The organism is Thermus caldifontis (genome assembly GCF_003336745.1).
Classification (GTDB): Bacteria; Deinococcota; Deinococci; order Deinococcales; family Thermaceae; genus Thermus; species Thermus caldifontis.
On the sequence record NZ_QGMX01000012.1, the window covers coordinates 1 to 52,690 of the forward strand.

Annotated in this window: 65 protein-coding genes and 1 other RNA gene; 10 read left to right on the top strand and 56 right to left on the bottom strand. The window is 65.3% G+C overall.

Features of this window, described 5'->3' with window-relative positions:
* On the top strand, window positions 1-631 hold a 631-nt coding region (locus DK874_RS08275; RefSeq protein WP_205387570.1), incomplete at its 5' end, for a hypothetical protein.
* Between the two features lie 206 nt (window positions 632-837).
* Here the strand turns inward: DK874_RS08275 and DK874_RS08280 are convergent.
* Window positions 838-2,433 (bottom strand): MBL fold metallo-hydrolase, encoded by a 1,596-nt coding sequence (locus DK874_RS08280; RefSeq protein WP_114313555.1) that lies wholly within the window; start codon window positions 2,431-2,433, stop codon window positions 838-840.
* A 61-nt stretch (window positions 2,434-2,494) separates the two neighbouring features.
* On the opposite strand from DK874_RS08280, the gene DK874_RS08285 reads away from it, so the two are divergent.
* Window positions 2,495-3,478, top strand: coding sequence for a hypothetical protein (locus DK874_RS08285; RefSeq protein WP_114313556.1), 984 nt, complete (start codon window positions 2,495-2,497; stop codon window positions 3,476-3,478).
* 639 nt (window positions 3,479-4,117) lie between these two features.
* The gene (locus tag DK874_RS08300; RefSeq protein WP_114313559.1) at window positions 4,118-5,806 is read left to right on the top strand and encodes an AlbA family DNA-binding domain-containing protein; all 1,689 of its coding nucleotides are present in this window, start codon (window positions 4,118-4,120) and stop codon (window positions 5,804-5,806) included.
* A gap of 24 nt (window positions 5,807-5,830) precedes the next feature.
* Here DK874_RS08300 and DK874_RS08305 read toward each other — a convergent pair whose 3' ends face one another.
* From DK874_RS08305 to DK874_RS08335, 7 genes are read right to left on the bottom strand one after another with little or no spacing between them, the layout of a single operon-like run.
* Complete coding sequence (locus DK874_RS08305; RefSeq protein ID WP_240307642.1) at window positions 5,831-7,759, bottom strand: S8 family serine peptidase; 1,929 nt, start codon at window positions 7,757-7,759, stop codon at window positions 5,831-5,833.
* Entirely contained in the window at window positions 7,740-7,973 is a 234-nt protein-coding gene (locus tag DK874_RS08310; RefSeq protein ID WP_114313560.1) for a hypothetical protein, read from the bottom strand. The genes DK874_RS08305 and DK874_RS08310 overlap by 20 nt, the downstream gene beginning before the upstream one ends.
* Window position 7,974: 1 nt before the next feature.
* Window positions 7,975-8,373, bottom strand: coding sequence for a hypothetical protein (locus tag DK874_RS08315; RefSeq protein WP_114313561.1), 399 nt, complete (start codon window positions 8,371-8,373; stop codon window positions 7,975-7,977).
* On the bottom strand, window positions 8,370-9,131 hold the full coding sequence (locus DK874_RS08320; RefSeq protein WP_114313562.1) for a hypothetical protein: 762 nt from the start codon (window positions 9,129-9,131) through the stop codon (window positions 8,370-8,372). The genes DK874_RS08315 and DK874_RS08320 overlap by 4 nt, the downstream gene beginning before the upstream one ends.
* A 1-nt stretch (window position 9,132) precedes the next feature.
* Window positions 9,133-10,980 carry a hypothetical protein gene (locus DK874_RS08325; RefSeq protein WP_114313563.1) on the bottom strand — a complete coding sequence of 616 codons (1,848 nt, stop codon included), beginning with the start codon at window positions 10,978-10,980 and terminating at the stop codon, window positions 9,133-9,135.
* Entirely contained in the window at window positions 10,980-12,905 is a 1,926-nt protein-coding gene (locus DK874_RS08330; RefSeq protein ID WP_114313564.1) for a hypothetical protein, read from the bottom strand. The genes DK874_RS08325 and DK874_RS08330 overlap by 1 nt, the downstream gene beginning before the upstream one ends.
* Before the next feature lie 9 nt (window positions 12,906-12,914).
* Window positions 12,915-14,150: a hypothetical protein gene (locus DK874_RS08335; protein WP_114313565.1), complete on the bottom strand. Its 1,236-nt coding sequence runs from the start codon at window positions 14,148-14,150 to the stop codon at window positions 12,915-12,917.
* Between the two features lie 199 nt (window positions 14,151-14,349).
* Here DK874_RS08335 and DK874_RS08340 point away from each other — a divergent pair, with 199 nt between their 5' ends.
* Complete coding sequence (locus tag DK874_RS08340) at window positions 14,350-15,327, top strand: site-specific integrase (protein ID WP_114313623.1); 978 nt, start codon at window positions 14,350-14,352, stop codon at window positions 15,325-15,327.
* A gap of 2 nt (window positions 15,328-15,329) precedes the next feature.
* Here DK874_RS08340 and DK874_RS08345 read toward each other — a convergent pair whose 3' ends face one another.
* The 21 genes from DK874_RS08345 to DK874_RS08450 form a co-directional block, all read right to left on the bottom strand.
* Entirely contained in the window at window positions 15,330-15,995 is a 666-nt protein-coding gene (locus tag DK874_RS08345; RefSeq protein WP_114313566.1) for a thermonuclease family protein, read from the bottom strand.
* A complete protein-coding gene (locus tag DK874_RS08350; RefSeq protein ID WP_114313567.1) occupies window positions 15,992-16,351 on the bottom strand; it encodes a DUF6788 family protein in 360 nt (119 codons plus the stop codon). The genes DK874_RS08345 and DK874_RS08350 overlap by 4 nt, the downstream gene beginning before the upstream one ends.
* Window positions 16,352-16,442: 91 nt before the next feature.
* Window positions 16,443-16,655, bottom strand: a complete 213-nt coding sequence (locus tag DK874_RS08355) for a hypothetical protein (RefSeq protein ID WP_114313568.1) — start codon at window positions 16,653-16,655, stop codon at window positions 16,443-16,445.
* Window positions 16,639-16,866 (bottom strand): hypothetical protein, encoded by a 228-nt coding sequence (locus tag DK874_RS08360; protein WP_114313569.1) that lies wholly within the window; start codon window positions 16,864-16,866, stop codon window positions 16,639-16,641. The genes DK874_RS08355 and DK874_RS08360 overlap by 17 nt, the downstream gene beginning before the upstream one ends.
* Before the next feature lie 61 nt (window positions 16,867-16,927).
* A complete protein-coding gene (locus DK874_RS08365) occupies window positions 16,928-17,380 on the bottom strand; it encodes a hypothetical protein (protein ID WP_114313570.1) in 453 nt (150 codons plus the stop codon).
* Complete coding sequence (locus DK874_RS08370) at window positions 17,377-17,613, bottom strand: hypothetical protein (RefSeq protein WP_240307643.1); 237 nt, start codon at window positions 17,611-17,613, stop codon at window positions 17,377-17,379. The genes DK874_RS08365 and DK874_RS08370 overlap by 4 nt, the downstream gene beginning before the upstream one ends.
* 126 nt (window positions 17,614-17,739) lie before the next feature.
* A complete protein-coding gene (locus tag DK874_RS08375; protein WP_162798758.1) occupies window positions 17,740-18,000 on the bottom strand; it encodes a hypothetical protein in 261 nt (86 codons plus the stop codon).
* Between the two features lie 138 nt (window positions 18,001-18,138).
* Window positions 18,139-18,453: a hypothetical protein gene (locus DK874_RS08380; RefSeq protein ID WP_114313572.1), complete on the bottom strand. Its 315-nt coding sequence runs from the start codon at window positions 18,451-18,453 to the stop codon at window positions 18,139-18,141.
* A 44-nt stretch (window positions 18,454-18,497) separates the two neighbouring features.
* The gene (locus DK874_RS08385; protein ID WP_114313573.1) at window positions 18,498-19,109 is read right to left on the bottom strand and encodes a Rad52/Rad22 family DNA repair protein; all 612 of its coding nucleotides are present in this window, start codon (window positions 19,107-19,109) and stop codon (window positions 18,498-18,500) included.
* Between the two features lie 236 nt (window positions 19,110-19,345).
* Window positions 19,346-19,528 carry a hypothetical protein gene (locus tag DK874_RS08390; RefSeq protein ID WP_114313574.1) on the bottom strand — a complete coding sequence of 61 codons (183 nt, stop codon included), beginning with the start codon at window positions 19,526-19,528 and terminating at the stop codon, window positions 19,346-19,348.
* Window positions 19,529-19,565: 37 nt separating this feature from the next.
* Window positions 19,566-19,736, bottom strand: a complete 171-nt coding sequence (locus DK874_RS11660) for a hypothetical protein (protein ID WP_162798759.1) — start codon at window positions 19,734-19,736, stop codon at window positions 19,566-19,568.
* Window positions 19,737-19,745: 9 nt separating this feature from the next.
* On the bottom strand, window positions 19,746-20,048 hold the full coding sequence (locus DK874_RS08395; RefSeq protein ID WP_114313575.1) for an SWIM zinc finger family protein: 303 nt from the start codon (window positions 20,046-20,048) through the stop codon (window positions 19,746-19,748).
* Window positions 20,049-20,103: 55 nt separating this feature from the next.
* Window positions 20,104-20,415, bottom strand: a complete 312-nt coding sequence (locus DK874_RS08400; protein ID WP_114313576.1) for a hypothetical protein — start codon at window positions 20,413-20,415, stop codon at window positions 20,104-20,106.
* A gap of 12 nt (window positions 20,416-20,427) precedes the next feature.
* Window positions 20,428-20,667 (bottom strand): hypothetical protein, encoded by a 240-nt coding sequence (locus DK874_RS08405; RefSeq protein ID WP_114313577.1) that lies wholly within the window; start codon window positions 20,665-20,667, stop codon window positions 20,428-20,430.
* Window positions 20,651-20,857: a hypothetical protein gene (locus tag DK874_RS08410; protein ID WP_114313578.1), complete on the bottom strand. Its 207-nt coding sequence runs from the start codon at window positions 20,855-20,857 to the stop codon at window positions 20,651-20,653. The genes DK874_RS08405 and DK874_RS08410 overlap by 17 nt, the downstream gene beginning before the upstream one ends.
* 62 nt (window positions 20,858-20,919) lie before the next feature.
* Entirely contained in the window at window positions 20,920-21,102 is a 183-nt protein-coding gene (locus DK874_RS08415) for a hypothetical protein (RefSeq protein ID WP_114313579.1), read from the bottom strand.
* Between the two features lie 407 nt (window positions 21,103-21,509).
* The gene (locus DK874_RS08425; RefSeq protein ID WP_114313581.1) at window positions 21,510-21,710 is read right to left on the bottom strand and encodes a hypothetical protein; all 201 of its coding nucleotides are present in this window, start codon (window positions 21,708-21,710) and stop codon (window positions 21,510-21,512) included.
* A 509-nt stretch (window positions 21,711-22,219) separates the two neighbouring features.
* Window positions 22,220-23,200, bottom strand: coding sequence for a hypothetical protein (locus tag DK874_RS08435; RefSeq protein WP_114313583.1), 981 nt, complete (start codon window positions 23,198-23,200; stop codon window positions 22,220-22,222).
* Between the two features lie 105 nt (window positions 23,201-23,305).
* Complete coding sequence (locus tag DK874_RS08440; RefSeq protein ID WP_114313584.1) at window positions 23,306-24,058, bottom strand: sigma-70 domain-containing protein; 753 nt, start codon at window positions 24,056-24,058, stop codon at window positions 23,306-23,308.
* 147 nt (window positions 24,059-24,205) lie between these two features.
* The gene (locus tag DK874_RS08445; RefSeq protein ID WP_114313585.1) at window positions 24,206-24,502 is read right to left on the bottom strand and encodes a hypothetical protein; all 297 of its coding nucleotides are present in this window, start codon (window positions 24,500-24,502) and stop codon (window positions 24,206-24,208) included.
* Between the two features lie 71 nt (window positions 24,503-24,573).
* Complete coding sequence (locus tag DK874_RS08450) at window positions 24,574-24,777, bottom strand: hypothetical protein (RefSeq protein WP_114313586.1); 204 nt, start codon at window positions 24,775-24,777, stop codon at window positions 24,574-24,576.
* 66 nt (window positions 24,778-24,843) lie between these two features.
* Between DK874_RS08450 and DK874_RS08455 the strand changes: the two genes are divergently transcribed.
* The gene (locus tag DK874_RS08455) at window positions 24,844-25,146 is read left to right on the top strand and encodes a hypothetical protein (protein WP_114313587.1); all 303 of its coding nucleotides are present in this window, start codon (window positions 24,844-24,846) and stop codon (window positions 25,144-25,146) included.
* 66 nt (window positions 25,147-25,212) lie between these two features.
* Here DK874_RS08455 and DK874_RS08460 read toward each other — a convergent pair whose 3' ends face one another.
* The 19 genes from DK874_RS08460 to DK874_RS08550 are packed head-to-tail and all read right to left on the bottom strand — an operon-like array spanning window position 25,213 to window position 42,089.
* Complete coding sequence (locus DK874_RS08460) at window positions 25,213-25,749, bottom strand: hypothetical protein (RefSeq protein WP_114313588.1); 537 nt, start codon at window positions 25,747-25,749, stop codon at window positions 25,213-25,215.
* Window positions 25,709-26,371 carry a helix-turn-helix domain-containing protein gene (locus DK874_RS08465; protein WP_114313589.1) on the bottom strand — a complete coding sequence of 221 codons (663 nt, stop codon included), beginning with the start codon at window positions 26,369-26,371 and terminating at the stop codon, window positions 25,709-25,711. The genes DK874_RS08460 and DK874_RS08465 overlap by 41 nt, the downstream gene beginning before the upstream one ends.
* Entirely contained in the window at window positions 26,368-26,622 is a 255-nt protein-coding gene (locus DK874_RS08470; protein ID WP_240307644.1) for a hypothetical protein, read from the bottom strand. Before DK874_RS08470 ends, DK874_RS08465 begins: the two co-directional genes overlap by 4 nt.
* Window positions 26,619-27,731, bottom strand: a complete 1,113-nt coding sequence (locus DK874_RS08475) for a hypothetical protein (protein ID WP_114313590.1) — start codon at window positions 27,729-27,731, stop codon at window positions 26,619-26,621. The genes DK874_RS08470 and DK874_RS08475 overlap by 4 nt, the downstream gene beginning before the upstream one ends.
* Window positions 27,732-27,734: 3 nt before the next feature.
* Window positions 27,735-28,097: a hypothetical protein gene (locus tag DK874_RS08480; RefSeq protein ID WP_240307645.1), complete on the bottom strand. Its 363-nt coding sequence runs from the start codon at window positions 28,095-28,097 to the stop codon at window positions 27,735-27,737.
* Window positions 28,094-29,206: a DinB family protein gene (locus DK874_RS08485; RefSeq protein ID WP_114313591.1), complete on the bottom strand. Its 1,113-nt coding sequence runs from the start codon at window positions 29,204-29,206 to the stop codon at window positions 28,094-28,096. Before DK874_RS08485 ends, DK874_RS08480 begins: the two co-directional genes overlap by 4 nt.
* Window positions 29,190-30,599, bottom strand: a complete 1,410-nt coding sequence (locus tag DK874_RS08490) for an S-layer homology domain-containing protein (protein ID WP_114313592.1) — start codon at window positions 30,597-30,599, stop codon at window positions 29,190-29,192. Before DK874_RS08490 ends, DK874_RS08485 begins: the two co-directional genes overlap by 17 nt.
* Before the next feature lie 42 nt (window positions 30,600-30,641).
* On the bottom strand, window positions 30,642-31,574 hold the full coding sequence (locus DK874_RS08495) for an AAA ATPase domain-containing protein (protein ID WP_114313593.1): 933 nt from the start codon (window positions 31,572-31,574) through the stop codon (window positions 30,642-30,644).
* Window positions 31,575-31,577: 3 nt separating this feature from the next.
* On the bottom strand, window positions 31,578-31,898 hold the full coding sequence (locus tag DK874_RS08500; RefSeq protein WP_114313594.1) for a hypothetical protein: 321 nt from the start codon (window positions 31,896-31,898) through the stop codon (window positions 31,578-31,580).
* Entirely contained in the window at window positions 31,898-32,350 is a 453-nt protein-coding gene (locus DK874_RS08505; protein WP_114313595.1) for a lytic transglycosylase domain-containing protein, read from the bottom strand. Before DK874_RS08505 ends, DK874_RS08500 begins: the two co-directional genes overlap by 1 nt.
* Window positions 32,347-32,598 carry a hypothetical protein gene (locus tag DK874_RS08510; RefSeq protein WP_114313596.1) on the bottom strand — a complete coding sequence of 84 codons (252 nt, stop codon included), beginning with the start codon at window positions 32,596-32,598 and terminating at the stop codon, window positions 32,347-32,349. The genes DK874_RS08505 and DK874_RS08510 overlap by 4 nt, the downstream gene beginning before the upstream one ends.
* Window positions 32,595-32,903 carry a hypothetical protein gene (locus DK874_RS08515; protein ID WP_240307646.1) on the bottom strand — a complete coding sequence of 103 codons (309 nt, stop codon included), beginning with the start codon at window positions 32,901-32,903 and terminating at the stop codon, window positions 32,595-32,597. Before DK874_RS08515 ends, DK874_RS08510 begins: the two co-directional genes overlap by 4 nt.
* Entirely contained in the window at window positions 32,875-35,280 is a 2,406-nt protein-coding gene (locus tag DK874_RS08520) for a type IV secretory system conjugative DNA transfer family protein (protein ID WP_240307647.1), read from the bottom strand. The genes DK874_RS08515 and DK874_RS08520 overlap by 29 nt, the downstream gene beginning before the upstream one ends.
* Before the next feature lie 31 nt (window positions 35,281-35,311).
* A complete protein-coding gene (locus DK874_RS08525; protein ID WP_114313598.1) occupies window positions 35,312-35,497 on the bottom strand; it encodes a hypothetical protein in 186 nt (61 codons plus the stop codon).
* Window positions 35,494-37,332 carry a hypothetical protein gene (locus tag DK874_RS08530; RefSeq protein ID WP_114313599.1) on the bottom strand — a complete coding sequence of 613 codons (1,839 nt, stop codon included), beginning with the start codon at window positions 37,330-37,332 and terminating at the stop codon, window positions 35,494-35,496. The genes DK874_RS08525 and DK874_RS08530 overlap by 4 nt, the downstream gene beginning before the upstream one ends.
* Window positions 37,329-38,870, bottom strand: coding sequence for a hypothetical protein (locus DK874_RS08535; protein ID WP_114313600.1), 1,542 nt, complete (start codon window positions 38,868-38,870; stop codon window positions 37,329-37,331). The genes DK874_RS08530 and DK874_RS08535 overlap by 4 nt, the downstream gene beginning before the upstream one ends.
* The gene (locus tag DK874_RS08540; RefSeq protein WP_338065449.1) at window positions 38,867-41,362 is read right to left on the bottom strand and encodes a TraG/VirB4 family ATPase; all 2,496 of its coding nucleotides are present in this window, start codon (window positions 41,360-41,362) and stop codon (window positions 38,867-38,869) included. Before DK874_RS08540 ends, DK874_RS08535 begins: the two co-directional genes overlap by 4 nt.
* Window positions 41,363-41,393: 31 nt before the next feature.
* Window positions 41,394-41,711 (bottom strand): hypothetical protein, encoded by a 318-nt coding sequence (locus DK874_RS08545; protein ID WP_114313602.1) that lies wholly within the window; start codon window positions 41,709-41,711, stop codon window positions 41,394-41,396.
* Between the two features lie 9 nt (window positions 41,712-41,720).
* A complete protein-coding gene (locus DK874_RS08550) occupies window positions 41,721-42,089 on the bottom strand; it encodes a TrbC/VirB2 family protein (protein ID WP_114313603.1) in 369 nt (122 codons plus the stop codon).
* A gap of 162 nt (window positions 42,090-42,251) precedes the next feature.
* Here DK874_RS08550 and DK874_RS08555 point away from each other — a divergent pair, with 162 nt between their 5' ends.
* Together DK874_RS08555 and DK874_RS08560 are read left to right on the top strand one after the other, a co-directional pair.
* Window positions 42,252-43,871: a hypothetical protein gene (locus DK874_RS08555; RefSeq protein ID WP_114313604.1), complete on the top strand. Its 1,620-nt coding sequence runs from the start codon at window positions 42,252-42,254 to the stop codon at window positions 43,869-43,871.
* Window positions 43,868-44,359: a hypothetical protein gene (locus DK874_RS08560; protein ID WP_114313605.1), complete on the top strand. Its 492-nt coding sequence runs from the start codon at window positions 43,868-43,870 to the stop codon at window positions 44,357-44,359. The genes DK874_RS08555 and DK874_RS08560 overlap by 4 nt, the downstream gene beginning before the upstream one ends.
* 8 nt (window positions 44,360-44,367) lie before the next feature.
* Here DK874_RS08560 and DK874_RS08565 read toward each other — a convergent pair whose 3' ends face one another.
* The 8 genes from DK874_RS08565 to ssrA all read right to left on the bottom strand — a co-directional run bounded on the left by DK874_RS08565 (window position 44,368) and on the right by ssrA (window position 48,961).
* Window positions 44,368-44,709: a hypothetical protein gene (locus DK874_RS08565; RefSeq protein WP_114313606.1), complete on the bottom strand. Its 342-nt coding sequence runs from the start codon at window positions 44,707-44,709 to the stop codon at window positions 44,368-44,370.
* Complete coding sequence (locus DK874_RS08570) at window positions 44,706-44,906, bottom strand: hypothetical protein (protein WP_114313628.1); 201 nt, start codon at window positions 44,904-44,906, stop codon at window positions 44,706-44,708. The genes DK874_RS08565 and DK874_RS08570 overlap by 4 nt, the downstream gene beginning before the upstream one ends.
* Window positions 44,907-44,910: 4 nt before the next feature.
* Window positions 44,911-45,396: a hypothetical protein gene (locus DK874_RS08575; protein ID WP_114313607.1), complete on the bottom strand. Its 486-nt coding sequence runs from the start codon at window positions 45,394-45,396 to the stop codon at window positions 44,911-44,913.
* 9 nt (window positions 45,397-45,405) lie between these two features.
* Window positions 45,406-46,221 (bottom strand): hypothetical protein, encoded by an 816-nt coding sequence (locus tag DK874_RS08580; RefSeq protein WP_114313608.1) that lies wholly within the window; start codon window positions 46,219-46,221, stop codon window positions 45,406-45,408.
* A gap of 20 nt (window positions 46,222-46,241) precedes the next feature.
* Window positions 46,242-47,126: a hypothetical protein gene (locus DK874_RS08585; protein ID WP_114313609.1), complete on the bottom strand. Its 885-nt coding sequence runs from the start codon at window positions 47,124-47,126 to the stop codon at window positions 46,242-46,244.
* Between the two features lie 17 nt (window positions 47,127-47,143).
* Window positions 47,144-48,082: a hypothetical protein gene (locus tag DK874_RS08590; RefSeq protein WP_114313610.1), complete on the bottom strand. Its 939-nt coding sequence runs from the start codon at window positions 48,080-48,082 to the stop codon at window positions 47,144-47,146.
* Between the two features lie 86 nt (window positions 48,083-48,168).
* On the bottom strand, window positions 48,169-48,522 hold the full coding sequence (locus DK874_RS08595; RefSeq protein WP_162798760.1) for a hypothetical protein: 354 nt from the start codon (window positions 48,520-48,522) through the stop codon (window positions 48,169-48,171).
* Between the two features lie 96 nt (window positions 48,523-48,618).
* Window positions 48,619-48,961, bottom strand: a transfer-messenger RNA (tmRNA) gene (gene ssrA / locus DK874_RS08600).
* 225 nt (window positions 48,962-49,186) lie between these two features.
* Here ssrA and DK874_RS11665 point away from each other — a divergent pair.
* Genes DK874_RS11665 through DK874_RS08610 form a run of 3 tightly spaced genes read left to right on the top strand, consistent with a single transcriptional unit; the run spans window position 49,187 to window position 52,430 of the window.
* Window positions 49,187-51,346 carry a hypothetical protein gene (locus DK874_RS11665; protein ID WP_162798761.1) on the top strand — a complete coding sequence of 720 codons (2,160 nt, stop codon included), beginning with the start codon at window positions 49,187-49,189 and terminating at the stop codon, window positions 51,344-51,346.
* Window positions 51,337-51,831, top strand: coding sequence for a ribonuclease H family protein (locus tag DK874_RS08605; RefSeq protein ID WP_162798757.1), 495 nt, complete (start codon window positions 51,337-51,339; stop codon window positions 51,829-51,831). Before DK874_RS11665 ends, DK874_RS08605 begins: the two co-directional genes overlap by 10 nt.
* The gene (locus DK874_RS08610; RefSeq protein ID WP_114313613.1) at window positions 51,774-52,430 is read left to right on the top strand and encodes a helix-turn-helix domain-containing protein; all 657 of its coding nucleotides are present in this window, start codon (window positions 51,774-51,776) and stop codon (window positions 52,428-52,430) included. Before DK874_RS08605 ends, DK874_RS08610 begins: the two co-directional genes overlap by 58 nt.
* Window positions 52,431-52,690: the final 260 nt, after the last annotated feature.

A 52,690-nucleotide genomic window follows, 5' to 3' on the forward strand; every position in this document is an offset into this window, starting at 1 on the left:
CGAGATCTACACGAAGGATGTAAAAGATTTCCCCAATATCCACTTTGACCGCCACCTATACCTCCCCCTGCTGAAAAGCGACCGTCGCGTGAAAAGCACCCCGCCGGCACTGAACGAAGGGGAGGCCAAGTTTGTCACAGATTTGCGAAGCTTCCTGCAGGCCCATGGGTCAGAGTTTGAGGACAAGGAGGTCTTCTTGCTGCGGAACCTGGCTCGCGGCAAGGGGCTTGGCTTTTTTGACCCTGGGGAGGGTGAAGCCTTCTATCCCGACTTCATCTTGTGGGTGCTTCAGGACAGGCAGCAGTGGATAGCCTTTATTGACCCCCATGGCCTGCGCATGGCTCGAGGCGGCTTCCATGATCCAAAAGTGAGGTTGCGCGAGTACCTAAAGGCATTAGAGCCAAGGCTACAACAGGAACTTAAGGACAGGCAACAGGGTGGGTGTGGGCCAGGGGAGGTGCATTTGACCTCCTTTATCCTCTCCACGAGCCCCTTTGAGGAAATCAGAAAAACCTTCGGCACGGGGCAGCACTCAAAGGAGGAATTTAAGGAGCACAACATCTTGTTCATGGAGGATGACCAGTATATTGCCAAGCTGTTCCAGAAACTTCTGGATGAGACCGATGTATGACGTGGGCTGCGCGTACGTTCCGTAGACCTTTGAGGGCGTCAAGGGCCCTGGCCCCTATCCTCCCGGGAAGCGTCTAGCGTCCCCAGCGCCGGATGGACCACCAGGCGGGGCCTATCGGCCCCTTGTCCCTCCTACTCCTTTGGTCCGGATGGGATGGGTGCGGGAAGCGCGACCTGCCGTTTGGGCCCCCAAAGGGGCCTCCCCTCTCACCCCTCCGGCAGCAGCACCTCAGTCTCCCCCTTCCCCAGCACCTCCCGCCAGGCATGGGGATGCTCCGTGTGGATGGGAAGAAGGTAGCGGGGCCGCAGGCGCCTCACCACCTCCACCAGGTCCCCCTCGGGGGCGTGGCCCGAGGTGTGGTAGGGGTTGTCCACCTCCGCCGCCTCCGGGGGCAGGCTGGCCAGGCTTGGAGGGTGGAGCTGGAAGTCCAGGGCCTTAAGCCAGTTGAGGAGCACCTTCAGGTCCAGGATCTGCTCCTGGTCCGCCCAGTAGGAGTTGCTGAACACGTAGATGCCCTGCTTAGAGGTGCGGCCCAGCCGGGACTCCAGGAGCCTCAGGTCCAGGAGGCGATTCACCTCGTAGAAGCCAAAGGCCAGGAGGTAGGCCCCGGGGTCCTGGGCGATAGCCTCTAGGGTCACGGCCCTGGCCCCGGCCTCCTTCCAGAGGGCCTCTTCCCAGCCCTCCTGCCGGGCCTTGGCCTCCTGGAGGACCAGGACCCTCCCCAGGACCCCCTGCCACAGGAGCTCCACCTCCCCCAGTCCCCATAGGAGGTAGGCGTCCTTGGGGGTGACCACCAGCCTGCGGCCCAGCTCCTCTGCCACCTCCAGGGTGGAGAGGAGGCGTTCCAGGTTGCGGGGGGCAAAGTCCACGGCGATGGGGACATCGGGGTGCCTGGCCAGGAGGCGGTGGAGGTTTTCCCTCACTTCCTCCTCCGTGCGGGCCTTCCCCGGGCTTCCCAGCCGGGTGCCCTCCATCAGGAGGAGGAAGACCTCCCGCCCCTTCAGGGCCTGGAGGAAGGCCTCGGTTCTGAAGGCCCAGCGGCCGTGCCGGCGCAGGTCCCCGGTGTAGACCACCAGGCCCTCGGGGGTATCCACCGCGTAGGCCAGGGCCCCGGGGATGGAGTGGTCCACGGGGAAGGCTTCCACCCGGAAGGGACCCAGGGAGAGGGGGGAGGAGGCCTCCTGCCAGGGGTGGCCCTCCAGGGACTTGGTCTTGGCGGGGCTTTTCTGGGGAAAAGTCCGGAGCCCCCCGTGGAGGAGGCGGAAGGGGCGGCGCAGGTAGGCCTTTCGGTCCCCCCCCAGCACCCCTTGCGCATTAAGGGCCCTTGGGCTCAGGTAGGTGGCTTCCCCCTCCACTCCCACCCGGGAGGTATCCTGCATGGCCTTGGCGATGGCGGCGGTGGCGGCGCTGGCCACCACCGGGAGGTCCTGGCGCAGGTAGCCCAGGCTCCCCGTGTGGTCCAGGTGGGCGTGGGAGAGGAGGAGGGCCAGGACCCTCTCCCCGTCCACACCCTCCCTGAGGAGCCCCCGCTCCAGGTCCGAGGGGAAGAGGGTATCCCCCGCCCCCTCCCGGTAGAGGCCCCGGATGGGGGGCAGGAGGCCCAAGGCCAGGAGGTCCCGGAGGCCCAGCCGGTCCCGGGGCCCCAGGAACTCGGTGAAGTGCCCTCCCCAACGGCCAAAGGGCTTGCCGAAGTCCAGGAGGAGGCTCCCCCCCTCCGCCTCCAGGAGGATCTGGTTTCCCCCGATCTCTCCCCAACCTCCCCAGACGTGGACTGCCAGGCTCCCCAGGGAGAACCTTTTCATAGAGAACCCCTCCTTGGCGGCATTCTACCCCCTGGGGTAGGATGGGGCGGAAGGAGGGAATATGAGCTTACCTATTCGGCTAACCGACCTGGGCTCACAGGAGGCCCACCAGCTGGACTTCACCCGGGAGGCTCTCTGGGAGCGCATGGACCCGGGGATGGGCCGGAAGGCCGTCTCCCTTCCCGTTTTCCTGGTGAACCCGGGGCAGATGGACCTCCTCTACCCCCAGGAGCGCCTCCGGTTCCTGGACCCGGAGGCAGTGCGCAACTGGGTCCGGCGGCAGAGGGAGAGGAGGAGGGAAAGGGAGGAGGTCGGGGAGGAGGATGCCCTCCGGGGCCTGGAGGCGGTGGAAGGGGAGGGATATAGGCGGTACAAGGAGGTGGTGGCCGTGGGCCTCTACCTGGGGGACCCTCCCGCGGATGCCTTGTGGAGCAGGTTGCTCTCCCAGGGCGATGCCCCCTCCCTTCCCAAGCCCGACGGCCCGGCCATCTTCCTCTGCCCGGAGCGGATCCTGGATTGGGCATACAGGGTTGGGGTGGACCCCCAGCTGGTCCTGGACAAGGTGTACTACCACGAGCTAGCCCACGCCCTCATGGACACCGGCCCCACCCCTTACAAGGAGCTTTGGGGCCGGATCGTGGAGGAGAGCCTGGCCAACTGGGTGGCCTTTGACCGCTTCCGGGGCAGGGAGGCCCGCTGGGTGCAGCGGCTCATCCAGGACCAGCCCCCCGAGTACCAGGGGTACGCCCACCTGGGGGAGGCCCTTAGGGTCCTTCCCCAGGTGGAGGCGGTTTTGAAGGAAGTCCTTTGGCGCCTGCGCTACTTCCGGCCCTTTTGGAAGGAGTGGCTGGATTGGTGGGAGTGGGCGGCGGAACGGGGCCTACCTCCTGTGGGGCTTGGGGATTTCCTTCCCCGAGACTTTAAGGAGGGCGATAGGGCTTCCGGCTGGGTGTACCGGGCCTGGACAGGGGCTAAACGAGGCCGGATGGACCAGGAGTTCTGGGCCGTCTACGCCCACCACCTGCTCCTGGAGGCATTTGCTTAAGGAGGTGAGGCATGGAGCTCAGTGAGATTTTTATTCAGGAGCTCTTACCCCTGGGTTCTGCGCCCCGAGGCCGAGGTCATCCTCGCTGCTCACCTGGACACAGTCGACTATGTCCAGGAAGCTGACGACTGGTCATTTTCGCAAGGCATCCTGAGGGGAAAGAATGGTGCCATATTTGCGGACGACAAAGCCAGGGTAGCCCTGGTCCTGTACCTCCACTCCCTTTTGCCGTAGATGGGCTTTGCCCTGTTCCTGGGAGAGGAGAAGTTGGGACATATCGCAGGCGACAAGGCTGGGCGCACGGATAGCTACACCTTTAGAGACGTCGTCCCCGAATGCTTGAACGTGGCTGTGGGCTACAACCGCCCACATGAGGAAGACGACGAACAGGACATAGATTATCTGGATGCACTAGGGGATCGGCTTACCCAGGTTCCGTGGGAGAGCTTCCCCGTGCGTAGATTCCGGCGCTAAGCCAGGGATGCCCTGCATCCTGGGAAGACTGGACGGTTGGGGAACAGAGGGCACAGGCAGCTGATGCTGGAGGTTTCTCAACGAGTTCCAGTTGACCTTCCCCTGGCTTCAACCCTCGGTCTCGACAACTGTCAGTGTAGCAACCTGGATTAAACTAATGAGTAAATGGCTGATAATTGGAGGGAAACAGTTAAAGCCGAAGCGCTCCATTTACTCGGGAGGAACGAGGGCCCTAAGGTGGAGTTCAAAAGGAGCTACCCTGGTGACGATAAGATGGCCAAGCTCGTTTCAGCTATCGCCAACACGGATGACACGGACGGCGGGATCTACGCCAACGAGAAGTTTCGCAACCATGGCTTCATCCTGATTGGGGTAGAGGGCGGTCAGGTTGTCGGTTACGATGCCTGGGAACCGGGTTTTGGCAGCCCTCAGGAGGCATCAAACGAGGAAAAGGTAAAGGACAAGCTGGAGCAGAAGCTAAAGAATCTCATAGCGCCTTTGCCCGTGTTTGAGGTTTACAAATTCGCGGAGAACGGGGTTACGTTTTGGGTGGTGCTGATCCGACCCAGCATCGACCAACCTCACGTTTATGATCCGCAAGGATCAGCTTCGGTTTGGGTGAGGGTGGGCTCCAATATCACCCCTGCTCGGGCTCAGGACTACGATAGGTTTCGGCGGAACTTCGTCTCAGCCCTAAGACAGGAGTTTGCCGGCAGAATGGATGCCCTTGATAACAGGATCAGTCGGCTTTCCGGGAGGATAGATGCCCTTGACGGACTGTTTGGTAGTAGCTTGGGTGATTTCTTTCGGACATTTACCTCTACCCTAAGCAAGGAGAATAGGAGTCGCTCCGCCCGGAACATCCCCCAGGCCACCACCAATGGGGCTGAGCTATCCCGGTTGGGGAAGAAAGACTTTTCCTTAGAGGAAGTGGTACGCTCAATGATGCCCCTTGACCCAATAGAGGAGGCTCTAAACAAGGAAGCTGGCGACCTTTGGGAGGCTCTTTCTCAGCTCTCCTGGACTTTTGAAGATGACACAGAGCTAGCCGAAGCTATTGAGAAGGTGGAAAAACATACCCTTCCTTTTCTCCGAGGCCTAGGGACATTGGTGGAAAGGGACTATGAGGAGAGGTACGCAAACGTAACCCTGAATGTGCTCCAAGGTCTTAGCGCCTTGGGGGCTGTGCCGGACTTCATTACCCGTTACAGCCTCGTAGCCCCCAAAGTACGGCTTTACGCCTTGCTTCTCACGGTGTACCACGTGGGCATCCTGGCCTACTTTCATTCCCGGCCAAGGTACTTGAGTGTTCTTTCGTACTTAACCTACGGGAGAGAGGAGAGAAGATGGCTTCCGCATCTTCGGGATACCGTTTATGCTGGCCTCGAGACGTTTTTCTCCCTAAAACACAAACAGTGCGACCCCCTTTCTGGGCAAATCTATAACTATCTCTTTATAAACCCTGGTGCCACATGGGAAGCTCTGCCTGAGGCAATTAAAAGACAGCCCCGGCCTTACCACCCGCTGAGTCCTTCGGGGGCTCTTGACATTTTTGTGGAGGGGGAGTTTGTTTTGGGTCTCCTATCCCTGAAGCCCCAAATAGGGTCCGAGGAGCCACCACGCCCTCTGTTTGGTTTGTACTTACTAGAGAGCTCCCCCTCAACCCGCATCCAAAGGGTCATCCAAAAGCCGCCAAAGGTTCTCTGTGAGGTGCTTGGGCTTGAGAACGGGGGTTTGCAGAGGTATATGGAAGCCCTGAGAGGGGGTTTGAAGGGTGTAGGGGGCAGTCGTCCCGGGTGCCACATCGGCGGAACTTGGTGGGATACCCAGCCAGGGCCATGCCCCACACCCTGACCAGACGGCCATCAGGGACTCCTTCTACTGCAGCACCAACCTTACCCCCCTAGCCGGCGCCGCCACCCTCACGCCCGCCCGCGGTTCCTCCGGGTCCAGGGAACTGTTCCCGTTGGTGTCCAGGAAGGCCAGCAGGTGGTAGGCAAGCCCAGGGGCGGCCTCCAGCCGGAAGGGGCCTCCTTCCTGGGGCAGGATGAGGACCTGGCACCCCCCTGCTTCAAGCAGATCCGCACAGGCCTCCAAGACCACCCTCTTGGCCCCCTCCCTCACCTCCACCTCCACCGTGGCCCGGGCGGTGGGATCCACCCCCGCCTCCAACCCGATGGTATACTGCCCCGGAGCCAGGCCTGAACCCGCCCGCACCCGCAAGAAGGCCTGTCCCTGGGCCGGGTTAGGGGAGAGGTAGGCGGAAAGCCCCCCCTCGGGCCGCACTTCCACCTGCACCGGGAACGAGGAGAGAACCTGGACGGGGATGCTTCCTTCCTGGCCAGGGGCAAGGGCCAGCTCCCCTTCCACCTGCAAGGCCACCCCGCTCCCTTCTAGGGCCTCCAGCGCCCGGTCCGCCCGTAGGAGGTTGCCTGCAGGAGTCGGGAGGGCCCCTGCCAAAATGGCTCCCTCCACCCCCTCGAGGGTCCCCCCCCGGGAAAAGAGGAGGCTAGCCGCTGCCGCCACGTGGGGGGCCGCCTGGCTGGTGCCCTGCATGGTCCGGTAGCCGAAACCCTGGGACCAGGTGGGTCCCAGCACCCCTTGGCCCCCATTGCCCCCTGGGGCCAGGAGGGGGGCACCCCGGTTGGAGTAGCCGGCCAGCTCGCCTTGGGGTCCCACCGCTCCCACTGCCAGGACGCCCCGGCAGTTGGCGGGGAAGAAGCTCCGGTAATCCCGGGCGAAGTTGCCCGCCGCCGCCACCACCAGCACCCCCAGGGCCCGCACCTCGTCCAGGGCCTGCTGCAAAGGGGCGCTGCAGCTCCCTTCCCCGGCCAGAGAGAGGTTGATCACCTTGGCCGGATAGGGGTTCTGGGGAAGCCCCGGCACAGGTATCCCCGCCGCCCACCTGAGGGCCACCATGAGGTCGCTCTCCCTGCCGTTGCCGCTGGCGTCCAGGATGCGGATGGGGAGGATGGAGGACTGGGACGCCCCTGCCATGCCCTCGCCATTCCACGAGGCGGCCACGATCCCTGCCACATGGCTGCCGTGGTACGTGCCGGCGTCCTCGGGGTCGGTGTCTCCGTCCACCAGGTCCAGGCCCGGCAGGAGGGCCTCCCGTAGGTCCGGGTGCCCCTGGAGGACCCCCGTGTCCACCACAGCCACCACCACCCCTCGGCCATCCCCTCGGGGCCAAGCCTCGGGGAAGCCCGCCAGGGGGAGGTTCCACTGCTGGGGGAAAAGGGGCTCCCCTTCACCCCCCATGGCCTGGACCCTGCGGTCGGGCAGGCTGGGGCGGGTGCCCAAGGGGGCCAGCCCCTCCATCCGGTACCATCCGCCCCCAAGGGGTACGCCTGGGCATCCCGTGGGGCAGTAGTGGAGCTGGGAGCCTGCCAGGGCCTGGGGGGATACCCCCGCCGTGGTCACATACACCACCCCCTCGAGGGCCACCTCGGGACCGGGGAGCACCTCCAGGGAGAAGGGGGCCTCCCGCCTAAGCCCGTCCCCCTGGGCCACCACCCGCCCCTGGTAGCTCCCCTGGGGGGCCCGGAAGCGGAAGACCACCTCCACCCCCGAAGGCGAAGGCGCCACCTTCTGGGGTGGGGGCGGGAAGGGGAACTCCACCCCCACCTCCACCTCTCGCACCCGCTGCCCCTCCACCCGCACCACCAGGGTGGCCTCCTCTCCCTCCCTCACCAACAGGGTGGGGTTGGCCAGGCTCAGGCTCAGCCGGGGCGGTGGGGTGAGGTCGCACCCCACCAGGTATAGGGCCAGGACCAAGATCCCCCACTTAAGGGCTCTCGTCTTCACCTTCACCCCCCACCAGCCCCAGGAAGAACCGATCCATGGCCTCGTAGGCCTCCTCTAATGTGGCCCACTCTCCCAAGCGAATGGGCTCCACCATTTCCGGGGCCAGCCAGTACCCCCGGATGTTTCCCCACCGGGGCTCCACCAGGTACAGGACCCCGATGTCCTCACCCTCGTACACCACCCGCTTCCTCTCTCCAGACCAGGTCAGCACCATATCAACGCACCGCTAGGGAAAAGTACCCCCGGAGCACCGCCACCACCTGGGGGCTGTCCACGATAACCCAAACCGCCTTCCCTTTCTCCACCTTCCGGCCTAGGAACCACCGGCCATCGGCCAGGATAAACCCCCCGCTAAAGGGGCTTCCCCCCAGCCGCACCACCTTGGCCTCCCTGGCCCAGGCGGAGGGCCTTTCACTCCCCAGGACCAGGGTAACCCGCTTCCCCTTCAGGGCCTCCCCAATCCGTTCCGGGGGCAAGCCCACCACGAAGGCCTCCCGCACCTGGTTCACCACGAACCAGTAGAAGGTGTCCTCATCCACCTCCCGCACCTGGGGCAACCCCTGGGCCAAGCCCACCCCCAGGAGAAGGACCAGTAGGGGTAGCCAACGCCTCATTTCGTTTCCTCCTCCCTGCGGGCAGCATCCGCCACATACCGGGTGGCCAGGTTCACCACCAGGGCCACCTTGGAGCTCACCGGCCCGTCAAAGGTAAGCCAGAGCCACCGGTCTGGGGTGGAATACCCCGGGGCAAACAGGTAAGGCTTCCCCCCAGACCACACCAGGGGCAGGCCCAACAAAACCCGGGAGAGCTCCGGACTGTCCCGCTCCCCGCCCACCCCCACCACCTTGAAGAGGTTGGGGTCATTGAGGGTCTTCAGCTTCTCCTTGAGCCGCCTGGCGGTTTGGCTGTCCGTTACCACATAGGCCTTCGCAATCTGCATCCCCCCAGGGGGGCAGGTGTAGATGGGCACCCCCCCGTAGGAGATGTTCTGGCAGGCCCCACCCCGGGCCACCAACACCAAGTAGTCCAAAAGGGCCTCTACTCCGCTTCCCGAGCCCACCACCATGATGTCCCCCCGGTTAAACCCCTGGAGCACCTCGTTCCACCCGGCGGGGTAGAGCATATCGTCCGGGAAGCCGCACATCTTGAGGGTAAGGCAGAGGGTGCACTTGGTAACCTTGTACACCGTCCGGAACACCAGGCTGGGCTGGCTGAAGTCCAGCTGGCCCAAGGAAGTGGGGTTGCAACTCATCACCGCCCCCACCTGTTGCAGGTTGTTGCTGATGCCTCCCCAGTCCAGGCCCGAAAGCCAGTCAAACTGGGCCAGGGCTGGCCCAAGGGCCAAAAAGGCTATCACCAGGACCTTACGCATATCACCTCCCAATGAGGGGCCGGTACAGGACGGAGAGGTCCGGCCCAATCCCTCCCAGGTCCCCAAGGACCTTGTAGGGGGTACCCTTCACCCCGGGTATCTCATACCCCTCCGGCACGGAAACCCAGCGCCAGTGGGTCCGCTCCGCCACAAAGGGCAGGGTGTAGGGGGGCACGCCCAGGGGTTGGGCTGGGCCTTCCAGGGGCGGGGAGGGGTAGGCCAGGACACAGGGGGGACAGTACTCGACGCGGATGTCGATGGTGATGGGCACATGCCAGTACACGATGAGCCGGGATAGCTGGTTCCAGGCCCAGCCTATCCAGTTGCCTAGATTGATTTGCGACAGGTCTATGTTGCGCATATCGGGCACATTGGTGGCCTCCAGGATGTTGAAGGCCTGGAAGGAGGTGGTGTAGCCGAAGCTCTCGTAGACCGGCAAGGAAGCTGGGGGCAACCACCGTTTGGCCTCCTCAAACTTCCAGAGGCCAGGGCTTTCCCTTTCCCCCTTGATGGGCTCGTTCTGCGGCTTGCCCCCGGTGAGTTCCGTGAGGTCATTGCCCGCCTTGAGGGCCCAATCTATCCGCATCAAGGCCTGGGCGGCGCAACCTGCTACTTCGTCCAGGCTTCCCGTGCAACTCCTTAGGACCGGTATCCCCTGGGTGAGGTTCCGCAAAGGGGCCTCTATCAGGCGGACGAGGTTCGTCTTCAGGGTGTCGGCTATCCCAGGAATGCCGTAGAAGGCCCGGCTGTTGTACAGGGTCCTTGCCGAGCGGTAGAAGTGCACATAGTAGTACACCTTCTCCACCTCGCTCCCCGCCCGGTCTATCAGCCCCTTGTAAATGTTCCAGATGTTTTCCAAAGTGTTCCAGAGGACCTGGGGGTCCCTGGGGAGGAGCTCTGTGTAGACCGGGGCCACTACCGCCCCGCCGTTCAGGAGGTGTCCCTGCCAGGGGACAGGCAGGTAGACCTTGGGGGCTCCCAGGTTGGCGAAGTCCGTTACCCCCAGGTTGGCCACGAAGCTTCCCGGGTCCGAGGGCCGAGGCCGGAGGAGGATTTCCGCCACCTCCCGCAGGTACTCGGGGTAGTACTTTTGCCAGGCGTGTTCCATGGCCGCCTTCACCCGGGCATCGGCGGCATCCCCGTTGAACCAGAGGGGTCTGGAGGGATACCCGGGGGTGCGGAACACCTCCCACCCCTGCAGGACCACCTTGAACCCCGGGATGTACATGATGGGCAAAAGCTCCAGCCCCAGGTCGTCGCAGAAGTCCTCCTTGGGGATTTGCGGGATGGGGAGGTACCGGTCCAGGCTGTGGAGCCCCGCCGAGGCCATCTGCTCCGGGTCAAAGGGGGTGAGCTTGCCCAGCATGGCGGTGTCCAGGCTCTCGGAAGGCACATTGAGGCGGAAGGGAGGCAGGGGCGGGTCCAGGTCCGGCCCCTTCAGGCCAAAGCCGCAGTAGGCCAGGTAGAAGGCGGGGTTGTTCAGTTGGGTGATGACCCGCCAGTAATACCGCTCCTCAAAGCGTTGCCATGCCCGCCTGAGGTCCTTGGCCACCTCCCGGGTGGCCTCCAGGCTGGACATGGGCAGGCGGAACTCATGGGCCTGGGCTTCAGCCCAGGGTAGACGCCCCTGGCACCCGTTGGGGTCCTTCTGGGGGTCGCACTGGCCCTTTTGGTAGTCCCGCAACCGGTCCTTCCTCAGGACCTCCACATAAGGCCACTGCCCTTTCAGCATCTGCTCCAGCCGGTAGTCCGGCTGGGAGAGGAGGTACCGGGTCCAGTCCTCGTACCTGGGTCCTGGGGTCTGGGCCAGGGCCACCAGGGTTAAGGGCAACAGAACACTCCACCGCATCACAACCCCCTTTCACGGCACCACTGGGAGAGGGGCTTGTACCACTCCTTGGCCTCCCCCCGGTTTAGGCCCCCGTAGGGGTTGCGGTCGGGCAGGAGGCTACGGGTGATGTAGGTAAGGTAGGGGTCCCCCTCCACCGCTTCAATCTCCTTGCCCTGGGGCTGGAGGTAGCCCTCCAGGCCGGGGATGCGGTACCGCCGGCCTTCTGCGGTTACATAGCCCCCGGCCTCCACGGGCCGGTCGTTGTCGGTGGCCGCCCGCCAGGTAACCTGCCACCAGGAGAGGTACCAGTACACATTCCAACTGCTAACCGTTTGCTTCCAGGGGTAAAGCTGAATGGAGTAGTTGTAGCGGTATGAGGGAATAAACAAGAACCAACTCGTCTCCCTGGTTACCGTAGCTGTGCCCCGTATTCTCCCGCTGGCATCCTCCACATCGCATGTAACTGGGAAGCTGGCCTCTCCCCAAATGGGTATAAAGCCGCATCTCTGGCGGGTGCCAAAGGTGGGGTCAGTCCACCACAAGGTGAAGGTTTCTGTGCCACTGCCCAAATCTTGGCTGAAGGAAAACTGGTAAGGGGGTTTAGTCTGGTCCTTGTAGGTGACGGATTGGGGGTTGTCCCTATCCAGGTCCCACTGCAACCGGGCCTGCACCTGGGCATACCCCCGGTTCCGCCCTTGGGCATCCAGGGCCGGCTCCACCCGGGTCCAGGATGTGGGAGCCGGACTGGGCAGGCTAATGCGGATTTCCTCTGAAGCCGTGTCCCCCAGATTGAACTGGGCCTTTCCGTTCCAGTCCCCGGGGTATGTCCACAGGTAGGAAAACCTTGGAAGGTTAAGGACCGGGACAGGGTTCCCTAGGGTCTTTTCCTTAAACTCCACCCTGGCCTTCAGGTTCCCCTGGGAGATGCACCCGTAGAGGTAGGCCCGGGCTTCGGGCAGGTCCGAGGCCGTGGGCACCAGGGCCAGGGTCTGGTTCAGGCAGTCGGGGCCATCCGGCCAGTCGGGCCGATCCACCAGGTACCGCCCGGCCATGGCCGCTCCCTTTTGCCCTGCCCCCTGGGGCGGCCATATCACCGCCAGACTGTCCTTTTTGTCCAGGCTGGTTTTGGGCAGGACATGGAAGCGCCCATCGTTCCGGTAGCTCGTGGGGCAGTAGTTTCGGGCAGTGCCCTCAGGCACCACAAACCGCACAGCACCCCCTACCTGGCCCGTGTACTCCTGGGCCAGCTGGACGGTCCAGGGGGAAACCTCGGGAACGAAGAACCAGATTTCCGCCCCCCGGGCCTGGCGTCCGTAGAAGGCCCTCAGCTTGGCCATGGAGTCGATGAGGGTCTTCCTGGCCAGGTCCCGGTCAGCGGGGGAGATGCCCGCAAAAATGCTTCCCCCGGAAGAGGGCTGGTAGCCCTCCATTCCCGGGTAGCGGTAGCGCTCCGGGCTCCCACCGGGAGGCCTCGCCGTAAGCCAACCCCCCGTCTCCAGGGGCACGGGGTTGTCCGGGGAAGCCTGCCAGGCTTTGGTCCCGGATAGGGGCCAGACGGCGTACTCCACCCGGTAGCGGTAGGGCCGGTTCTGGGTGTCGTACTCCGTGGTAACCCCAGCCTTGCCCCGCAACCGGTTTTGGCTGTCCCAAAGGTCGTAAACCTGCCCGTTGGGGTAGCTTCCCAGGACAAAGCCCTGCAGGGTGAAGGTATCGCAAGCCCCTGGACAGAGGTAAAGCCGTCCGTTCCAGCCGAGCCCTTGGTAGCTGGTCCCCTGGATGGGGTTGCCCCCAGTCTCCTGGAGAAACTCCACCCGCACCCGGTAGCCCTCCTGGGCGTTGCCTTCCAGGTAGCCCCGCACCTCTGTGGGGGGCCTGGGGCCGTCCAAAAGGCCCACCTGGGCCAGGGCCAGGGAGAGGAAGGGGATAAGGACAAACCGACGCATCCTACCTCCTTACGGGTACTGCCTCCCCCGTTGGAACATGGGGTCAATCATGAGGAGGCCTTTCAGGGTGGGCACGATGCCCGTGGGGGTTTCCACCAGGGCCAGGCACCTTCGCCCCTCCTGGGTGTCCTTGTAGAGGCGGCACCCCTGGAGGACCTGTTGCCGCTCCTCCTCTGGCACCCCGGGGTACTCCCGGTCTGCGGGGTCGTAGTAGCGCCGGGGGATGAGCCGGTCCAGGAGGAGGTAGTCGTGCCGCCACCCTTTGACCATGAGGAAGGTCTTAATCTCCACCTTGGGGCCTATGTCGGCCCCCCTTGAGTTCTGCCCGCCGAAGCAGAAGGTGATGAACCCCCCGCATAGCCTCCCCGTGTAGAGGAGACCCGAGAGGATGCTGGGGACATCGGTGAGTATCTTCACCTCCCCGGCGGGGTCCGCTCGGTTGCAGATGCCTAGCCAGTTGCAGTCGTAGAAGTACCCCTGGGCCACCCGGCTTAAGGCACCCCGTACGGGTTCGTTTATCTCCTTGGCGTAGGCGTAGGCCAGCATTCCTGCGGTAGCCCGCTTGTGATCCTCCCCAATGCGCTGGGCAAACTCCGCCAGAGCGGCGTCATAGTCCATACCTGGCCTCTGCTCCCAGGAGATGTAGGCATAGGCCGTCCCAGTGGCGGTGATGGTCCCCGAGCGTACCGTCCAGTAGCGGCTGTTGGGCACCTCCGTGCAGTAGGGGGGCGCCGAGTATAGAGGGCTGACCTGGTAGCTCCCGGTGTAGGTATCCGTTTCCCAACTGGACCCATTCCACCGCTGGGTGGTGCACTGGAAGTTGGCCCACTGCTCCCGCCAGTAGACGAAGGCCTCCGCCTGGAAGGTGTGCTTGCCGTTGTCCCGGTCGTCCAGGGACCGGGTAGAGGCGGAAACGCTGGGGCACCCCTGTACCCACTGGCTTCCATTGGCCCCCTTGAGGGGAGGGTCGTAGCCCGGGGTGCCCCAGGCCACATCCTTTACGGCCAACTGCCCCCCGGACCAGGAAACCCGCACCCAGGCCGTGGCTCCGGGAGCGTTGGTACTGGCCAAGACGCTGAAGCTCCCCGGCTGGGTGAGGCTGTTGGGAGACACCTGCAGGCTGAGGGAGGGCTGGCCCAGGGGAAGCTCCCGGTAATCAGGGGGCGTGTACTGCACCGTGCAGGTCTGGGCCACGCCTTTCCCGATCCAGAGGAGCGCCCATGCTAGCAACAGAGTACGGCTCATAATACTGGATTATAGCAACTTATGCTTTCTTACACACCCATAAGCGTTGTTTCCCTTGGCATATACGCTCCTCAACCCCTCCACCCCCCGCCACCAGCCGAGGCTGCAAACCCTTGGGGTGGGGAAGAGCGTGGGGGACGGGGGCTGGAGTGGGGAGAGAAGGAGGCCTTGGTGTGGTAGGATGTGGAAGGGCGAAATCATGCCAAGAGGCTCCTTTGTACCCTTACCCCTCGAGGCCTGGGACCTCCCGGAGGAGAGGCACCGCCGGGTGGGGGAGGCCCTGGCCACCTGGAACGAGAGGCTTCTTGCGGAAGGGGTCTGGGCCTACCTGGTGCGCCACCGCAAGAAGCCGGACCCCGTGGTGCCCCACATGGTGGAAAGGTTCGTCCTCTGGCTGGCCCAGAAGGGGCGCCGCTGGCCAGCCCTGGAGGCGGGGGACATCCGGGCCTACCTCCTGGAGATCAAGGAGAGGGGCTTCCCCGGGGGGCCTAAGGGTCCTTTGGCCCCGGCCACGGTGGAGCGGGCCCGGGGGGCTTTGGGCTACCTCTGGCCCTTCCTGGAGTGGGCGGGCCACCCCATGCCCCCCCATGTGGAGTACCCGCCCCGCCGCTTCGCCCTCCTCTCCGGGCGGGTCCCCCTCCCCGAGGAGGCCTGGGAGAGGCTTTGGCGCAAGGCGGAGGAGTTCAACCCCGCCCACTGGCGCCCCCTCCTCCGGGTCTTGTTGGTCCTCCTGGGGGAGGTGGGGCTGAGCCTGCGGGAGGCTTCGGACCTCTGGCGGGACGACCTGAAGGGGGAGCGGCTTGTGGTGCGGGGCCGTTCCCTGAGGGAGGTCCCCCTTTCCCCCCTGGCCCAGGCCACCTTACGGGACTGGCTCCCCTTGCGGGACTACCTGGCGGGCCACCAGCCCATCCCCTACCCGCACCTCCTCCTCAACCCCGCCCCCACCCGTTCCCGGGGCAAGCCCCTGCCCTATCCCATCCTGGTGCAGCTTCTCCAGGAGCTGGCCCAACTGGCCGGGTACCGGGAGGAGGGGAAGGCCAGAAATAGCCTCAGCAAGCGCCTCCGCTGGCGGGCCATCCGGCGCTACCTGCAGGCGGGCTACCCCAGGGACAAGGTGGCCTACTGGACGGGGATGCGAAGCCTCGGGGCCGGTCTTGGGCTGGAGGATGCAGGGTAGGCCTAGCGCTCACACCCGATGCCGTCCCCATCCCGATCAAAGCGGTGGGGGTCAGGTGGGAGGACCTTGAACCGCCGGTAGGGGATGTCCGTGCAGTCTAGGTCCGGCGGGGGTGGGGGGATGCAAACCGTGGGGTAGCTGGGGTCGCACCGGCCTCCCCTTCCGTAAGAGCCCGCTGAGGGAGGGCTCCCCGCCCCCCTGCGGTACCCCCAGGGCGGGGTGAAGTCCCCTTGCCAGATGCCCCGCCTGTTCCTTCGGGCCTCCTCCTGAGCGTCCAGGTAGGCGCCCCGGGAATAGGGGGTGTAGTCCAGGGCCCAGCCCTGGAGCACCAGCCAGCGGTTCACCTCCACCTCCCCCACCCAGCAGACCGCCACCACCCGGCTGTAGCGGTCCCTGCCCTTGGGTTGGCACCGGACCGTGCGCTGGCCCAAGAAGTCGTCCAAGGCAAAGGCGGCCCGCCTGCCGCAGGGCCAGAGGGAGCCGTCGGCCCTTCTGCAGGTCTGGGAGCTCTCCACCGCATCAATGCCCCAGAGGCGGATCCGCTGGCCCCTGATCTCCAGGGTGTCCCCGTCCACCACACTGACCCGGCCCACGATAAGGCCTTGGGCCAGGGCAAGGAGAAGGGGTATCGCTAGAACCAAGACGAAAAGAAGGCGCCCTTTGGTCATTCTTCCTCCCCCCACTCCCTGATCTCTTCCCTAAGGTTCACCAGCCTCTCCACCAGGCGGCGGTAGCGGGCCAGGCGCTTGCGGAACTCCCCCGCCTGGGTGAAGCCTTCCGGCGGTTGCCACCCCTTGCCCAGGTACTGCCAGCGCCACCTTCCCTCCTTCTTCACCCGCAGGTAGGGGTAGGGGCCGTGGGGGCACCTCTTGCACCTTTCCTTGCCGCACTTTACTTGACGCCAGTGCACGGGGACCGGCACCATGGCGCTCAACTCCTCCCGCTCCCTCTCTATCTGGACCTCGAGGTGGTGGAGCTCCGTGAGCAGGAGGGAACGGGGGCGGGGGGTGGGAGAGGATGGCATCTTAGCTACATGATACCACCCCCCGCCCGTTCTTTGGAAACCCACAGGGGTTGCGAGGCCCGCTAAGGCCCCTTCCCTGTCTCCCCCTACATCAGGACCGGCCCAACTCCAGGGCATAGAGCACCCGCCGCTCTCCCTCCTCGGCTAGCACCTCATACCAGACCACACCCCCCTCAACCCGCATCTCCCGGGCCAGGCGCACCATGCGCCCTTCCCAGGGCACAAAGGGGAAGGGGCGGTCGCAAAAACCCCAGAAGAGGGGTCTTCCCAGAAAGGCAAGCCGCTTCTCAATCTCCCGTCCCATCCACCACCTCCATTAGGTCCTCCCGCACCAGGTAGCGAAACCGCCTGGGATGGGAGGGGTCGTACACCTGCTCCTCGATGCGCTCCACCTTCTTGCCGGGAAACAGGGCCAGGTAGCGGCGGAGGTCATCTGCTTCTTGACCTTCTTGGGTGTAAAAGCTGAAGACGCTCTCCCCCCTAAACTGCACCACGATACGGATCAACCGTCCCATTACGCCTCCCCAAAAAGCTAAGGGGTGGGGAAATCCCCACCCCCATCCAGGAAGGGCTAACCTACCGCATATCTTGGGGGAAGTTGCTCGGCAGGATGGTCCCCTCCGTGATCCAGCGTCTAAAGTCCTCTATGGCGCCAAAGCGCTCCAATATCTGCACCAGCTCCACCTGGCTGGGTATTTGCCATTCTGGCCTTTTCAGTTCAGAAGGATCGGCCCACTGTACCACGCCGACGGTGGCCCATCCACCATAAAGGGAGCTACTCCGGGTCCACTCCATCCAGACAACGGGACCCTGCACACCGAAGGGGACCAGGAACGCATCCCTAACCAAACGGGCCACGGTTTCTATGGCGTTGATGACACTAGGCCCGTTGTGGTTCCATTGGTCCCTCAGGAGCACCAGGGCCTCCCCCGTTGGTAAAGCGTAGATGTCCACATCGCAAAGGCCCGGGATATTGTGCCCTGGGTACGGAAACTCCCGGATAGCCAAGTGTAGCCTCTCTGGCCTCATACCTCCTCCTTCTCCCCTCTGTCAAGCAAAACCTGCTTTTCCCTTTCCAGGCCCCAGTTCCTCAGTGTAGCCTGGGCCTCCTCGAGGGTGGGGGGATCGGCCTTCGGTCCTACGGCGTTGATAATCCATCCACCCTGAGGGTGCTCCAACGTGGCAAAGACCAGGGCCTCACCGCCCACCAGGTCCATCCCCACCTCGCCCAGGCGATACCGGCCTGGGGTAATGGTGGCCACATGCTCCAAGCACCTGGCCAGGGCTAGTCGCCAATCCGTGTGGCCACCTAGGGGCAAGACCCCACCCTTTTGATGAATCAACACCGCTCGCCAATGGTTCACCGTACACCTCCCTCACCTGCCGGGCTAGAGGTCCTCCTCCACCCTGGAGAGAACTATTAAGGCCACGGCGTCGCCGCTCTCTAAGCCGACCCAGTCAACGACACCCTCCATGTCCCCCGGCACCACCTCTGGGCTGATGTGAAAGCCCTCCTCCAGGAGGGCGTTCACCGCCCGGCGAAATGCGGACCTGGCATCGGTCTCCCGGTAGAACTTCTGGACGTCCGCATCCTCGGGCATCCCTACGCCGAGCCGGTCCCGTGCCACCTCACGATAGACCTTCCACATTTCAATCACCTCCACCTCATGGTACCTTTCCATCCCGACAACCGTTGACGGGTTTAGCTTTAGCCCACTATCCCGTACCCACGTTCGCGAAAGTGATCTTTCGCGCACGTACCAGGGCCCAGCCCCCACCCTTGGGGGTTAGAGGACCTCCCCCTTTCCCCCCTGGGCCAGGGCGCTTAGCCCCTCCACCCAGTACTTGGCGATGTCCAACCGGGCCTTGGCCCAGATAAGGGCTTCCTCTGCCTCCGTGACAGCCTTGTAGTAGTCGGCGAGAAGCGTCCGGGCCTTAGCCTTCCGCTCCTCCTCGTTCCGCCCCTGGACCTCTCCCGCCACCATTGCCCGGGCCAGGGCTTCCTCCAGGGCTTCCTTGGCCCGAAGCCTTGCGATGGCGGCCTCCGCATGTTCCTGGATTGCCGTCCGTAGCTCCTGTAGAGCCTGGTAGAGCTCCATCATGGTTTTCCTCCTTTCCGGGAAAGGGGGGTTAACCCCCCCTTCCGCTACCTGCCAGCAGAGCCCGTGAGTTCGTCAATGAGCTGGCTTGCCTCGGACGCCGTCAGGCCCACCATCTTTTCCTCCGGGTAACCCAAGCGGCGGAGGAAGCGGATCTGGGCTTCGGTGGCCGGTTTAGGGGTCTGGTTAGGCACCTTGCCCGTGGACCTCCGCCCCAACAGGGCCGCCTTGGCCGCCTCCCGGTCAAACTGGCCCCGCTCGTCCAGCTCTACCCAGACCTTCTCCATCTCGTAAAGGTGGCGGCCCACGCCGAACTTCACCGCCGCCCGCTTCAGGGCATCGGAAAAGGCCGCCTTCAGGGTGTCCCCCTCTCCCACGTCCTCCTTGGTCACCCCCAGGACCGTTAGCCGGCACTTCACCTCCACCAGGCGCTCCTCCCCGTTGCGCCCCGGTACCAGCCGGTCGGCCAGGACCTCATAGGTGTCGTACCACCCCTCAGCGCCCGCCACCTCGTCCAGGCGGTTCATCACCGCCCGAGCGTCCACGTAGGCGACGACCTGGCCCCGGCGCCCGTCCCTGGCGACCGTCTGCACCTTCACGTCGATGACCTCCTCCGGGAAGGGTACCCGGAGAGCCTCAAACACCGCTTTCTGGCTCATCTCCAACCTCCTTTCTCCTTTCACCGAGGGGCCTTTAGGCCCCCCAGATCCAGATCAAGCATGTAGGTGACGACTCCGCCGCCCACTAGGCTATGTGCTCCCTCGGAGCCCGTGGGGGAGCCAAGCTCCCTCCGGTCGCATGTAGCTTCGCTGACCCACGTATCCCCGGCTTGGTCAGCCCGTAGGGCTATCTTGGAAACCGGGGGATTATAGCTCCCCCACTCCCCCTCTTTTTTCTAAGACACCTTCCGGCTTACCTCTGCCGCCTCCCGATCCGCCACCCGGCATGCTTCCTCGGGAGGCAGATTCCGTTGCCTGGCCTCCCTGTAGGCCTTAACCCACCGGGCCAGGATCGCCGTATCCTCCTCGGACCGAGCCAGCATTTGGCTGTACACATCGGGTGCCTGATACCTGACCATATCGCCTCCTTTGGGGCCCCTGCCCCAAATGAACCGCCTACGCCTTCCTCTTGGTCTGGCGTGTAAGGTCAAGGCGGATGCGCCTGACCCGGCGCTCCTGCCGCCGGGCCAGAAAGGCCTCCGCAATCTCGGAAGGGGAGAGGACCTCTCCCCTTCCCTTCCGCCGTGCGGCCAGGGCTGCCGCTGCCAAGGCTCCTCTTAGGCTCATATCTCTTCCTCAAGCCACGGCATGCACACTGTACGTCCTCTCCCCTTCCTCGGGGTGGGCTCCCAAGGCCCAGGCATACAGGGCCGAGGCCACCATGTGCTTGCATGGCCGTGTTTTGCCGTTTGTCCATGCGGGACAGGTGCAGGTTTCCCGCCCCAGGTCCACCAGGTAGAACCCCCCGCCCTCCTGGCTTTCCACAACAAAGACGTCCGGAAGGCCCCCCACCGGGTAGACCTTGCCCCTCTCCACCAAGTCCTTTGCCTTCTCCAGGCGATTCAAGAACCCGATCATCCTCTCCTTGAAGGGTTTCATCCCTGCCTCCTTTCACCCTTCCCCGAGGGGCCGCCAGGCCCCCCGGGTCTAGGTCCTAGACCACCTCAACGGCCCCCCTTTGCCAGAGGGTGCGGGCCACCTCTTCGTTCTCCAGGACGTCGCTGAGCTCCCGGAGCTCCCCCTGGTCCACGGAAACCAGGGCTTCCAGTTCCAGCCAGTCCTCCCCGGCAAGGCCCACGAGGACCTTCTTCTCCTCCTGCGAGAGGAACTCAAGGAGGCGGTGGATGAGGAGGTCCACCCCGTCGGGTTCATCCAAGGAGCCGGAGCCGTGTAGAGCCCGGAGGAGCACTTCCTCCAGGACACCTTCGGGCACCTTCAGGGTCTTTCCGTTAGCGATGATTACCATCTCTTCCTCCTTTCACCCTTTCCCGTGGGGCCGTAAGGCCCCTAAGGGAGCCTTGCACCTCACCGAAAGGGCATAGAGAGCCTCCCGCACCCGGCGCACCTCCTGGAGGTAGGCTTTGAGCTCCGCTTCGCCATACAGCAGGGCCTGCCCCTTTTGCTGCACGCGCAACAGGTCCTGGGCCTCAAGGGTAAGGAGCCTCCCCTCGCTGGCCAGCTCCGCCAAAATCTCATGGACCTTAGAGCCCTTCTTCATCCCACACCTCCTCATCTGCAATCCAAAGGAGGATGCCGTTAAGGTCCAACCGGGCCAACAAGCCCTTAGGCCCTATCAGGTGGAGTTCATCCCCCACCCGGAGGCTGTACACCCCCGGCTCCTCGTAGGCCAAGGCCCTGGCCTCCTCCCAAGGAAGGCCTCCTCTTGCCAGCAGCTCCTCCCGTAGCATCGTCCACCTCCTCTCTCACCCCTTTCCGCGGGGCCGCCAGGCCCCCCGGCCAGACGGGCAACCTACTCCACCCTTCGCATGGCCCAGGTAGCTAACGCGGCCAGGGTCAGGGCCAAATAACCCGCCCCCTTAGTGGGGGCACCGCAAACCTCGGAAAGGAGAAGGGGTTCGCACGGCCTGCTGGCGATAAACAAGCCAAGTCCGAGGACCAAAAGCACTCCGGGCAAGACCTTGATCCAAGCCATCCTTTATCTCCTTCACCCTTCCCCGGGGGGCCGTAAGGCCCCCCAGGCCCAACCCTAGAGCAACCGGTCCAAAGGCAGGGGTCCCCGCAACACCGGCAACCACTCCCTGGCCCAGGTGGCCACCGCCCGGCCCTTGGGCTTCCTGCTCCTGCGCACCTTAGGCGATGGCTCCCGACCAGTGCCCAAGCAGTGCGGGCACTCGATCCAGTAGAAGTCCGGTGGCTCGTCCCAGACCCCGATGGGGGGTCGGCCATCCCAAGTGTCCCAGAAACCCCCCTCTCCTCCGCACACGGAACACCGCATACGCACCTCCTTCACCCCTCCTCGAGGGGCCGCCAGGCCCCCTAAGCCTCTCCTCCCCCCTGGGAAGGAGAAAGGGGGCAGGATGGCCCCTGCCCCCGGCTCACCTACCTGTCGTAGGCGTAGCCCTCCCTAAAGACCAGGCCCGCCTCTTTGGCCTTGGCAAAGAGCTCCTGGCGCAAGGCCTCCAACTCCTTGGTCAGACCGTCCCCCCAATCTATCTCCGCCCTGAGCAGGTTGTAGAGCTGGCGAAGTTGCTGCCTGGAGAGGTGCACCTGCACCCTGTCCGTCACCGGCGCTCCTTGCATGGCTACCTCCTTTCACCCTTCCCCGAGGGGCCGCCAGGCCCCCCTAGCCCTGGAAGGGTTGGCGTGGGGATGCCGGGACCGGGGCAGAGGGGTTGCTCGGGAGCAAGGGGGCGTCTTAGCTACACGATCCTGGATGCTCGAGGCCTATAAAACCGTGTAGCTAAGACAGCCCAGCCCCAAGGCCGCCCCACCAGCTCTCACCCCCACGAAGCACACCACAAGGTTGTGCCCGGCCCAGGGGATGCGCACTACCTGGTTGTGCCCGGCTAAGGTGATGAGCACAACACCGCCACGCTCACGCTGGAGGGCGAGCACCACAGCGTTGTGCTCGGCCAAGGAGGTGCACACCACAAGGTTGTGCCCGGCCCAGGGGGTGCGCACAACAAAAACGGGGCCGGGTGGGGGGAGGGGGGAGGTAAATGGCAACATTTGAGGGGGAAAGAGGCTTGCGGAAAACAGAAACCCCCGGAAGGATAAGGCAGTCCTTCCAGGGGAAAAGGTTGCCTACGCTACGCTTTGTATGCGTTGACGGTGAGAACGACTTCCGTTGGGCCGTGGTAGGCGACGGCCTTCACGGGAGCCTGCATGAGGTCTTCGAGGACCTTGGCCAGGTGCCGGAGTACGGCGATCTCCTCCACTAGGCGGGTGATCTTGGCACCGGAAGGCGTGAATGGGGCGAACTGGGCCACCAAGGAGATCAAAGCCCTGGTGGTCCACTCCCCTTCCTCCACCAGCTTCACGGCCTTGTCCAAGGCCAGGAGTGCCTGAGTTATTCTGGCCTTCCTGACCTCCCACCCATCGTGAACACGCCGTGCGGCTACCTGCCCCTGGTCCACCAGGGTATCCACCTGGCGGATGGCCTCTGCCAGCTCCCTTTCCTTCGTGGGGATGCGGTCCACGAAGGCGGGAAGCTCCCGAAGCTCTCCCTTCCAGCCCAAGAAGAGCAGCTTCTCCTCCAGGTCAGCAGGCAACAGGCTGCGCATGAAGTGGGGGTTGTCCTCGTACTCCAGGGCTTCCTCCCAGGCCGAGGGCCCCAGGACCTCCTGGCCCGTGGAGAGGAAGTTTTCCACCCACTCCTTTGCCTCCTGCACCCTCCTGTCCCGAAGGGCCCAGTAGGGGCTGTCCTTTGCCATGGGCAAGTCGTGAGGATAGACGGTGTACCTAACCCCCTCAGGGCTGGTCCAGGACCAGGACTTGGACTTGGGCTGCTTGCGCTCCTTCTTGCCCTCACCCAACCGGACCACGGTGGGAGAGGGGGAGGGCGCAATACGCTCCCGGAGGCGATTGAGGGCGACCTGTACGGCTGCGGTAAAGGCAGGCGGGCAGTCCCTGTCCACCAGGATGTAACCCTCTTTCGCCGCCACCTCCATCAGCCGCTTGACCTCCTCGTCCCTCCTCCAGAGCCTGCGGAGAGCCTCTATGGCCTCCTCTACGGACCCCTCTGGCCTACCGGCCGCCCAAAAGAGATGCCTTACGCTGACCTTTTTCATGTTGTACCTCCATCCACATATTACCACTTCATTGCTATGTTGGCAATCAAAAACAGAAACCCCCGGAAGGATAAGGCAGTCCTTCCAGGGGACAAGGTCGCTGGCCTATACCGCCTGCGTCTGGGTCATGGCCTGCTTAAGGGCCTTTTCCAGTTGGGCAAGCTGCTCCTCCTCCAGGGCCTCTCCGTTGAGGAAGGCATTGAGGAAGGCATCCACCTCCTCTGCCCCGAGCCTCTGTCGGAGGCGGTACCGCTCGATCGCCTCCTCCAGAAACTCAAAGGCGTCGTGGGCGTCCTCCTGGGCGAGGAACTCCCGGTAGGGGGTACCCTCCTCGGTGTGGTCGTCAAGGCTCAGAATCTCCTCCGCCTCGGCGAGGGCCAAGGCTTCCACCACCACCTCTTGGGGCACCCCGAGCTCCTCGGCGATCTCCTCAGGACGGGGTTCCCGCCCAAGGTCCGCCTGGAGCCTGGCCACCGTCCTCTTAAGGGTGGCGACCAGTCGGGAGGACCTGTAGCCGATACCCCGGGAGCGGTAAAACCACTCCCGCACGGCCCTGTCCGCCTCCACCTCAACCCAGAAGGTTATCCACTTGCCGGAGGGCAGCTCCCTCCTCCCGCTCCTCCAGGCCTTGAGGGTAACCAGGATGTGGTAGGCCACCTCCTGGATGAGGTCGAGGGTCTCGTCACCCAGCAGGTGGGCCTTCTCCAGGCCCTTCTTCATGGCAATGGGATAGTAGTGCCGAAGAAGGGCCTCATCTCCCCCGCCAGACCAGAAGAACTCCCTCATGACCTCTTCCCTCGTGGCCAGTGGCCGGGCCGCCTCTGCCATGAGCCTGAGCGTGTCCTTTATGGCCTTCATGTTGTACCTCCACCCGCATAGTACTACTACTTGATGCGGGGAGGCAAGGGGCATATAATGCTATTGCTGGCCTAGGCTGCCTGAGCCTGGCCTGATGTTGTACCTCCACCGAGTAGGCCCCTGGGGAAACCTGGGGGCCGAAAGGTTTTATTGGCCCTTCCTCAGGCGCTCTACCTCCTCCCTCAACTGGCGCACCTCCTCCAGCAGAGCCCATTGGGGTTCCCGCTTACGGCGTGCCAGGTCTGCGTTGCCCTTGACCATGGCCAGGGCGAAGAAGAGAATTAAAGCGGCCACCAGCAGGGCTACCCCTGGCATGATGCGCATCAGGTAAAACCAGTACCCGGCCCCAAGAAGCCCCCAGCCCAGGGGGCTCGTGGCCACACGGGCAAAAGCCCCTTTGGCCAGAAGGGCGTTCAGGTGGCGGATTTTCCCGTTGATCCTCATAGCTCCCATTCTAGACAGAAATCCCCGGAAGGATAAGGCAGTCCTTCTGGGGATGAGAAAGGGCTGGAAGGCTACTCGACCACGTGGACGGGCTCAAAGCCTGCCCACATGACGGCAGCAAGAAGCTGTGCCTCCGAGGCCTGCACCTCGAGGGCCGGCCAGGTCCAGCCCAGGTCCCTCCGGATCTGCACCGGAGTCGGAACCGCCCTGGCCAAAGCGTGAGCAAAAGCCTCCACCTGCCGTTCCTCCTTGAAGAGCAGCACCTTCCTTTCCATGGCAACCTCATACTATCCCTATACGCCTATACTTGCAACTCATGCCCAGTATGGTAGGCTAGAGGCATGCTCCCCGAAACCTTCCGTGAGTACGCAAAGCCTAAGGGCTTGGGCCGGGAGTACCTGGAGAACCTGGCGGGTTTCTTCCTGGTGGTGGCCAAGGATAACGGGGAGGAGGAAGAGGTGGGCCTTTTGCTGGGAGAGGACCCCGCCCTGGGTCCGTACCTGGACGTGGACCTCAGGCGGGCACCCAAGACCCACGCTTGGCTCAGTGCCTTCCGTGAAGCCGCCCAGGAGGGGGCCACCGTGGTGGTCCAGAAACGGGCCTTAAAGGCGGTGGTGGTCCCTAGGAGGAGGGGGAGGGCTTGATATACTGACCTTGGAAGGCTACGCCTTCCTTTCCATGGCACCCCAGGGCTTCTTGCCCTGGGGCTTTCAGCTCTTGGTCAGCATGGCCTTGAAGAGGGCGGTGAACCCGTAGAGCAGCATGGGCCGGTCCATGGACCGGAAGCTGGATGGTCCATGGGATAGGGGGAGCTGGTCCGCTACCCATGCCCCCAGGGGCACCAGCAGGCCTGCCGGTCCGTAGACGGCCACACCCGCCATGGCCTGGCCCACCACCCGGACCCAGCCGGTCCGCTGGGTTAGGACCACACCCAGGGGGGCTAACCACAGGCCCCTGAACAGGAGGCCGGATAGGGCGAAGACCAGCACCGCCAGCACGGTCCACCAGCCCCGCCTCTCCCAGAGGGCCACCACGCCCCGGCCCACCCAAAGGGCCAGGGGCAGGTTGCCCCCTGTCATGCCCAGCCCCATCCACCCCAGGGTGCTGAAGAGGGCCTCCTTCCAACCAAAGCGCCGGTCCCACAGGCCACCCGTGGCCAGACCGCCATAGGCCCCCTCGAGGACCCCCGCCACCACACCCAGGGCCTCAGGCGGTAGCCCTTTCCCGTTTGCGGTAGATGCCGCCATCCGTCTCCACCAGGCCCAGGTCCACCAGCCGCTTCAGCCTACGGATCACGGTGGACTTGGGTAGGGCGAGCTCCCGGGCCAAGGCGCTGGGTCCCTTTGGGCTGGCCAGGGCCTCCAAGAGGGCGTGGTCCACCTCTTGGTCCACCGGGGTCCAGCCGGACCGGTCCGCTGTGGGGTCCCCTACCCCAGGCTGGACCGGGGTAGGAGCAGCCTTCCCAAGCTCCCGGTCCAACCCGGTCCGGCTTGGTTCAGGGACCTGGGAAAGCCCTAGGCCCATGGAGGTGAAGTTCCCCCAAAACACCACGGAGGCGCCCACCAGGCTACCCCACAGCGCCCAGGCTGAACCCAGCACCACGGAGGCGAAGGAGAGGTAAAAGGTGGCCACCTCCACGGCAAAGGCGATGAAGGGGGAGGCCTTCACCCCTGGGGAGTCAAAGCGGGCGTAGTAGTGCCGCAGGTGGGCGTAGCTGGCGGCCAGGGCTATCGCATACACCCCCACCCCCACCCAGGCCAGGAAAGGGACCTTGTCCGAGGCCTCCCCCACCACCTTGCCGGTGATGAAGCCCACCACCGGCATGGCGGAGGCGGCGATGGCCGCCTGCAGATAGAGGCCTGCCCTCATCCCGCCCTCCTGGACCGGATGAGACGCCTGGCCGCCAGCAGCAGGCCCAGGGCCAGGAGGGTGAGGCCTGCTCCCAGGCCCAAGCCCACCTTCAGCCCCTGGTCCGCCCCCACAGCCCAGGCTGCGTAGATCACCTCGGCGGGAACCTGGTGGTCGCCCACCTGCACCACCCCGTGCACGTTAGCCCGGAACATGCTGCGGGGGAGGACCAGCACCATATCCCCTGTCTGGATGGTGATGGCGTCCTTCACTCTTTCCCCCCAAAAAGGCCGAAGAGGCCCTTGTTGCGCTCCTTTGCATTCAGGGTGCGGCGGAAAGCCTCCGTGATCCGCTTGGCCCATTCCTCCAGGGCCTTGAGGCGGGGCTCCACCTCCCCCCGCCATAGGTCCGTGGCCAGGTGGATCCGCTCCTCCACCTCGGCCATCACCTCTCCCTTAAGGGTGCGCAAGGCGCTTTCCCACGGTCGGGCGGGCTCCTTTTCCTTTGCCTTCGCCTCCAGCCCCTCCCTAAGGGCCTCCACCTGCGCCCGGAGGCGCAAGATGCCGTCTTTCAGGCCCCCGTACCGGGTGGCCTCCCGGTTCAGCCGCTTTTCCAGCGCCTCCAGCCTCCTGGCCAGCTCCTCCACCTGGGCCGTCAGCCGGCCTATGTGGATGTAGAGGTCGCCCCGATACGGGCTTTGCCCGTAGCCGTGCACCGCTACCTCGTCCTGGTCCATCCCGGAGGCGGTAGGGGGCACCAGGTCTACCAGGCTCAGAATCTCCTCCGCCTGCCGCCTGGAGGCGTAAAGCCTCTCCTCGGCTTCCTTGACCTGCTCAAAGGCCCAGCGCCGGCCCTTGGCCGGGTCGTAGAGGAGGACGGCCTTCTCCAGGCGCTCCCGGTAACTGGGGTCCCTAGAGGGGTCCTGGCCGAAGACCACACGGTAGGCCTGCTGCCACTTGTCCCTTACGGGGCGCTCCTGGGCCTTCGCCTCGTTGGCGGGGGCCTCCGCCTCTGCCTCTGGCGTCGGCTCTGCTCCTTGGTCCTGGGCAGGGCTTGGGGCCGCCTCTGCCTCACTGGGACGGGCCGGGTTTTCCCCGGGCAAAGCGTCCGCTTCCTTTTCCTCCTTTGCCATCCCCACCCCGAGCCCCTCGAAGGCCGCCTCATAGCTCTCTGCTAGGCGTTCCTCCACCATCACTCTGGCGGTCTGCAGGTAGGGCTCGTCCAGGGGAGTGGGCCAGCGGCCTGTGAGGGCCTTAAAAACGTCCTTGGCCCTCCGGGTTACTTCCGTGTGCTGGGCCTTGGCCACCAGGTCGTGGGCCACCTCCGGTTCCCAGGCTCCTAACCGCTCCAGTATGGTCTGCCAAATCTCCTCTTGCACCATGGGTTACCCCCGCATTTGGAAGTAAAGGGCCAGGTACATGCCCAGCATGGCGGGGAAGAAGGGGATGAGAAACCCCCATCCCTCCTCCTCCCGCCGCAAGAAGGCGTCGGCGGTCAGGGCCAGGGCCAGGTAGGCCATGGCCGCATAGGGTCCTCCCAGGTACAGGACCATCCCTCCTGCCAGCCCCAGCACAGCCCCGCCGTACAGGACCCCCACCCGGCCCCGGAAGAGGTAGCGGAGGAGGGGGGATAGGACGAACAAGGTGGTGGCTCCATTCTGGTCCAGGGTTTCCACCAAAAAGTAGGCGGCCATAAGGCCCACCGTGGCCAGGCCCACCAGCGGCGCTAGGCTCCGGACCTGGCTCACGGGAGGACCACCCTCCTCTCGCCATCCACCAGCTCCACCACCCCCTGCGTGGTGCGACTGCCCACCAGTCGGAAAAGGACCATGCGGCCCGTGGGCACAGAAAGGGTGGCCACCCCGTTCACCACCATGCCCCTATCCGCCAGGCGGTATCCGTCGTAGCCCACCGGGGACGGATCGCCATAGAGGGCTACTCCCTCCTGGTCCTCGGGGCGCAACCACACTTCCCCGTAAGCGGTGGTGTCCACGGTAAAGCCCGGGGCGGTGAGCTCCACCTGCACCCGCTTGCGGGCCATGGATACGCTCCGGCTCTCCCCAGCCCTGGCGGTCACCTGGCCCTCCTGGAAGGCGAAGCCATCCCGGTACGCCCGCACCAGGATGGTGCGGTAACTCCCATCGGGCGGGGTGAGGGTCAGGGTAAAGGGAGGGGTGCAGGACTGCCCTGCCTCCACCTGGCCCAGGAGGGCTACCACACAGGAAACCCCACCTGCAAGCCCCTCTGGGGTGAGGCGGATGGGGGCGTACCGGGGCTCATCCACCCGAATGCGCATGCCGTCCGTGGGTGTGTTCACCAGCACCTGGGCCTCCCCTCCTCCTTCCTCCCGCACCCGTATCCCTGCTCTAGGAGCCGTGGGGAGGCTGAGGGTGCCCCTGCTCTCCCTGGCCACCAGCACCATGCCCTCCAGGCCAACCGGTGGCGGATCGGGGAAGGTGGTGGTCCCAAAGGCCCAGGCGCTGTCCACATAGGCCTCGTAGATAGCCCCCCTCGAGGCCCATGGGGCCTCCACCTCCACGCTGACCATCCGCCGCCTTACCTCCACCCGGGCCGTGGTGCCGGGCGCCAACCTGACCTGCCCTGAGAACTCCTGAACGGGGAGGCCCTGCCAGTCCACCCCCACCTCCACAGGCAGCTCTCCGGAAAGGCCGCTAAAGCGGAAGGTGGACCCCTGGCAACGGCTTTGAGCCTGCCCTGCCACCTTCACGGTGATGCAGGCCCCTTCCGGGGCTCCCACCACCTCCAGCTTGGCGGGGCCGGAAAACTCCCCTTGGAGCGCGGTGCACCCGGCCAGGGAGAGGGCCAGGACCAGGAGGCCTTTAGAAGCGAACCTCATAGGCCACCTCTACCCTGCCGTAGAAACCCGTGGCGGCGGTGAACCGGAAGCGGTCCACATGGGAGGCCACGCCATAGCCCAGGAGCCCATCCCGATACCCGGCGGCCACGGAAATGCGGTAGGGGGACAGGACAATGCGTGCCCTGCCCTCCAACTGGAAGGCAGCATCCCGGCCAATGTCCTCATGGGGCACGGCGTAGGCCAGATGCGCCTCCACGGGTGCGTAGGCCACCACTGCAAAAAGAGCCGAAAGGGGCGTATCCTGGCCGCCAAGCCCCCAGTATCGGGCGTACCCCAGGGTAAGGTCCACAGGACCCAGGGGAAGCCCCGCCTGAACCTCCACGAAGGGGCGGCCCAGCTCGCCACCTACCAGGCCGGCTCCTGCCGCCAGACGAGCGTACACCCCAGGCAGAAGCCCCCCCTGGCGCTGGTGCTCCACATAGGCGGTGGTGAAGTAGTAGCCACCTTCTGCGGCCCCCAGCTCCCCCAGGAAGCGGATGCCCTGGAAGAGGCCGTAGCGGACCACGATCTCCCTCCTTCCCCCCAGGTCCCGGTAGGCCAGGGTAACGTCCTCACCGAAGGAGGCCTTCACCTGGTCGGTGCCCAGACGCACCTGGGCGTTGCCGTAGCCCAGCTCCAGCCCACCGAAGGGGCCACCCTCCCCTGTGCCCACATATACCTCCCCTTGGGGCCGGGCCTCTAGGGCCTTTTCCAGTTGGGCAGTTCGCTCCTCCACGGCATACAGACGCCGGCCCACCGCCTGGGCGTCCTTCAGCCGGGCATCCTCAGCGCCCTTGAGCTGGCTCACCAGCTCGTCCACAGCCTTCTCCACCACCTGTAGCCGCCCTTCCAGGGCGCTGAGCCGGGCGAGCTGCTCCCGGTAGGCGGCGTCTGCCCGGGCCAACGCCTCCTGCAGGGCCTTCTGCCCGTCGCCCAAGGTAGCCACCTGACCTGCGGCATCCAGGGCCGCCGCCAGGGCCGCCCTCAGCTCCTCCAGGTCCTCCTCGAGGGTGGATAGCCGTACCCCATACTCCTCCAGGGCCTGCTGGACCTCTGCCGTGGTCTCCCTCAAGGAGGCCAGCTCGGAGAGGGCCTCGGCGATCCGCTCCGGGGTGAGGTTGGCCTCCTCGAGGGTCCTCCTCACCCGGGCCAGAACCTCCTCGGTCCAGGTCAGGTAGGCCCGGTACAGCATGACGGCAGCCTGGTAGCGGTTCACCCCCTGGGTGCCCCTGAAGGTGCCATCGGGGTAGCCCGTCACGATGCCCTTCTCCAAAAGGTCCCTGACCGCCCTTTCCGCCCAGTGACCTTGCGGCACATCCGCCATCTGCGCCTGCGCCTGGGCCACCAGGAAGCCGAAACCAGCCGCCAACAGATACTTGGGAAGGTGCGCCATAGCAGTAATATACTACCACTTAAAACAGTTTATCGCAACATTTTATGGGCCAATAGCCACCCCTTCTGGCTCCCGCCCCTGGAGGAGGTCGTCCACGGCCTGGGCCAGGTTGGGGTAGAACAGGAACCTCCCCTTGGCTACCACCTGCAGGGCAGCGGAAAAGGCCGGGCGGGACCGCCGCTCCCTGACCCTCAGGTCCGGGTCCCCCAAGACGGGGTGTAGGGCTGGGTTTTCCAGCACGTCCAGAAGCCTCTCCCCGTGGGCCGTGGCCACCACCCTCACCCCCCTGCGGCTGGCGGTGAGGCACTCCTGAACGTCCTCGTTGTAGCCGATCTCATCCACCACCACCACCTCCGGGGAGTGGTTGGCAATGGCTTGGTAAATGATCCGGCCCTGGTGCCGGCTAGGGGGGTCCGGGACCTGCATGCGCCGTGCTGGGCGGATCCCAGGGTGGGGTATGGTGCCGTCCCCCCCGATTTCGTTGGAGGTGTCCACGGCCACCACCCGGCTTCCGTAGACCTCGGCCAGGATGCGCACGATGTCCCGAAGGAGGGTGGTCTTTCCGGTGCGGGGAGGCCCCACCACCAGGAGGCTTCCCCCCGTTTCCACCAAATAGGGCCTTAGGGGCTCCGCCACCCCCTGGATGAACTTCCCCACCCGGATGGTGATGCCGGCCATCTCCCCCAGACCGGTGAGGATGCGGCTGATGCGGTGAAGGGTCCCCTCGAGGCCGGCCCGGTTGTTCTCCTTGAACCCGCCCACCCGGTGGAGGACAAAGTCCAGGTCCTCCTTCCGCACCTCCCGCTCCGAGTAGAGGGTCTTGCCGTCCACGGTGTAGGCCAGCTGGTAGCCGAGGTCCATGGCGATCTCTTCCAGGCTGGCCCCATACCCTTCCACCTCCCGCCTAACCCAAGGCGGGAGGCGCTCCATCAACAGGGCGAACTCCCTCTCAAAGCCTTCCCTAAGGGCCACCATCGCTCACCTGTCCGATATCCCTGAGAGAAACCCCACGATCACCCCCAAGGAGAGCCCCATGGGGGCTCCCATGAGGAGGGTCCAGGCGCTCCGGAAAAATCCCTCCACCACCAGCACCAGGGTCCCGGGATCGGCCCGGCCCAGCAGGAATGCCAGGGCGTACAGCAGGGCTAGGGGTGGGACCACCGCCAGGGCAAACCTGCCCAGGGCGTAGCCGCCGAGGAGCCCTGTTCCCAGGTAGACCCAGGCCTGGGGCTGGGCGAAAGCCTCCCCCACCCGGCAAAGCCACTCCACCACGGGCACCTGGGGCAGGCTCGGGCACATCACCCCCTCCCCCTCCGAAAGGCCCAGTAGGTGGCCAGCACCCGCTCCACATACCGCCGGGTGGAGGCGGGTATCCGCCCTGCCTTAACCGCCCCCAGGCCAGCATTGTAGGCGGCCAGGGCCAGCCGCCAGTTGTGGGTGGCGTCCCAAAGTTCCCTCAGGTGCTTGGCCGTGGCCCAAAGGGCCCAGTCAGGGTGGGAGCGCCACTCAGGGGGGGCTCCCGTGGTCCGGACCCAGGTGCCCGGCATGAACTGCCCCAGGCCCACCTCCCCCGCCTTGCCCACGGCCTGGGGGCAGTAGCCGCTTTCGGTCCAGACCACGGCGGCTACCAGGTAAGGGTCTACGCCCCAGGCCTGGGCGTAGTACCAGGTGCGCTCCCACAGGCCTTTGGGGACATAGCCACAGGCCAGGGCCTCCAGGAAAAGGATGCCTAGGGCCAACCAGCGTTTCATGGGATGTCGTGTACCTCAGTAGGTGGCTGGTCCTTGGTCCTGACAGCCAGGTAGGCCATGTAGGCCCGTATGGCCTTAAGCTCTGCGTAGATGTGCCCCAGAAGGGCGATCCCGAACCCATAGAGCCCCAGGATCAGACCCAGGCCTAGGCCCGTGCCGTCTAGGCGAAAAAGGGACAGAAGGGCTATGGCGGCGCCCAGGAAGCCGATGCCCCTGCCTACCAGTTGGGTGGTCCTCTCTACCTTCATCGTGTACCTCCCCGTCGGGCATACTCCTCCAGGTACAGGCGGTGGATCCAGTCCTCCACGGAAAAAGGGGTGGCCCGGATAAAGGCCTGGTAAAAGCGGTGCACCAGGGGTTCCGGCTTGGCCTCCTCCAAGGTGGTGGCCACGTAGCCTCGCCGCACATGGAAGGCCAGGGTGCGGTCCACCACCGCATACTCGCCGTCCAACTGGGGCGCATAGCGCACCGCAACCCCAGCCAGGGCCAGGGAGGGGGCATAGCTGGCGCGGTGCTGGATGCCGCTAGGAGTGGTGAGTAGGTACACCTTCACCCCCCTCTCCACCCTGGCCACCCGTAGGGCTTCCGCCAAGGGCTTCTGGTCCAAAAGCGCCATCTGCAACAATATCTCCCCCGTTGCGGCTTTGAGGATCTCCGCCGCCTCCTGCGGCGTGTACACCTTCGGGGTGGCCGGGGTCTGGCCTAGAGCAACGGAAGCCAGCCAGGCCAAGCCCAGGGCGTATGCGTACGGTCTCACCATCCACCTCCACTGCGGTACCGCACAGGCTGTGCAGGAGCACATCCTCCCCCTTTTCCTTGGGAAGCTGGATCACCTCGGGGGGCGGGCCTTCGTTCTCCTTGTGCCACCGCTCCAACACCCGACACCAGCGGATGAGGGCTCGGTAGCTGGCCCGGGCCTCCTGCTCCAGGGTCTCTAGACCCCGCTTGGTCAGTTCCAGCCGTGCCGGGTTTTCGGAGACGTGGCACCATCCCCGTTTGGCCCACGCGGGCTCGGGAAGAGGGAAACCCTCCGGCAGGTAGATCTCCAGGAGGGTGGTTTCCCGCCCCCTGTAGTACCGCTTGAACCGGGGAAGAAGCCTGGTCAGGGCCTCCAGGTAGAGGACCAGGCTTTCCACGGTGGAAGGCTCCTCAGCCCAGGGCGTGGACATCGGGGAGGGGTGCGCCGCCTGGGAGGAGGGCGGGGACACCTGGAGCCTTTGCCGGGAGAGGGGAATCCCTGCGGACCGTAGCTCCTGGGTCCTGGCTTTGCTCCAGAGGCGATGGAGGAGGTGCTCCTTCCTCCACATGCCAAAGAGGGTCACGCGCACGGGGGGCACCCCCTCCAAAAGGACCACCGCCTCCCCCTTGGCGGCCACCCGCATCTCCTCTACGGAGAGGAGGGGCCGGGCCACCTCCTGCTCCCGCTGGCTCCGGCCCGTGGGGATGGGCAGCATGCTCTTGCGGGTGGCCCCCCGGGCCTCCTGTAGCACGGTGGTTTGCCCCAAGACTTCCGATAGCCTCTCCGCATCCCCGTCAGATAGACCGGAGAGGAAGTACACCCGTTGGGCGAAGGTGCCCTCAATGGCCGCCCACTCCTCCTCGCCGTACACGGCCCGGCCCTGGTCCGTGTTCTGTACGGCGATGTGGTAGGCCACCCTACGGGAGCGCATGGTACCGAGGTTCTCCTTGATGCCGGGCAGGAAGCCGAAGTTGGGAAACTCGTCCCAGTAAACGCTGGTGGGCACCTTTAAGCGGCCACCGTTTTGGTTGGCGTACTGCAGGGTCTTGAGGTCCACGATGCGCTTCAGCAGCTTCAGCAGCACATACCCAGAGGCATTGTCGCCAATGAGCTCCTGCGGCACCCCTATATAGACCAGGCTGGGCTCGGAAAACACCCGCTTCCAGGGCACCTCAAAGGCTCCGGGCTCCGTGGCCATGGCCAGGGCCGGATCCAACCACACGGAAAGCCGGTTTCTGGCCCCGTTGAGGATGCCCGCCAGCTGGTCGTGGCGCATCTCGAGCAGGGTCTTCAACTCCAGCTGGAGGTAGGGGCGCACCTCCACGTATGCCTTCAGGCCGGCCACGCCTTCACCAAGCACGCGGTAGATGTGCGCCAGGGAATAGCGCCCCTCCACCCCTTCCGTGTGGATGAGGCCCTGGAGTAGGGTGCGCTCCAACCCCGGGTAGAACTCCTTGGAATCCGGCACCTTGGGGTTTCGGGGCACGAAGATTTCGGCAATCAGCTTGGCCTGGATGGGGTCCTCGGCTCCCTCCAGGAAGTTGATGCGATAGGAGCGCTCCCCCCATGGGGTAAAGGGGTAGACGGGCCGGCCAAAGTGGGTGTAGTAGTTCATGGCCTCCATGAGGCCGCCCTTGTCGGGGTACTTGAGGTCGTAGACGATGGCGCTCCATCCCTCCTTGGCGTCCAAAAGCAGGTTGGGGAGGTAGTACCCCGAGGTCTTGCCGTGCCCGGGCTTGCCCACCACCAAGGTGTGGGCCACCCGCCCCGCCTCGGGAACCCGGATGGGGTTCCGCCCCATCTGCCCGTACCACCCGCTCCCCTTCTCCGTGAGGTAAGGGGCCAGGTCCTTGGGGGTGGCCCAGCGCCCAAGCCCGGGCATTTTCCTGGGCCTTGGGGGGTTATATACAAAGGGTGAGAGGCCCAGCACAAACCCCAGCACCAGGACCACCCGTAGGAGGTCGTAGTCCAGGCGCTGCATCCAGAGCTGGTTCAGCTGGTCCCCGCAAGGGGTATTGAGGGCCATCATACACGGGGCCATGAAGGCCGCCCCACGGGCCCCTGGCCGGCCTATGGCCCGGTCCCATCCCGCCTGGGCCAGGAGGTCTGCCGCCTCGAGGCCACCCCTGAGTCCCAGGTAGAACACCCCCCCCAAAGACCCCAGGAAGAGGGCAAAGCCCAGGGCGCGCAATGCCTTCAGCCAGGGAGGGGTTGCGAACAGGCTATCCATTCTGAACCCTGGTAGAGCTTTCGTAGGCCTCCTGGTCAATCCACTTTGGCCCCCGGTCTATCCACCGCTGGGTGGCCACCGGAGCTCCCTTGTACTCCTCGGGACCCCCCTGGTAGGGAATGTAGGGCACGGGGTCCCGCTTAACCCACTTGGGTCCGCGGTCGATCCAACGCCTCATTCCTCACCTCCTTTCTCCCAATCTTCTGGGGTGTTCCCCATCTGCGCCCTGTCGATCCACCGCCCTGGGGGCACAGGGCCGGGAACGGTGGTACCGCTTTCGTAGGCCTTCCGGTCTATCCACCGCTGGGTGGCCACCGGAGCTCCCGATGCCCCATCCGTTGCCGGTGTGGCCCATTGCGTGGTAGCGGCAGCGGTAGTAGGCGAAGAAGGCGCTTGCCGTTGCACCACGATGGGGGATGCGCCTTCGCCGTAGGTGCCTCGGTGCATCCAGGGGATCTTAGAGGTATCCTCCTGCGGGCGCTCGTAAGCCGGGGGGGATCCGCCCAGCTGCCCCATTGGGCTGGAAAGGTAGCCGCCCACCCTTTCGGCCAGCTGGCCAGCCTTCTGACCCACACCCGCCGCCAGGGCCGCTGTCCCGCCCACGGCCACGGCAGCGGTGGTGGCCGCACCCCTGGCTGCGGAGGCCGCCGCCTCCACCCCGCTGGTGGCCGCCCGCACCCCCATCTGGGTGGCCATGCCCAGGGCCGCCGCTGTAACCGCCAGGGTGAGGCCTCCGAAGAAGCTGGCGATGAGGGTGGACAAGTACCCCGTGATGAGGAGGGCCGCTGCCATACCCCCCATGGTCATGAAGAGGGTCTGCGCCCAGGCCTGGAACATGTCCACCAAACCCTTACCCAGCCCCATCAGGATTGTGGCCGCCTGGCTGGCGGTGAGCCGGATGGCCGCTTGCACCATGGTGCCGCAGGCCCGGGGAGAGAGGAGCATTTCGGGCTGGGGTTCCACGTTCTCGTAGTCCAGGCGGCCATCGTTGGGGTTGGTGATGACCTTGTACCCGCACACCTCGGGGTTCCACCCGTTCTGGGTGGCGAGGTTCTGCAGGTTTTGCGCAAAGCGCTCCCGGTTGGTGCGCATCTGTTCCGTTACTTCCTTGACAAAGCTGTCCACGATTTCCTTGGCCTGGGAAGCAATGTAGGCGGCAGGCCGGGACACGCCCAGCTCCATCCCCCCCCGCAAGACAAAGGGGCCGATGCTCCCCATGATGAAGGCCCATATCACCACGGAGATCCACCTACCCACCAGGGACGGCCCCAGGCCGATGGGCAGGGCAAGGCTGCCTGCCACAATGGGCCAGAAGGCCGAGGCCAGCATGAACAGGGTGGAGATCACCACCGTGAGCACCATGGCGGTGATGACGAAGGGCACCAAAAGGAGGCTGGCCGGATTCAAGAGCTGCGCTGCCGCCCCAATCCCCGCCATGAGGTTCTGCGTCCATGTGGGGGTGTTGCCCCCATCCGTGAGGTAGGTGCCCGCCAGATGGACGATGCCCGCCTCCAGGATGGCCACCACTGTGAAAAGCGGGTTGATCACTGCTCCCAGGGCCTTCAGGTTGTTGCTGGCCTCGGTGATGCTTTCGGCTAGCTCCGTGCGGAAGCTGTTGGTGATGGCGTAGTAGACGCCGTTTACTCCGCCGAAGGCGTCGTCAAGGGCCTCCCCAAACCACAGGAAGGCTCCGGCCAACACCACCCGGGCCATGGCTCCCAGGACCTCATCCAGGCTGCCGTAGTAGACGGCCCGCACCAGGCTCCACACCAGGCCCACCACGATGAGGCTCCGGCCTATGGTGTAGGCCCCGGCCTGGAAGTCCCTCAGGCTGGCCTTGAAGAGGGCGATCCAGTCGTTGATGTTCAGCATGGCCCCCAGGATCCCCATCACGAAGTCCCGCACCTCGTTCGCAATCTGCCCCTGGGGTGGGGGCGGGGGGTCCGCCAGGGCCAGGCCCAGGGCAAAGGGAAGGAGGGCAAGGGCGATTTTCCCGAGGCGGGAACGCCTCATGGCGTACCTCCCGCAGTGGTGCTCTGGGCTTTCCATTGCGTGGCCAGCACCTGCATGGCCTCAGCCGCCGCCACGTACCGGGCTGAGGTGGCCTCCGCCTGGGAAGCAATACGGGCCATGGCTTGCCTAAGGGCATCCACTTGGGACTGCTCCTGCTTCCGGATCAGCTCCACCAGGTTCTGGTTCACCTGGGAAAGCTGCTCCACGGTCATCGCCTGCTGGGTGGCCAGGTTCTTGAGCTCCTGGACGGCCCGGAAGGAGTTTTGCGCCTCCAGGCGGATTAGCTCAGCGAACCCCTTGACCACCACCTCCGTCACTTCGCGGGTGGAGGGAGCCGACTGCGCCTCAGCCACAAGGCTCTCCGTGATCCCATCCGACATCACATCCCCCGTGCTGGGCGTCTGGGAGGCCCGCACGCCGGGAGTCGGTTGGCCCGCCTGGAGCTGGCCCTGGCCCGGAGGGTAGCTGCCTTGAGACCCGCTCCCCCCAGGCGTCCCTACGAGGGTCGAGGACCCACTCAAACCCCCCGTCAAGGCGGCCCACCCGTTTTGCACCGCCTCCTTGATAAAGTTCCAGGCCGCCCCCAGGGTGTCCCAAAGGTCCTGGAGGGTGTTCTCCAGGCTGGTGTTCTCCTGCTGGTTGTTGATGTTCTGGGCCACCCGGGACTGGTTCTCCAGGAGCTGGGCGGTGCGCTGGAGGTCCCTAAGGCTCTGCTGGGTGGCCTCAAAGCGCAGATGGGGCACCACCCCCGCCACCATGCGGGTCCACCACTCTGGACCCCAGTAGGGGTAGTTCTGGTCGGGCTGCCACCCCTCAATCTCCTGGATTTGCTGGGCTCGTATCCGGGCCAGGCTAGTGAGAACGGCGTTCTTAGCCCGTCTGATGTCGCTCATGAAGTTGGTGAGGGTCTGGTCGATCTGGTCCACCGCGGGGTTCAGGGTGTGAAGGCCTAGGGACTTCCCAAGCCAGTCCAGGGCGATACCTGTGCCGTAGTAGATGGCTTGGTTCTTGAAGTCCTCCCACATGTCCCCGAGCTCGTTCCAGTACATCACCGCCTTCTTGACGGTCCGGTGGGCGGTGCAAAGCCAACGCACAGAGGCCAGGCTATAAAAGTTGATGGCTCGGCACGCCTGGGTGATAAAGCCGTCCAGGTCCTCGGCAAGGCCCTGGGCCTGCAGGGAGCTTTGCCCTAGCCCACCTCGCACCTGGACGGGCAGGAAGGCGTATGCGGTGCCGGTTTTGGCCCCCGTGTACTCCACCAGAAGCTGGACAGCCCGGGTGCCGCCAAACCCCGTGGTGTCCCAGTAGCGGCTTACCACGCCCCCCTTGATCCCAGGGCGGGATTCCAGGATGGGCCGCCCGCTGGGCAGGGCCACGGCCTTCACGCTGATGATGCTCTCTCCAGGCTCTGCCCACACCCCCACCTCTAGGCGCACCACCCGCCCCTCGTCCAAGACCTGGGGTGCGGGGGAGATCCACTCCACCCTCACCGCCCAGGCCGGCGCTATCGCCAGGGCTAAGAGGAGTATGCGCTTCATGCTCTTCCCTCCGCCAGGGCTATGACGGCACCCACCACGTCCCCTCCGAAGGCCTCCACCACCTTGCGCCGCCTGGCCATGTCCTGCTGGTCCGTGGTGAAGAGCCAGTAGTCATAAGGGGTGGGCCACAGCTGCAGCACATCCCCCTCCCGGAGATCGTCCCGGACAGTCCACACCATGGCCTCACTGAAGAGGCCCTTGACGCCTCCCAGGGTGCGGAAAACGGCCATGGCCCGGTCAGGCAGGCCGAAGAGGGCCTGCACATACTCGTCTTCCCCTTGCAGGCGCAAGAGGAAGAACCAGGTGGTGTTCTGAATGATGCGCCCGGCGCTTTCCCCCTGGAAGTCCTGGAGGCTTTGGGTGATGGACCATATCCCGCCCCCCAGGTGCCGGAACCGGCGGTAGAGCTCCTCCACCAGGGTGGCGGCGTACTTGTTTTTGAATACCTTCCAGGCCTCGTCCAGGATCACCAGGGTCCGCCGCTCCTCCCCTCGCTCCTTTCCCTCCTTGGCCCGCTTCCAGATGAGGTTGGCCATGAGCATGGTGCCCACCACATCCAACCCCTCATAGGTATCCAAACCCTCTAGCTCGTAGCAGACCACTCGGGCACTGGAAACGGGCACATTGGTGGGCCGGTCCACGAAGGTGCCCATGGGGGTGTCGCCGGTCCAGCTTTGCAGGCGCAAGGCCAGGCTCCGGGCCACATCCTTCTCCGCTGGCGATACGCTCCGCCCCCCCACCTCATCCAGGGTCAGAAGGGTCTTCACCAGATCCCTCAGCTGGGCGCCCAGGTACCTTTTCTCCTCCCGCCCATCGGGCAAGAGGTCCACGGTGGTCGCCCTCTTGTAGGTCTGCTCGATGGCCGCCTCAAGGAGGGCGTTTTCAACGGCCTCCTCGGTCTTGTCGTCCCCGGGGGGCACCATGGCCCGGATGATTTTGAGCAGGTCCCCCTTCTTCTCGGGGGTAGGTTCCACCTGCCCCTCGTCCAGGTCAAAGGGGTTCACGCTGGTGCCCGCCCCAGGCCGGATCTCCACCAGGGCTCCGCCAAAGGCCTCCACCAGGGGCTGGTAGTTCTTGCCCCGGTCGAGGATCACCACGCTCACACTGTCGTCCCGCAGGAGTTCGGAGATCAGGTACTGCACGGTGAAGGTCTTCCCGCTCCCCGATCCCCCCACCACGATGCCGTTGTAGTTGCGAAGCCTCCGATCGAAGGGGTCCACATAGATGAGCGCCCCCTGCCGGTTGCGGAAGGCGGCTAGGGGCCTTGGGCTTCCCTTCCATGCACCCGTGGTGGGGAAAAAGTGAGCGGCATTGGTCTCGAGGAGGTACACCCGTTCGTCCAGCATCCCCCCAGAAAAGGGGGCGGCATTCAGCCAGGGTGTGAGCAGGCCGTTGCGCAGCACCCTGAAGGGGTTGCCCGGGACCTTGGCTAGGGCGGACATGGCCTGGGCGATCCGCCCATCCAAGGCCCGTCGCTCCTTTTCCAGGAGCACCAGGGCCACCCCCACTTGGAAGACATGGTCCCCCGTCTGTGAGATGTGGGTTATGGCCCCCTCGGTTTCGGCCTGGCCCACCCTGACATTGGGGTCCACATAGGTGCCCGATTGGCTGGCGGAATAGTACCGCCTGGCCCTGGCCTTAAGGGCGCGCAAGGCCAGTTCATGCCGCTCATGGAGGAAGTCCATCACCAAGTAGAAGCGGCTACCCCCTGCCTGGGCCAGGACGTCCCCCATCTCGGCAAAGGTTTCATCGGGCACGGTGTAGAGGGCCAGCATGCCCACCCACATCCCACCCACATAGAGCGCCTCCCGGTAGGAGTTGTCCACCTCGCTACGGCCCAAGAGGGCGCGCAAGGTGGGTGGCCTAAGGCTGGGTACCCGGCGGATGGCCTCCCGGGGGTAGCGCTGCCAGGTGGGTTGGTAGCTGGGGGTGGTAGCCAGGGCCAGGTCAGGGTTCAGATAGCGGTAGGCGAGGGCGAAGATATCCTGGTCCCCCAGGGGAATAGCCCGGATGCGGTAGGCCATGGCGCTTTGGATAAGGCGCTCACGTACGGCGGCGGCCTCCTGCAGAAGCTCCTGCCACTCGCCCCGGGTGAACGGCACCCGCCTGCGCTTGTGGCGGACCCTGCCCAGCACGACGGTGAGGTAGGCCCGCCGCTCCAAAATGCGCTGGGCCTCCCATGCCTGCCGCCACGCGCCATAACGGACCTCCGCCAAAAACCGGGACACGGGGTGGCTGGGGTTGAAGGCGTCCTTATAGGCCTCCACCCGCTCCGGGGAGGCGGGGGCCACCTCCACGATAAGCCTGGCCCGGCTCCCCTCCGGGACGGCGTTGCGCAGGATGGACTTGATAACCCCCACCAGGCCCTCTATGTAGGACGTGGGCACAAAGAGGGTGGGGTTGAGCTCCAGGAGGACCCCCAGCTCCACCCTCCCATCCGAGAGCACCATGAGGCCGTCCTGGATCTCCCAATAGGGAAGAAGGGCGGTCAAGGAGGCTTCCCTAGCCTCTCCAAATGGGGTCTTAGCGGTCATACTCGTCGGGCAGGAAGAGGGGCGTGGTGTCCTCGTCCCGTTCGGGTTTGAAGCGCTCCTTCTGGGTAAGCCATGCGATCTCATGCCACAGGCTGGCCCCCGGATAGAGCAGGCGAAGCCGGTCGGAAAAGCGGATGGCGGCGTAGCCCAAGGCTCCAGCCAGGACCAGGCCTAGGGCTGGGTGTGGCAAGGCCCCACCCAGCTGGAGGCCAAAGGTCATGGCCATGGCCCCCAGGAAGAGCTGCCACAGCTCCAAACCCAAGAGGGTCAGGGGTTGGTAGAGCCGCCACACCCGAAGCCTCAGCATCCTGGCCTCCTAGAGGATGTTGTTGCAGGCGGCGGGCAGGCTTTCGCTGGTAGTGATGAACATCTTGGCGAAGTAGGGTGCCGCTGCGACGATGATGCCCCCTACGCCGGCCCCAATCATGAGGGGCATGGCGTTGCGCCCCCCGATGGCCAGGGAGATGCCCCCGATAGCGAACATGAGCACGATGATCCCCAGACCTACAGGCCCCTTCAGGTACCTGATGATGGTGCAAAGGGCGGCGGTCACGTTGTTGAACGCCTGGTCGGCCTGGGCGTGGGCCACGCCAGACAGGAGCACCACGCTGGCCAGGAGGGCCAGCACCAAGAACCTGCCGTGCTCGGAACCGAAAAACGCCTTGATCCGTGCCAGTACAGCCATTGCTACATTACCTCCGTAGGCAACCTTGGGAAACTTGAGTCTTTAGCCTTGGACCCGAACGTCTTGGGCCGATATGGGTTTCGCTTCCCACTCCCACCTCCTTTCCGCCTCATACGGCTATCACTATAGCATATTGGCCACACTATATGGCAACATAGAGGCATGCGCCTAGACCCTGCGGTGAGAAAAGAGGCGGAAGCCAAGCTGGGCAGGCCTATTCCCGAGCCGGATGACCCCGAGTTCTATCGGCTGGTGGACGAGGTCCGCCTATCGGATCCCGAGCTGGCCGAAGCTCTGGAGAAAGGCATCCAGTTTGAGCAGGTGGTCCCCCCTGAAGAGGAGGTGCGCACGGAGGTCAAGAAGAGGGCCTTCCTGCGGGACCTGAAAAACCGCCTCCTGATGCGTTACGACGAGCTTTCCGGGGAGTGGGTCCCCTCGAGGCCCAAGCAGATCGCCCTGGGGGTGCTGGCCCTCATGGGCCTTCCGGTGCTCATGTGGGGCATGAACAACCTGGGTGGCTCCCCATCCCGTGCCCCGCAAACCCAGGTGGCGGCCCAAGCCCCGAGACAAACCGATTTGCCTAGGCAAGGGGGAGCCGCGGCACCCGGGATTTTGCCCAATCCCGATGGGCAAGAGGCAGACCCTTTGCCCGAAGGGCAAACACCTGTGCGGGAGACCCCCCAGGTTCAGCCGGGCGCTCCCGCTGAAGGGGGGCAAAACGCCCCCCTGGCCGGAACGGATGCCGTGCCTCCTCCCCCTACGCCTGCGGCCACGGGAGAGGTGCCGCCTCCCCCTGCTACCTACTCGGGGGGGACTCCGCAAGAGGTTGCTCAACCATCCCTCACCGCCTATATCAACACGGGTGGTGCGGCCCAGGCCCTTCCCGCCACGCCTTTGGCGGCCTACGGGCGTCAGGCGACCCAGTCCCAGGAAGGGCAAGCCCAAGCGGGGATGGGAATAACCCTCGGGACGGGCCAGGTGCAGGCTCCCTCCATGGGGGCCTACCAAGCCTCCCAGCCCCAGGCCCAAGGCCAGGTGCCTCCCGTGGCCTCCTTTGTGGCCTACAAGCCCAGCCCGTCTCCTTCACCCACGCCTCCTGCGCCTTCCACCCCAAGCCAGGGGAGTGAGTTGCGCTATTTCCAGGAGGCGATGCCCGAGGTGTTTGGCCAGGGCCAAAGCCCCGGGACCTTAGGAAGCCGGCAAGGGCCCGTTCCACCCCCCCCCGGGACCCCCACCGTGGGCCAGGCACAAGGGCCTGGGGCTAGTCCGAGCCCCTACAGCCCAGGCGCTCGCCTGAGGGGCCGCTTGGCGGTCAGGCTGATTGTCCCGGAAGGGGAAGAGGTGCCCGTGGCCGTGGAGGCCGAGGATGGGGCGGTTTTCCTGGGGAAGGCCAAGCTGGCGGCCACCCGCCGGGTGGAGTTGAGCCTGGACCAGGCGGTCATAGCCGGGAGAACCTACCCCCTGAAGGCCACTGCCCTGGGCCAGGACCGCGCTCAGGGGCTTCCGGCCCAGGTGCGGGAAGAAGCCCCCAGCCTGGTGGCGGACCTGGTCCGGGGCTCCTTGCGGGGCCTTTCCGATTACGTCAAAGCCCGGAGCCAACAGACCACGGTGACCACCACCCCCGGGGGCACGGTGATCCAGCAGGGCCAAAGCGTCCCCCTGGAGATGTACTTGGGGGCTGCAGCGGCAGACCTCTTCAGCGTGCCCCAGGGGCAAAAGGCCGTGATCCGCATCGCTGAGGTGGCCGAAGGCAGCCCGCTGGAGGTATGGGTCCTGCAATGAGCCTGACACTTTTCGAGTTGGACGGGGTGTGGACCTCGGGACAGGTGGAGCGGTGGGGCCTCGAGGTGCCCTCCTCCGCCCGGGTGGTGGAGGGTTACCTGGGCCTCACCCACTACCAAAAATCCCGCCCGGTGCGCTTTTTCGTGAAGGAAAGCCTGATCCACCTGCCCTTGACCACCCTGCGCCACTTGGCGGGGGTGGCGGAAATGCGCCTCCTCCTGGGGGTGGATCCCCCCTTCTGGCGCGTCTTCCACCGCCAGGTCCACCCCGTGGAGGAACCGGATGCCGTGTGGTTTACCCCTAACGGTCCGGTGGCGGTGGAGTACGACGTGGGTAGCTACTCCCGAGGCAGGGTGCGCGCCAAGGCGGTGGCCTTCGCCACCCGGTATGTGGGGCAGGTGTGGGGCACGCCGGCAAAGGAAAGGGCGAGGACCCTGGTGCTCCTCCTACCAAGGGGCACCAGGGTCCTCCAGGCCGTTTGGGCGTAGTACGCCTCCTACTGCCCCCCACACGAAAGCCCCTTCACCGGCCGCTCATCCGGCCTCGGGGTGTAGGGTGGCGGAGGCCCCCGGAAGGTGCAGGCGCCATACCCTCCGGTGAGCTGGCGGATCAGGGGGTAAAAGGCCGCCGTGTACTCTCCCCGGCCATTGGGGATGGGGGCCAGGAGCCCCGCCAATAGCAGCAGGGCGATGAGGCTCCACTTGGCCCGCCTCAGATCCCCCATCACCACCCGGTAGCCCAGGAGGACCACCGCCAGGACCACGGCGGCCAGGACAAAGCCCACCTTGGGGGTTAAGGCGCAAACTATCCGGGTAACCGCACAAAGGACCTCGGTCATGGCAGAAGGTGCAGGCCCCTTAGCAGGGCCTCTGCGGCGAAAGCGATGGCGCTGCCCACACCGGTGGCGATCAGGTAACCAATCCCCCGCTCCCTTTCCCCGATGGCGATAAGGATGCCCCCAAGGAGAATGCCGAAGGTGGCTATGGCAAGCAGGAACTCCCTTGTGGGGCGGAAGGAGGCCACCAGATCCGCCATCACCTCAACGACTCCCAAGGGGCACCTCCTGAAGCTCCACCCTCCGCCCCCGGCGGACCGGGCCTTGTCCCTCGGGCACCAGAATCACGATGCGGCTGGCGCTGGCCTCCAGGGGGTCCTTGGGTTGGGGGCGGCTTCCCCTACGCACTCCCCCTAGGACCAGGACCCGCTCCCCATTCCCCTCCAAAAGCGCCTTGGCCCGGTCCCGGTCGTACCTCACCACCCGGTAGCCCTCCTGGACCATCCCCTCCACGTACCGCCTGACCAACAGGGCATTCTCCAGAGCAGAAGGCCTTGGCGTATAGTAGCGGGTCTTGCCCAGGAGTACCCGTCCCCGCCCGGCGGGAACCAGCACGCCTCCCAGGCGGGTCCCCACCACCTTCAGGATGCCCTCCTCGAGGGCCCTGGAAACCGTGGGCTCCCCGTAGCGGGCCAGGGCCTCTCCCAGGGTGTAGGGGCCTTCCTGCCAGATACGAAGGAGCTCTACCATCCCCGCCTCCTAAGGCGACTGGATCTCCAGGGTCTTGCCCAGGAGGGAGCGCTCCAAGAGGAAGGTGCGCCCAGGCCCAAGCTCCACCCCCCGCCACCGGAGGAGAAGTTCTCCCGGCCTGGCCCCGCTCACAACGATTACCCCGCTTTGTCCCTCGCCGGGCCTCAGAACCGCCTTCAAGGGGTCCCGCCGCACGGAAAAGGCCAGAGGGCGTCCCTCCTGGAGGACTTGCAGATCGTTCAGGGCAAAGCTCACGGGGTTTTTCCCCCGGTTCTCCAGGCTGAAAAAGATGCTCACCTTCCCGGAAGCGTCGGTGGGGGCTTCCACCGTGGTGGTGAAACGCACATCCAACGGGGATGGGCTGGGGGCTTGGGTGGACGGGGCACTGGAAGGGGCACTGGAAGGCGGCGGGCCCGAGGGCTCCCGGCTTGGGGCGTAGGTGCCCCCCTGGGTCCGCTTCAGAAGGATCTGGTAGCGCCTGGGGTACTCCCCAGGGGAGATCCGCACGGTGAAGAGGAGGGTCCTCCCCCCCACCTCCACCACCAGGTCGGTCATCCCGCTCTTCACGGGCACCGCTCCCGTGGCCGTGCCCACCAGGCCAGCGGAAAGGAGTAGCCTGGGACCCCCGCCTTCAATGCGCAAAAGCTCGCGCTTGGCACTGAAGGCGGCATCCACCTGGTCCCAGAAATCCAGCACCGTGGTGAAGCCAGGGCTTACCTCTATGAGCCCTGGCTTCTGGACCAGGTCCTCAGCGTAGTAGGTCTTGAGGACCACCTGGGCTTGGGCCGAGAGAAACAAGGCCATGGCGATAAGGGTGTACCTCATACACCCTCATGTTGCCACATCTAGCCTTTCACCGCAACACCATGTGGCAAACCTAGCCACAGCCTCACCCCCAAGGGGACCAGGGTGGCCAGGGAAAGCCAAGGATAGGGGGATAGCAGGACCAGGGGGAAGAGGAGGGCCACCCCCCAAAGGGCATCGGCCCAGGCCACCAGGTAGAGGAGGGCGGCCTGTCCGTAGGGCAGGGGGCGGTAGAGGGAAAGGGCTCCGTACAGACCCGGCAACAGGACCCAGGCCAGGCCCCCGGCCAGGGCCACGTGGGGTGGGAACCCATAGACGCCCCCCACGAAGGCCAGGGCCAGGAGGCCCCACAGGACCCGCCCGAAGCCGGCCATCCACTCCTCGGAGGCCCCACCTTGCCTTAGCAACCGGTCCTGCACCGCCACCATCCAAAGGGCCAGGGGAAGCAGCACCGCCCCCCCAGGGAAGAGGAAGGCTACCAGGAGGGGCAGGAGGAGGGCCACCAGGAGGGCAGAGGTCCACCCCCAAACCCTCTTGGGTAGGGGCGGCGCCTCCACCTTTGGCTCCACCTTTTGGGCCACCCCGCCCTCTTGGGCAGGGGAAGGGGCTTTCGGGACCCTCGGGCTCACCCTAGGCGGCTCCCCCGTGCATCCTCCCTCCAGGAACTCCTTCAAAGCCTGCACCTCTTGGGGGCTCAGGACGCGGGGAAGGCCGGAGAGATGCCCCTCGAGGCTCGCCACGTGCAAGACCCCGTGTCGGTAGCCGCTCCCCTTGCCCACCACCAGGGGCACCACGGGCACCCTCAGGCGCCCGTACAGCTCCCGGCCCAGGGCGTTTGCCGCGTCTGCGTCGCTTCCGAGGGCAAACACCCCCACCTCGCTCACCACCACATGCCCGTTTTCCCATGGCAGCAGGTGGATCTCCATTGTCCCCATTAAAGCACTCATTCAAACTCCTCCTTGGTCAAAAGGGCCTCCCCTACCCTGGCCAGCACCTCCTTCCGCAAGGCCTCCCGCCCCCGGGCATGGGCCACCTCACACGCATCCCCGCCCTCCAAGGGGGAAAGGATGGCACCCCCCAGCTCCTCTCGCCAACGCCCTGCCGCCTTTTCCCCTGCCTCGTCCCCGTCCAGGAGCAGGAAGATGGGCCGGCCATCGGGACTGGGCAGGGTACCGTTCACCCCAGCCACGCCCACCACGTCCAGGACATCCCCCACCGCCAGGTAGAGGGCTACGGCGTTGAGCTCGCCCTCCACCACCAGCACCCCCTTCTTTTGCCCATAACCTGGGCCGTACCAGGGCGGGGTGCCGCTGCCCCTTTGCAGGTAGCGGTAGCGTTGCCCCTCCCGAGGGCGCAAATGGCGCACCTTCACCGCCACCACCTCCCCTTGGGGGCCATAGATGGGCAGGTACAGGTCCCCTTCTGGAGAGAGGCCCATGCCCAGGATCACCGCCTCCCGCAGGCTGATCCCCCTCCCCTGCAGCACCTCGGGCAAGTGCGGGCAAGCCCTAAGCCGCTGCTGGGCTTCCCGAAGGAGGTGCTCCGTGTTCTGCCCGCTACCCTGCCGCTTCCGGGGTACCGAGGCCTTCTCCCTGGGTAGCTCGGGTAGCGCCCTCTCCCCCAGAAGGATGGCCACTGCCTCCGCTTTGCTGAGCCCGGCGGCCAGGAGGAGGTGGTAGGCGTTGCCGCTTTCCCCCGTGGCGTGGTCCCGGAAGAACCACACCCCCCTCGCCCGGAAGAGGCTAAGCGACGGATGCCGGTCCCCCCGCCACACCGCCCGGTACAGTCCGGGCCTCCCAGGCCGGGCCCCAGATTCGGGCCAAAGCCTGGCCACCAGCTCAGGCAGGTCTATGGCTTCGATGGCCTTGGTGAGCTCGTCCACGGTCCCCCCCCATGTAGCTAAGACAGGGCCCCAGGGAGATGCCCTAGGGCCCCCCTTCGTCCACGGGGCCTTTTGGCCCCCCTGCTCTAAAAGGCTTCGGGGTCCAATAGCGCTTCCAGCAGGATGCCCAGGTGCCCCCGCTGCAGCCGTACCCACACCATAGGGCCTATCTCGTCCATCACGAAGCGCACTTCGGCTGGGACCTCGGCGGCGGGGCGTTCCCCGAGCAGGGTGTGGCCGAAGGCGGTGAGCTCCTCCTGGGCGTGGTCAGGGAGGACCACAAAGGGCACCACCGCCGCCTCACCCCCAGACCACAAACGGAACTGGCCTGGGGCCAGCTCCAGCGCCTCCCGCAAGGCGGCCAGGTCCACCACCATGGCAAGCCGTTCCTCCTTTGGAGACAGGTGGATCACCGCATACTGGGTTGTCGTTCCCACCATGTGGGCCATGGTAGGGGTCGAGGCTTACAGCGGCTTACAGAGCAGTCGCCGGATTAACAGCACTTGGGGGCCGGGTCTTGCCCAGCCCCCAAAGCTTGGTGGAGGTGGGGGGAGTCGAACCCCCGTCCGAAAGTCCCTGCGGCAGGCCTCTACGTGCGTAGTCCGTGTTTTGGGTGTCCCCCTGGCTTAGCCCACGGACAGGCGGCCAAGGGTAAGCCCCGCTGGTTTTCGCCTTGGGTTACGGGGCTTAGCCAAGGCTAGCCGGTCTTGTGTCCCCGCTACCGTGAGCCACCGGCAGGGCTACCGGGCAGGGTTGCGGTCTTAAGCCGCAAGAGCAAGCTGCTTGTTGGCAGTTATTCGTTTGCGGGTTTTTACGAGGCCACCCGCACCTCGGCACGCCACCTGCCCTCGGCGACCCCCGTCGAGACCGTTCACCCCCTTGATCCCATGGGGAATAGGACCCCTCTGGTAGGTATCATGTTACCATATGCCCCGACTGGTTGCCATTGAAGCGCCATCCGGGTATGGGAAAACCACATATTTAGCCTCCCTGGGCGGGGCCTGGGTAGGCCTGTTGCCAGGCGAATCCACGCCAGAGGCACTCCTACGCCTAATCCACTTGGCCCTCTTGGGCACGCCACCCGCTGAGCCCCATGCCCCGGGGATGGCCAGGGCTCTCTTGGAAGCGCTGGGCCAGCGGGAGGTCCTGCTGACGGTGGACGACACCCACCACCTCAACCCTGCTGCTGCCGACTACCTGGTGGCCCTGCTAGGTGCGCCGGGGCTGACCCTTTACCTAGCGGGCCGGGACCTGGGCAACATACGGGCCTTGCCCCGCCTGGTCGCCTCAGGCTTGGCCACGGTGCTGGGGCCGGAAGACCTCCTGGCCCTAACGGGATACCTTCCCGTCCATCTAGAAGAAGAGGTGGAGCACCGCCTGGACGCCATGCGCCCCGGCGAATATCAAGCCCTCCTCTCCTTGGCCGGGCTTCCCCTCTGGCGGGAAGAGGACTTGCAAAGGGCAGGCTTGTCCTTCCACCAGTTGGTGGCGGTACACGGCCTGCCCATCGGGCGGCGCAAGGGGGTGTACTGGCCCCAGGAGGTCCTCCGGGAGGCGCTGATACGGCGGGCGGGGGCTGAAGTCCTTATCCGCAACGCCGCCCGCCTGGAGGGGTCCCACCCTGGGCTGGCAGCCAGGCTCTACGTGCGGGCGGGTGCCCCACAGGAGGTGTTGCGCCTGGCCGAGCCCCGCACGGAAGGCTGGATCGCCTACTCCCGCTGGGATGAGGTCCTGGAGTGGCTAGGCCCGGTACCGGAGGAACACCTAGGCCCCTTGGCCGGCCTGGTGGCCCTAGCCCGGCTGGAAAAGGGAAATGTGGAGGGCGCCCTAGCCCTGGCCCACGCCTACCCCACGGATCCCCTGGCCCTTCTCACCCTGGCCCTCCATGCCTACCGAGCAGGCCGGGCCGCGGAAGCCCAAGCCCTGGCGGAGAGGGCGCTGGCTGGGGAAAACCGGGGCGTCGTGGAACTCCTAGCCCGGCGCATCGCCCTGGCGGCCCGTATGGCCCAGGGTGTCCCCGGGGCAAGCCTTTTGGAGGAGGCCAAGGCGCTCCTGCGCAAGGCGGAGGTGTGGCCTAGCCAATACCTGGCGGTTTTAAGCCAGTACCTGGCCCTCTCCCCTCGCCCCACCCCTGCCCTGGCCCAGGAGGGCTTTCGCAAGTGCATGGAGCTGGGCCTGCCCCAGCGGGCGGCTCCCTTCCTCATGTCCTGGGTGGAGGCAGCCCTTGTGGGGCAGGCAGAACCGGAGGAGGTCCTCGAGGGGGCCCGGAAGCTCCAGGAGTACGGCAGGCTAGGGGTTCCCCTGGCCCTGGTCTGCGGGCACCTGGCGGAAGGGTCCCTACTGGCCTACAAGGGGGAGTGGGAGGGTGCGGAGGCCGCCTTTCAGCGAGCCAGGCTCCATGCCTCGGAAGGGGACTTCTGGGATATGTGGTACTCGGCTACCCAGAGCCTAGTGGAGGTCCACCTAGCCCAGGGCAACCTGCGGGAGGTAGGGGCGCTTCTGGATGAGATGGACCTGGTGGTGGAAGCAAGGGACCTGGTGCCTACCCACCGGGTCTACCGTGCCCTGTGGCTTCTGCGCCAAGGGGAGGTCCACCGAGCCCACCGCCTCCTGGAGGAGGCCAAGGACGATCCGGGGGAGGCTGGCGCCATCGCCCGTGCCCTCCTTGGGGTGGCCCTCACCCCCAGAGAGGAAACCCCCTGGTTTTCGCTTTCCAAGCGGCTCCTGGGGCTGCCCACCACCTCGAGGGTGGTGTCGGCAACCGAGCAGGCCCTATACGCCCATGGCCTGAAGCTGCGTCTGAGCTTCAGTGAGCTCACCTACCTACTCGCCCTCATGCTGGCTCCGGGCACCCCAGGAGAGATCGCCGAGCGGGTGTACGGGGATCCCGGCAAGGCCCAGGCGGTCCATACGGCCATGTCCCGCTTGCGCAGCAAGGGAGTGCCGGGCCTGGCCACCCAGGGACGGCGGTACGTCTTGGAGGGGTACCGCCTGGACCTGGCCCTGCGCATAGAGGCCTCCCGCCAGCTCCCCCACCTCCTGGAGGGCCTGGACCTGGGGACCCTCCCCTCAGAGCCCCCGGTCTGGGAGGTGTGGCAGGAGCGCCTCCGGACCATGGCCAAGGCTGTGGTCCTAGAATGGGCCAGGCGCGGAGTACGGATCAGCGGCGCCCACCTCCTCGACCCGGAGGACCCCGAGTACCTGGAGGCCCTGGGGTACCCGGAGGCCCTCCACGCCCTGGCCCAGGGGGAACGATGGGCCTGAGCAGGAGGCTCTATACCGATGCCTCGCACCGGGGGGACCTGGCTGCGGTGGCCGTGGTCCTACAGGAGGGCACCACCTTCCGGCTCCTCCACGTGGGAGCCGTGTGGGCGGGGGACAACAACGAAGCGGAACGGGCGGCCTTCCTCAAGGCCCTTCGCTTAGCCCCGCAGGGGGCTACGGTGTACACCGACTCGGGCCATGTCCAGGCCCTCCTCCGGGGCCGTGTGACCCCTGGCCCCCGGGAGGCCTCCTGGCTGCGGAAGTGCAAGGCCGTGATGCGGGCCAAGGGCCTGGGTTGGGACTTCACCGGGGGCCGCAAGCGGCGGCACGACGGATACGTGCGCAAGGGGCATCGTCTGGCCGATAAGGCTGCCAAGGAACTGGCTAGGTTGTTGCCAGGGGAGAGGGTTGGCAATATGCTCAAGCCATGTCCGGCCGTAGACAAACCGATCAACCCTTGCCGCCCCGTATCCTCGCCATCATAGAGCGGCGAAAGGAACTGGGGCTCACCCAGGAAGAACTGGCTAGACGAGCAGGTTTTTCGGTGAGCCTTATGGCCAAGATTGAGCGGGGGGCTGTGGATCCCCGGTCCCTATCCACGGCCAACCTGGTGGGCTTGGCCAAGGTGCTGGGCCTTCCCCTGTCGGTGCTGCTGGACGAACGGCTGGAAGGCCTGGACGAGGTTAAGCCCCTTCCCATCCCCATCTACACGAGCGCAGATGCCGCCTTTGCTGGCAAGGGCACAGGGCGTATGGGGGTGCTCGGCCATGAGGACCTACCCAAGGGGGCCCTTTGGGAGCGCTTGGTCTTCTTGGAGCTACCTTCTCGGCTCCTGGTTTCCCCCTCCCTCCCCTTTGCTCCCACCAAGCCCAGCCGCCTCCTGGTGGAGATGCGTCCCCTCCTGTCCCCCAAGGGGGTCTATGCGGGGCGCTACCAGGGGCATCCGGCCCTCTTCACCCAAGAGGACGTGGAAAGGGGCAGCTTCCCCCTCTATCCCTTGGCCCGCGACCTCCCTACCCTGTGGGTAGAGGGGGATAAGCCCGAGGTGTTGGGGCTCGTGAGGGCCATGTGGACGTGGCTCTGATGGCAACCTATTGCTAATCCGGGCGGGTTATGCTAGTATCCCCATATGGACTTCTCAGCCGTCGGTGCTGTGCTATAGTGACCCAAACGGGGGGTGAGAGGCAGGGATGATACAGGGGTAAAAAGGTGAAGGCGGGTCTTCGAGGACCCTCCTTCTGGTATCCAGGTTAGCTAACTCAAGGATACCAGAACAGGAGGTGAGTGTCAAGCCCTCGGCGACCCACGGGCCCCAGGGCCGGGGGTAAGCGGCCCAAACACACG

What these genes read in the sequence shown, in the direction of transcription:
- DK874_RS08280 (WP_114313555.1), bottom strand. Translation starts at nt 2,433, where the DNA reads ATGAAAAGGTTCTCCCTGGGGAGCCTGGCAGTCCACGTCTGGGGAGGT.
- DK874_RS08285 (WP_114313556.1), top strand. Translation starts at nt 2,495, where the DNA reads ATGAGCTTACCTATTCGGCTAACCGACCTGGGCTCACAGGAGGCCCAC.
- DK874_RS08300 (WP_114313559.1), top strand. Translation starts at nt 4,118, where the DNA reads ATGGCTGATAATTGGAGGGAAACAGTTAAAGCCGAAGCGCTCCATTTA.
- DK874_RS08310 (WP_114313560.1), bottom strand. Translation starts at nt 7,973, where the DNA reads ATGGTGCTGACCTGGTCTGGAGAGAGGAAGCGGGTGGTGTACGAGGGT.
- DK874_RS08315 (WP_114313561.1), bottom strand. Translation starts at nt 8,373, where the DNA reads ATGAGGCGTTGGCTACCCCTACTGGTCCTTCTCCTGGGGGTGGGCTTG.
- DK874_RS08320 (WP_114313562.1), bottom strand. Translation starts at nt 9,131, where the DNA reads ATGCGTAAGGTCCTGGTGATAGCCTTTTTGGCCCTTGGGCCAGCCCTG.
- DK874_RS08325 (WP_114313563.1), bottom strand. Translation starts at nt 10,980, where the DNA reads ATGCGGTGGAGTGTTCTGTTGCCCTTAACCCTGGTGGCCCTGGCCCAG.
- DK874_RS08330 (WP_114313564.1), bottom strand. Translation starts at nt 12,905, where the DNA reads ATGCGTCGGTTTGTCCTTATCCCCTTCCTCTCCCTGGCCCTGGCCCAG.
- DK874_RS08335 (WP_114313565.1), bottom strand. Translation starts at nt 14,150, where the DNA reads ATGAGCCGTACTCTGTTGCTAGCATGGGCGCTCCTCTGGATCGGGAAA.
- DK874_RS08340 (WP_114313623.1), top strand. Translation starts at nt 14,350, where the DNA reads ATGCCAAGAGGCTCCTTTGTACCCTTACCCCTCGAGGCCTGGGACCTC.
- DK874_RS08345 (WP_114313566.1), bottom strand. Translation starts at nt 15,995, where the DNA reads ATGACCAAAGGGCGCCTTCTTTTCGTCTTGGTTCTAGCGATACCCCTT.
- DK874_RS08350 (WP_114313567.1), bottom strand. Translation starts at nt 16,351, where the DNA reads ATGCCATCCTCTCCCACCCCCCGCCCCCGTTCCCTCCTGCTCACGGAG.
- DK874_RS08355 (WP_114313568.1), bottom strand. Translation starts at nt 16,655, where the DNA reads ATGGGACGGGAGATTGAGAAGCGGCTTGCCTTTCTGGGAAGACCCCTC.
- DK874_RS08360 (WP_114313569.1), bottom strand. Translation starts at nt 16,866, where the DNA reads ATGGGACGGTTGATCCGTATCGTGGTGCAGTTTAGGGGGGAGAGCGTC.
- DK874_RS08365 (WP_114313570.1), bottom strand. Translation starts at nt 17,380, where the DNA reads ATGAGGCCAGAGAGGCTACACTTGGCTATCCGGGAGTTTCCGTACCCA.
- DK874_RS08375 (WP_162798758.1), bottom strand. Translation starts at nt 18,000, where the DNA reads ATGTGGAAGGTCTATCGTGAGGTGGCACGGGACCGGCTCGGCGTAGGG.
- DK874_RS08380 (WP_114313572.1), bottom strand. Translation starts at nt 18,453, where the DNA reads ATGATGGAGCTCTACCAGGCTCTACAGGAGCTACGGACGGCAATCCAG.
- DK874_RS08385 (WP_114313573.1), bottom strand. Translation starts at nt 19,109, where the DNA reads ATGAGCCAGAAAGCGGTGTTTGAGGCTCTCCGGGTACCCTTCCCGGAG.
- DK874_RS08390 (WP_114313574.1), bottom strand. Translation starts at nt 19,528, where the DNA reads ATGGTCAGGTATCAGGCACCCGATGTGTACAGCCAAATGCTGGCTCGG.
- DK874_RS11660 (WP_162798759.1), bottom strand. Translation starts at nt 19,736, where the DNA reads ATGAGCCTAAGAGGAGCCTTGGCAGCGGCAGCCCTGGCCGCACGGCGG.
- DK874_RS08395 (WP_114313575.1), bottom strand. Translation starts at nt 20,048, where the DNA reads ATGAAACCCTTCAAGGAGAGGATGATCGGGTTCTTGAATCGCCTGGAG.
- DK874_RS08400 (WP_114313576.1), bottom strand. Translation starts at nt 20,415, where the DNA reads ATGGTAATCATCGCTAACGGAAAGACCCTGAAGGTGCCCGAAGGTGTC.
- DK874_RS08405 (WP_114313577.1), bottom strand. Translation starts at nt 20,667, where the DNA reads ATGAAGAAGGGCTCTAAGGTCCATGAGATTTTGGCGGAGCTGGCCAGC.
- DK874_RS08410 (WP_114313578.1), bottom strand. Translation starts at nt 20,857, where the DNA reads ATGCTACGGGAGGAGCTGCTGGCAAGAGGAGGCCTTCCTTGGGAGGAG.
- DK874_RS08415 (WP_114313579.1), bottom strand. Translation starts at nt 21,102, where the DNA reads ATGGCTTGGATCAAGGTCTTGCCCGGAGTGCTTTTGGTCCTCGGACTT.
- DK874_RS08425 (WP_114313581.1), bottom strand. Translation starts at nt 21,710, where the DNA reads ATGCAAGGAGCGCCGGTGACGGACAGGGTGCAGGTGCACCTCTCCAGG.
- DK874_RS08435 (WP_114313583.1), bottom strand. Translation starts at nt 23,200, where the DNA reads ATGAAAAAGGTCAGCGTAAGGCATCTCTTTTGGGCGGCCGGTAGGCCA.
- DK874_RS08440 (WP_114313584.1), bottom strand. Translation starts at nt 24,058, where the DNA reads ATGAAGGCCATAAAGGACACGCTCAGGCTCATGGCAGAGGCGGCCCGG.
- DK874_RS08445 (WP_114313585.1), bottom strand. Translation starts at nt 24,502, where the DNA reads ATGAGGATCAACGGGAAAATCCGCCACCTGAACGCCCTTCTGGCCAAA.
- DK874_RS08450 (WP_114313586.1), bottom strand. Translation starts at nt 24,777, where the DNA reads ATGGAAAGGAAGGTGCTGCTCTTCAAGGAGGAACGGCAGGTGGAGGCT.
- DK874_RS08455 (WP_114313587.1), top strand. Translation starts at nt 24,844, where the DNA reads ATGCTCCCCGAAACCTTCCGTGAGTACGCAAAGCCTAAGGGCTTGGGC.
- DK874_RS08460 (WP_114313588.1), bottom strand. Translation starts at nt 25,749, where the DNA reads ATGGCGGCATCTACCGCAAACGGGAAAGGGCTACCGCCTGAGGCCCTG.
- DK874_RS08465 (WP_114313589.1), bottom strand. Translation starts at nt 26,371, where the DNA reads ATGAGGGCAGGCCTCTATCTGCAGGCGGCCATCGCCGCCTCCGCCATG.
- DK874_RS08475 (WP_114313590.1), bottom strand. Translation starts at nt 27,731, where the DNA reads ATGGTGCAAGAGGAGATTTGGCAGACCATACTGGAGCGGTTAGGAGCC.
- DK874_RS08485 (WP_114313591.1), bottom strand. Translation starts at nt 29,206, where the DNA reads ATGAGGTTCGCTTCTAAAGGCCTCCTGGTCCTGGCCCTCTCCCTGGCC.
- DK874_RS08490 (WP_114313592.1), bottom strand. Translation starts at nt 30,599, where the DNA reads ATGGCGCACCTTCCCAAGTATCTGTTGGCGGCTGGTTTCGGCTTCCTG.
- DK874_RS08495 (WP_114313593.1), bottom strand. Translation starts at nt 31,574, where the DNA reads ATGGTGGCCCTTAGGGAAGGCTTTGAGAGGGAGTTCGCCCTGTTGATG.
- DK874_RS08500 (WP_114313594.1), bottom strand. Translation starts at nt 31,898, where the DNA reads ATGTGCCCGAGCCTGCCCCAGGTGCCCGTGGTGGAGTGGCTTTGCCGG.
- DK874_RS08505 (WP_114313595.1), bottom strand. Translation starts at nt 32,350, where the DNA reads ATGAAACGCTGGTTGGCCCTAGGCATCCTTTTCCTGGAGGCCCTGGCC.
- DK874_RS08510 (WP_114313596.1), bottom strand. Translation starts at nt 32,598, where the DNA reads ATGAAGGTAGAGAGGACCACCCAACTGGTAGGCAGGGGCATCGGCTTC.
- DK874_RS08525 (WP_114313598.1), bottom strand. Translation starts at nt 35,497, where the DNA reads ATGAGGCGTTGGATCGACCGCGGACCCAAGTGGGTTAAGCGGGACCCC.
- DK874_RS08530 (WP_114313599.1), bottom strand. Translation starts at nt 37,332, where the DNA reads ATGAGGCGTTCCCGCCTCGGGAAAATCGCCCTTGCCCTCCTTCCCTTT.
- DK874_RS08535 (WP_114313600.1), bottom strand. Translation starts at nt 38,870, where the DNA reads ATGAAGCGCATACTCCTCTTAGCCCTGGCGATAGCGCCGGCCTGGGCG.
- DK874_RS08545 (WP_114313602.1), bottom strand. Translation starts at nt 41,711, where the DNA reads ATGCTGAGGCTTCGGGTGTGGCGGCTCTACCAACCCCTGACCCTCTTG.
- DK874_RS08550 (WP_114313603.1), bottom strand. Translation starts at nt 42,089, where the DNA reads ATGGCTGTACTGGCACGGATCAAGGCGTTTTTCGGTTCCGAGCACGGC.
- DK874_RS08555 (WP_114313604.1), top strand. Translation starts at nt 42,252, where the DNA reads ATGCGCCTAGACCCTGCGGTGAGAAAAGAGGCGGAAGCCAAGCTGGGC.
- DK874_RS08560 (WP_114313605.1), top strand. Translation starts at nt 43,868, where the DNA reads ATGAGCCTGACACTTTTCGAGTTGGACGGGGTGTGGACCTCGGGACAG.
- DK874_RS08565 (WP_114313606.1), bottom strand. Translation starts at nt 44,709, where the DNA reads ATGACCGAGGTCCTTTGTGCGGTTACCCGGATAGTTTGCGCCTTAACC.
- DK874_RS08570 (WP_114313628.1), bottom strand. Translation starts at nt 44,906, where the DNA reads ATGGCGGATCTGGTGGCCTCCTTCCGCCCCACAAGGGAGTTCCTGCTT.
- DK874_RS08575 (WP_114313607.1), bottom strand. Translation starts at nt 45,396, where the DNA reads ATGGTAGAGCTCCTTCGTATCTGGCAGGAAGGCCCCTACACCCTGGGA.
- DK874_RS08580 (WP_114313608.1), bottom strand. Translation starts at nt 46,221, where the DNA reads ATGAGGTACACCCTTATCGCCATGGCCTTGTTTCTCTCGGCCCAAGCC.
- DK874_RS08585 (WP_114313609.1), bottom strand. Translation starts at nt 47,126, where the DNA reads ATGGAGATCCACCTGCTGCCATGGGAAAACGGGCATGTGGTGGTGAGC.
- DK874_RS08595 (WP_162798760.1), bottom strand. Translation starts at nt 48,522, where the DNA reads ATGGTGGGAACGACAACCCAGTATGCGGTGATCCACCTGTCTCCAAAG.
- DK874_RS11665 (WP_162798761.1), top strand. Translation starts at nt 49,187, where the DNA reads ATGGCCAGGGCTCTCTTGGAAGCGCTGGGCCAGCGGGAGGTCCTGCTG.
- DK874_RS08605 (WP_162798757.1), top strand. Translation starts at nt 51,337, where the DNA reads ATGGGCCTGAGCAGGAGGCTCTATACCGATGCCTCGCACCGGGGGGAC.
- DK874_RS08610 (WP_114313613.1), top strand. Translation starts at nt 51,774, where the DNA reads ATGTCCGGCCGTAGACAAACCGATCAACCCTTGCCGCCCCGTATCCTC.